Here is a 55,563-nt window from a genome sequence, read left to right on the forward strand (position 1 = left end):
AGCAGGACTCAACGTCCAGGAACGATCAGTGCTCACCTGCCGGCCGGCTACCACCAGGAGTGTGCCGGATGACTCACTCCCAGAACTGATTAGGACACGAGGATGACCGACTACCACGTCGTTCCCGCCGCGCTGCGCCAAGCCCAGCAGTCCTGGGACTACTCGGCGGACGTGTGGCAGGAGTTCGCGGGCGGACTGGAGGGCCGCGCCGTGCTGTCCGAGCACAGCATGGGCGTCATCGGCCGGATGGCCGGGTTCACCAAGGACTACAACAACGCCGTCGACGAGATCCGCGGCAAGGCCGACACCGGCTCCAACCAGCTGAAGATGACCGGCCACGCACTGGCCGAGGTGGCCGGGGACTACGAGCGCCGCGACGAGGCCTACTACCGCAAGTTCGGCTACATCGACGAGCACTGAGCACGGAGGGGACCCATGGGGACCGGAGCCTGGAACAACTTCGACAAGCAGAAGGCGCCGTGGCCGACGGACAACGCCGGCAAGGTGCACGACGCGGCCACCAAGCACCACCACCAGGGCGCCCTGGACATGCTCAAGCTGATCCGCAACGACCTGTTCGGTGACGCGGATCGCTGCGAGGAACTGGCCGTCTGGTGGGGCGAGAGCTACTACATGACCTCGTGCCGCGACTCGGTCAACGAGTCCCGCGAGAACCTGATCGCCTACTGGCAGGGCGGTGCGTTCGACTCCTACAGCACGTACGCGATCAACACGACCGCCACGTTCGACCGCAACGAGGGCGCGCTCAACGAGATCGCGGGCGTGATGACCAACTGCGTCGGCATCGTCTACGACACCTACAAGATGGCGATCAAGTTCATCGGCGACTGCGCGCACGACCTCGCGGATGCGGGCATCGGCCTGGGTGAGGCGATCATCTTCGGCCCGCTCGCGCCCGCGAAGGCCGGCATCGAGGTGATGAAGGCGCTGAACAACTTCGTGCACAACGTCAACAACCTGATCGCCGACGCCGTGCAGCAGATGGGCCAGTACCGGGAGAACGGCATCTTCCTGGCCCGCCAGGCCAACGACTTCGCGGGGATCCGCCCGGTCGCCGAACCGGTGCACGACCCGAGCATGTGGCAGGTGAAGCCGAAGGCGAAGGAACCGGCCGCCTGATCGTCCGGCTTGCGCGTGGCCCTAAGGTGATCGCAGGGCGGGAATTCAACAGAAGGTGAGCACGAGAATGCTGAAGTCGTTCTATGCGGCTGCGGTCTACACCCTGCTCGGCCTGGGGGCCGGTCTGTTCTACCGCGAGTACACGAAAGCCCACGATTTCACCGGTGAGAGCCAGCTTTCGGTGCTGCACACCCACCTGCTGGCGCTGGGCACGTTGTTCTTCTTGATCGTGCTGGTGCTCGACAAGGCGTTCGCGATCTCCGGCACGAAGATGTTCGCCTGGTTCTTCTGGGTCTACAACGGCGGCCTTCTGCTCACCATCGTGATGATGGTCGTGCACGGCGTGCGCACGGTGGGCGGCAGCGGGGAATCCCCGGCCCTCGACGGCATCTCCGGGCTGGGGCACATCATCCTGACCGTGGCATTCGTGCTGTTCTTCCTCGCCCTGCGCCGTCCGGTCGTCGCCGCGGTGCAGGCGCGGGCGGTCAAGACCGACTGACCACACAAGCCCGTCCGGCCGGGCCGGACCTGTGGCGTGACCTGCGGGCTTCTGACGTGGCGTGGCTATGCTTGGGCGCGGCAACGCACGACAGGCGGGTGCCGGTGCGCGAGGGTGGTGGGGTCTGATGGCTGAGGCTGGGCAGCGAGCGAAGCCCGTGGTGAGCCGGCGCCGCGAGGTGAGCCACACGAGCGCCCGCTCGCTGCTGATGACGGTGCTCGGCGAGTACGTCCTGCCCCGCGCCGAGCCGGTGTGGACGTCGACGCTGGTCGACGCGCTCGGCCTGTTCGACATCGAGGAGAAGTCGGCCCGCCAGGCCCTCGCCCGCATCGCGGCCGAGGGCTGGCTGGTCTCCGAGCGGATGGGCCGGCGCGTGCGGTGGACGCTGACCGCGCCGGGGCGGCGCCTGCTCACCGAGGGCGCGGAACGCATCTACGCCTTCGGCCGGGACCAGGGCGAGTGGGACGGCCGCTGGCTGGTGGTGATCCTGTCCGTGCCCGAGTCGCAGCGCGACCTGCGCCACCGGGTGCGGACCCGGCTCACCTGGGCCGGGTTCGGGTCCCCGGTGCCCGGCGTGTGGCTGAGCGCGGACACGTCGCGCCAGGCCGAGGTGGCGGCGATCGTGGCCGACCTGGACGTCGGCGCACCGGTGATGTCGTTCGTGGCGGAATACGGGCAGATCGGCGATCCCGAGACGATGATCGGCCGGGCCTGGGACCTGACCGAACTCGAGGCCCGGTACGAGGACTTCATCGACGAGTTCACCGGCCTGCGACCGGCCGTCGGCGCGGCGACCCTGCAGGCGCAGACACGCCTGGTCCACGAATGGCGGCGGTTCCCGTTCCTGGACCCGCAGGTGCCCGCGAAGTTGCTGCCGACCGGCTGGAGCGGCGCCAAGGCGGCCGACCTCTTCCACGCCCAGCACGAGGCTTGGCATGGCGGGGCTCAGGCGTACTGGACCGCTCTGGTCGAGTCCTGATCTCGTCCGGTCAGGCGTCGTAATTGACGGTGAGCTTGTCGGACACCGGAAGCGACTGGCAGGTCAGCACGAAACCCGCCGCCACCTCCGACTCCTCCAGCGCGAAGTTCCGGCGCATGTTCACCTCGCCGTCGGTGACCTGGGCCCGGCAGGTGCCGCACACGCCGCCCTTGCAAGCGAACGGCAGGTCCGGCCGCACCCGCTGCGCACCCTCCAGCAAGGACACGTCGCGCGGCAGCGCCACCGTGGTCGAGCGGCTGTCCAGGACGACCGTGACCTCGCTGGTCGCGCCCTCGGGCACCGCGTCCTCGTGGTGGACCTGCTCCGGCGGGGTGTCCTCGACGAAGAACAACTCCTGGTGGATCCGGTCGGCCGCGACCCCGCGGTCACGCAGGACCTGTTGCGCGCCAAGGACCATCTCGAACGGACCGCACAGCCACCAGTGATCCACCTGGTCGACCGCGATCAGCCGGTCGAGCACCGCTTCCAGCTTCGCGGTGTCGAGCCGGCCGGTGAAGATCTCCGCCTCACGCGGTTCCCGCGACAGCACGTGCATCAGCTCGAACCGCGCCGGGTAGCGGTCCTTCAGGTCGGCGAGCTCGTCGGCGAACATCACCGTGTCGGTGCGGCGGTTGCCGTACAACAGGGTCGCCGTGGCGTCGGCGTTGGTCAGCACCGACGACGCGATCGACAGCACCGGCGTGATGCCCGAGCCCGCGGCGATCAGCACGTGGTGCGCGGCCGTGGCCACGTCCGGGATGAACCGCCCGGTGGGCACGCCGACCTCGACCCGGTCGCCCGCCTTCAGCTCGCGGACCAGCCAGCTCGAGAACACGCCGTCCGGCACCTCGCGGACGCCGATCCGTGGCGGTGCGCCCGCCGGCGCGCAGATCGAGTACGACCGGCGCTCGTCGCGGCCGTCGACCATGCGCCGCACGGTCAGCGACTGACCCGGCCGGAACGCGAACTCCTCCGCCAGCTCGTCCGGCACGTCGAAGGTGACGGCCACGGCGTCGTCGCACAGGCGGTCGACCGCGGCCACGGTCAGCTCGTGGAAGCCGCCGCGCAGGGTGCTTGTCACGGTCTAGATCTCCTTGACGTGCTCGAACGGTTCCAGACAGGACCGGCAGCGGCGCAACGCCTTGCAGGCCGTCGCGCTGAAGCGGGACACCTCTTCGGTGTCGTCGCTGCCGCACCGCGGGCAGGCGACCTTGCGTGGCGGCGCGCCCAGGGTCAGCAACACCGGACCGCCGCGGGGTGCGGCCGCCGGCGGGGCGATCCCCGACTCGGCCAGCTTGCGCTTGCCTTCGTCGCTGATCCAGTCGCTCGACCAGGCCGGGTGCAGCACGGTGCGCACCTCGACCTCGGTGTACCCGGCGTCGCGCAGGGCGTGCTCCAGGTCGTCGCGCATCGTGTCCATGGCGGGGCAGCCGCTGTAGGTGGGCGTGATCGACACGACCACCCGGCCGTCCTCTTCGGACACCTCGCGCAGCACGCCGAGGTCGGCGAGCGTCAGCATCGGCAGCTCGGGATCGGTGACCGTCCCGGCGATCGCGAGCGCGTTCACCACGTCGCCTCCGGATGCGCGCGGGCCACGCTCTGCAGCTCGGCGAGGAGGTAACCCATGTCCTCGGTGTGCACGCCGTCGCGCCCGGCCATGCCGCTGACCAGGCCCACGACCTTGCCCGCGCTGTCCTCGGGCCGGGTCAGGGTCGCCGCGGTGAGCACCTGCGTCAGCACGTCGTCCACTTCGGACCGCAGCCCGTCGCTGTCCGCGGCGATGCCCGCCAGCCGCCGCTCGACCGGGTGCACGACGAACAACTCGTCGTACAACGGCCACACCGCGTCGAAGCCGGCTTGCATCCGCTGGTGCGACAGCTCGGTGCCGTCGCCGAGGCGGACCACCCAGTTCGCCGCGTACTCGCGGTGGTAGGTGACCTCCTTGACGCCCTTGGCCGCGATGGCGGCCAGCACCGGGTCGCGCGAGGACTCCAGGCGCTGCAACAACGCCAGGCGCCACACCGAGAAGGTGAGCAGGCGCGCCATGGTCGCCGCGAAGTCGCCGTTGACCAGCTCGACCATCCGGACGTTGCGGAAGTCGCGTTCCTCGCGGAAGAACGCGTAGCTGTCCTCCGAGCGCTCGCTGCCATCGGCCTTGCCCGCCCGGGCCAGCAGCAACCGCGCCTGGCCGAGCAGGTCAAGGGCGATGTTGGCGATGGCCAGCTCGTCCTCCAACTCGGGCGCGTGCGAACACCACTGCTGCAGCCGGTGCGACATGATCAACGCGTCGTCACCCAGCATCAGGCAGTACGCCGCCAGGTCGGCGCCGTCGACGCCGTCCGGCACGCTGGTGTCCACACCGGACAACGGGTCGACGAACCCGGTGCCGAACGCCCACCGGGTTTCGTCGTTGTTCTCGGAGATCGCCTCGTAGGCGTTGTCGAACGACATTGCCTCAACTCACATGTGGGGGACGTTGTCGGGGATCTCGTAGAAGGTGGGGTGGCGGTACACCTTGTCGCCGCTGGGCGCGAAGAACGGGTCCTTCTCGTCCGGGCTGGACGCGGTGATGTCCGTTGCCTTCACCACCCAGATGCTCACGCCCTCGTTGCGCCGCGTGTAGAGATCACGCGCGTTGTGCAGGGCCATCTCGTCGTCGGCGGCGTGCAGCGAGCCGACGTGCACGTGGTTCAGCCCGCGCTTCCCGCGTACGAACACTTCATACAGGGGCCAGTCGTGTTTGACCTGGCTCGACCCCGCCGGAACACCTTCCAGCGGGACGGCGCCATGCCCGCCCTCCGCGGTGAGCTCGGTCATGCCCGTCCCTCCTGCTTCGCGGCGTAGGCGGCCGCGGCTTCCCGCACCCACGCGCCGTCCTCGTGGGCCTTGCGCCGGTGCGCGATGCGCTGGGCGTTGCACGGGCCGTTGCCCTTGAGGATCTGCTTGAACTCGTCCCAGTCGATCGGGCCGAAGTTGTGGTGCTGACGCTCTTCGTTCCACTTGAGCTCGGGGTCGGGCAGCGTCACGCCGAGCGCCTTCGCCTGCGGCACCGACATGTCCACGAACCGCTGGCGCAGCTCGTCGTTGGTGTGCCGCTTGACCTTCCACGCCATGGACTGCGCGGTGTTGGGCGATTCGGCGTCGGGCGGGCCGAACATCATCAGCGACGGCCACCACCACCGGTTGACCGCGTCCTGCACCATCGCCCGCTGGGCCTCGGTGCCGCGCATCATGGTCATCAACAGCTCGTAGCCCTGCCTCTGGTGGAAGGACTCCTCCTTGCAGATGCGGATCATCGCCCGCGCGTAGGGACCGTAACTGCTGCGGCACAACGGAACCTGGTTGCAGATCGCCGCGCCGTCGACCAGCCAGCCGATCACGCCGACGTCGGCGAAGGTCAGCGTCGGGTAGTTGAAGATCGACGAGTACTTCTGCCTGCCGCTGATCAGCTTCTCGGTGAGGTCGGCCCGGTCGGCCCCCAGCGTCTCGGCCGCGGAGTACAGGTAGAGCCCGTGCCCGGCCTCGTCCTGCACCTTGGCCAGCAGGATCGCCTTGCGCCGCAAGGAAGGCGCGCGGGTGATCCAGTTGCCTTCGGGCTGCATGCCGATGATCTCGGAGTGCGCGTGCTGCGCGATCTGCCGGATCATCGTCTTGCGGTAGCCCTCAGGCAGCCAGTCGCGGGGCTCGATGCGCTGGTCGCGCTCGATGGTGTGCTCGAACAGCCGCTCCAGGTCCGGTTCCGCGGTAGCGGTCATGATCGGCCCGCCTCCCCGAATTTCACTCCGCCGGTTGCGTTGGCAGCGGAAGGTGCTGCTTGGTCCCGTGCTCGTGGCTGAGTTGCGTCACGTTCCCCTGAGGTGCGGTTGACAGCCCCTCGACCTGATCTCGATCCTGAGGCTGACACAGCGGGCGTCATGACTTCTCCTTTGCCACCAGGGTGAGGACGTCGTACTTGGCCACCGACTCGCCGTCGCCGTTGGTGACGTCGGCGTCCCAGCGGACCTCGCCGTAGTCGGCGTTCTCGCGTGGCGTGATCTGCTTGGCGGTCAGCGAGACGGTGAGCGAGTCGCCCGGCTTGACCGGGGTGAGGAAGCGCAGGTTCTCCAGCCCGTAGTTGGCGAGCACCGGCCCGGGTTCCGGCGAGACGAACAGGCCCGCCGCGAACGACACCACCAGGTAGCCGTGCGCCACGATGCCGCCGAAGAACTGGTTGGCGGCAGCCGCTTCCGGGTCGGTGTGCGCGTAGAAGGTGTCGCCGGTGAACTCGGCGAAGTGGTCGACGTCTTCCTGGGTGACGGTGCGCGGACCGGCCACCACGGAGTCGCCGATCCTCAGTTCGGCCAACGACTTGCGGAACGGGTGCTCGCCCTCGGTGCGCGGGGCGCCGCTCACCCACCGACCGGTGACCGCGGTGAGCGTCTTCGGGCTGCCCTGCACGGCCGTGCGCTGCATGTGGTGCAGGACGCCGCGGATGCCGCCCATCTCCTCGCCGCCACCCGCGCGACCGGGGCCGCCGTGCACCAGCGCCGGCATCGGCGAACCGTGGCCGGTGGACTCCTTGGCGTCGTCGGCGTCGAGGACGAGCAGGCGGCCGTGCCACGGCGCGGCGCCGAGCACGACCTCGCGGACGAACTCGGTGTCGGCGCTGACGACCGAGCCCGCGAGGCTGCCCGAACCACGGGCGGCCAGGTCGATGACCTGCTCGGTGGACGTGTAGGGCATGAGCGTCGAGACCGGGCCGAACGCCTCGACCTCGTGCGGCTCGGCGCGATCGGGGTCGTCGGCCCGCACCAGCACCGGCGAGATGAACGCGCCGCGCTCGGCATCGGCGTCGACGACGTCGACGTGCTCGGGGTCGCCGAACACGATGGTTCCGGCGGCGGTGAGCGACTTCAGCGACCGCCGCACCTCCTCGCGCTGCTCGAGGCTGGCCAGCGCACCCATCCGCACGCCCTCGGAGGTCGGGTTGCCCACCGTGGTCTTGGCCAGCCGCGCGCCGACCGCCTCGGCGACGTCGTCCATCCGTTCTGCCGGAACGAAAGCACGGCGGATGGCGGTGCACTTCTGCCCCGCCTTGACGGTCATCTCCGTGACCAACTGCTTGACGAACAGGTCGAACTCGGTGGTGCCCGGCACGGCGTCCGGGCCGAGGATCGAGCAGTTGAGCGAGTCGGCCTCGGCGTTGAACCGCACCGAGTTCCGCACCACGACCGGGTGCGCGCGCAGGTGTTGCGCGGTGGACGCGGAGCCGGTGAAGGACACGAGGTCCTGCGGCGTCACGTGGTCGAGCAGGTCGCCCGCGCTGCCGGCGACGAGTTGGATGCTGCCCTCGGGCAGGATCCCGGACTCGACGATCAACTCGACGAGGCGCGCCGTGAGGTAGGCGGTCTGGCTGGCCGGCTTGACCAGGCTCGGCACCCCGGCGACGAACGCGGGCGCGAACTTCTCCAGCGGTCCCCAGACCGGGAAGTTGAAGGCGTTGATCTGCACGGCGACGCCCCGCAGGGGCGTGGCGATGTGCTGGCCGAGGAACGTGCCCTCGCGGCTGAGCGGCTCGACGTCACCGTCGACGAGGATCTTGGCGTTGGGCAGTTCCCGGCGGCCCTTGCTGCTGTAGGCGAAGAGCACCCCGATGCCGCCGTCGACGTCGAACTTCGAGTCGCCGAGCGTGGCGCCGGTGCGGGCGGACAAGGCGTACAGCTCGTCCCGGTGCTCGCGCAGGTGCGAGGCGAGGACCTTGAGCAGCGCGGCCCGCTGGTGGAAGGTCAGCTCGCGCAGCGCGGGACCACCCGTGCGCCGCCCGTAGTCGAGCGCGGCGGCCATGTCGATGCCCGCCGAGGAGATGCGCGCCACCTCTTCACCGGTGACGGCGTCGAGCAGCGGAGCACCGTCGTCCGGGGTGTGCCACGCGCCGGAGACGTAGCTGCGCAGTACTGCCATGGGGGGCGCCCTTCTGGTTCGTCGCGCTCGAATAACTGACCGTACGTTCAGTAGGCGATGATAGCCGGTCGGCGGTGGGCGAGCAATGCCGCCAACCGAATCTTCCGTTCGTGAACCGAGTTGTCCACAGGTTGGCCGGACCCCCGTTGACAAGGCGTTTTCGCCGCTAACGTGGACCGCATGAACACGACACACGCCTGGGCCGCCCGAGCCGTCCACCCCACCGCCACGGTCATCGCCGTCGAGTACCCGAGCGGACCGAGAGGTCCCGAGTTGCTGACCCTCACGTCGCCCGGCGGGACGACGCGGGCCGTCCTGCGCACAGCGTCGGCTCCGGCGCTGCTGGCGACCGAAGCATCCGCGTTGCTGGCCGCCGCCGAAGCAGGGATCCCAGCACCCCGGTTGATCGCCTACGACGAAACCGGCGCCGACGCCGGGACGGTGGCCGTGCTGAGCACCTTCGTCCCCGGTTCGAGCCTGATCGCCGCCGCGCCCGATGCCGGCCGACTGCGTGCCGTGGGGCGGGTCGCGGCCATGCTGGCAACCAAACCGGCAAGAGCATCGCCGAACCTGCCGTGGCGCGATCGCTCCCTGAGCGACGTCGAGTTCGACCACTCGACCAGCCCCCTGCTGACCCAGGCACGCGCGGTCCTGGACGAGTTACCAGTGCCCGACGGACCCCGGGTACTGGTCCACGGCGACCTGTGGCAGGGCAACACGATGTGGGCGGGCAACACCCTGACCGCGGTCATCGATTGGGACTCGGCAGGCGTCGGCCACCCGGGCATCGATCTCGGCAACCTCCGCTGCGACGCGGCGGTCCTCTATGGACCGTCGGCGGCGAGCGCCGTGCTGGACGGCTGGCGCGAGACGGCGGACGACCCGGACTGGTTGCCGTACTACGACATCCTGGCCGCGATCTGCACTCCGGCGGACATGGGCTACTTCATGCCGCCGTTGCACAGGCAAGGCCGAACGGACCTGGATGCCCACACCGCGGTGACCCGCCGTGACGCATACCTACGAGAAGCCTTGGACGCCATCGGATGGTGAAGAACGACTAGAGCGACAGCTCCAGAGTCAGCTCGTCCAGGATCGGGATGCCATAGTCCCCGACGAAAGGAATCGACGGCTTGACCGAACGCGCCGCCGCGACGGCGTCGGGCGCAAGTCCTACCAACCGGAATCCGCGCCGCTGGTAGAACCGCAACGCGTCGAGGTTGTCGTTGGTCGTCACCAACCAGACCCGTTGCAATCCCAACGATGACGCCAACTCGCAAGCGGCTGAGACCAACGCAGTCCCCACCCCGCGCCGCCGTTCGAGCGCCTCGAGGGTGACGATTTCCAACCCATCACCCGACACGTGGTAAGCGAGCACCCCTGCCTGAGCGCCATCGCGCGAAGCGAGCAGGCAGGGCAGCCCAGCTAGCTCGTAGACGACCCCGTGCACGACAACGGTTTCGCCCCAAGCCCCGGAAGGAGTCGACGAGGCCCGCCGAATCCGAACCGTCACACGCGTTCGACCAGCAGCGACACGCCCTGACCGACACCGACGCACAACGTGGCCAGGCCGCGGCGACCCTGCTCGCGCTCCAACCGGCCGAGCAACGTCACCACGAGCCGGGCACCCGAACACCCGAGGGGGTGACCAAGCGCGATAGCCCCACCATCAGCGTTGACACGAGCCTCGTCGAGCTTGAGCCGGCGGATCACCGCGAGGCTCTGCGCGGCGAACGCCTCGTTCAGCTCGACCGCGTCCAGGTCATCGGCGGACAGCCCGGTGCGGGCGAACAGCTTCTCCGTGGCCGGCACGGGCCCGAGCCCCATGACGTTCGGCGCCACGGCCCCGCTGGCCGAGGCGACGACACGCGCCCGCGGGGTCAGCCCGTACTTGGTGACGGCCTCCTCGCTGGCCAGCACCAAGGCGGCCGCGCCATCGGACAACGGTGAGGAGGACCCGGCCGTCACGATCCCGTCCTTGCGGAACACGGGACGCAGCTTGCCCAGCGACTCCAGCGAGCTCTCCCGTCGCGGGCCCTCGTCGACCGAGACCACGGTCTCCGACTTGCGGCCGCGCACGGTCACCGGGACGATCTCGCGCTCGAAGCGGCCGGCGTCGATGGCGGCGACCGCCTTCTGGTGGCTGGCCAAGGCGAACTGGTCGCACTCGTCACGGCCGATGCCGTCCAGCGCGGCGACCTCTTCGGCCGTCTCGCCCATCGAGAGGGTGATCTTGCGGGTCTCCGGACCGGCGCCGGCCGGCACGGCCTTGTCGTAGTCGGCGAAGGTCGGGTTGACGAAGCGCCAGCCGAGCGAGGTGTCGAAGACCTCACCGGGGCGGGCCCATGCGGTGCCGGGCTTCTGCATGACCCACGGCGCCCGGGTCATCGACTCGACACCTCCGGCGACGATGACGTCCGCCTCACCGGAGCGGATGGTCGCGGCCGCCGAGGCGACCGCGGTCAGGCCGCTCGCACACAACCGGTTCACCGTGTAGCCGGGCACCTCGTCGGGCAGACCGGCCAGCAGCACGGCCATGCGTGCGACGTTGCGGTTGTCCTCCCCCGCCTGGTTCGCCGCGCCGAGCACGACCTCGTCCAGCGCGTCGGCCGGCACGCCGGCGCGGCGCACCGCCTCGGCCACGACGGTCGCCGCGAGGTCGTCCGGGCGCACCCCGGCGAGCGCACCGCCGTACTTGCCCTGAGCGGTGCGGACCCCGTCGACAAGGAACACCTCGGCCATGGCCACTCCTCTTGACAGCTCGTGGGCGGATGCCTTTACTGAGCGCACCGATTATCAACCGTCCATTCGGTCAGTAACAAAGGGTGGTGCCCAGTGTCACAGGACGGGGTGTCACCGGACGGGGTGCGGTCCGCGGCACACGCCATGTTCGACGCCGACGTGGCCTCCCGCTCGCTCGGCATCGAGCTCGTGCAAGCCGGCGAAGGTCGCGCCGTGGCCAGGATGCGCATCACCGAGCAAATGGTCAATGGGCACGACATCGCGCACGGCGGCTACGTCTTCCTGCTCGCGGACACCGCGTTCGCCTGTGCCTGCAACAGCCACGGCCCGGTGACCGTCGCCGCGGGCGCCGACATCGCGTTCATCGCCGCCGGCCGGCTCGGCGACGAACTGACCGCCGTCGCGCAGGAGCGCACGCGGTACGGCCGCAACGGCATCTACGACGTCACCGTGCACCGCGACACCACCGACGGACCCGAGGTGGTCGCCGAGTTCCGCGGCCGCAGCCGCACGATCGCGCCCACACGGCCGGCCCACGCACCAGGCGGCAGGAGCTGACGCCATGAGTTTCGACAGCGCACCTGGACTCGACGAACTGTCCGAGGTCGAGCGGCTCAGCCTCGACGAGTTGCAGGCGTTGCAGCTCGAGCGGCTGCGGTGGACGTTGCGCCACGCCTACGAGAACGTGCCGTTCTACAAGGCGAAGTTCGACGCGGCCGGCGTGCACCCCGACGACTGCAAGGAGCTCGCCGACCTGGCGAAGTTCCCGTTCACCACCAAGGCCGACCTGCGCGACAACTACCCGTTCGGCATGTTCGCGGTGCCGCAGGACCAGGTGCGCCGCATCCATGCCTCCAGCGGCACCACCGGCAAGCCCACCGTCGTCGGCTACACCGAGCAGGACATCGACACCTGGGCCACCGTGATGGCGCGCTCGATCTTCGCCGCGGGCGGGCGCCCGGGGCACAAGGTGCACGTGGCCTACGGCTACGGGCTGTTCACCGGCGGGCTCGGCGCGCACTACGGCGCGGAGAAGCTGGGCTGCACCGTGATCCCGGCGTCGGGCGGGATGACCGCGCGGCAGGTGCAGATCATCACCGACTTCCGGCCCGAGATCATCATGGTCACCCCGTCGTACCTGCTGACGATGCTCGACGAGTTCGAGCGCCAGGGCATCGACCCGAAGACCAGCTCGCTGCGCGTCGGCATCTTCGGCGCCGAGCCGTGGACCGAGCAGATGCGCACGGAGATCGAAGAGCGGACGTCGATGCACGCGGTCGACATCTACGGCCTGTCCGAGGTGATGGGCCCCGGCGTCGCGCAAGAGTGCGTGGAGACCAAGGACGGCCTGCACGTCTGGGAGGACCACTTCTACCCGGAGATCATCGACCCGGTCGACGAAACGGTGCTGGGTCCCGGCGAGAACGGTGAGCTGCTGTTCACCTCGCTCACCAAGCAGGCACTGCCGATCATCCGCTACCGCACCCGTGACCTGACCCGGCTGCTGCCGGGCACCGCCCGCCCGGCGTTCCGGCGGATGGAGAAGGTCACCGGCCGCAGCGACGACATGATCATCTTGCGTGGCGTGAACGTGTTCCCCACGCAGATCGAGGAGATCGTCCTCGCCACCGCCGACCTGTCGCCGCACTTCCAGCTCCGGCTGTCCACGCACGACCGGTTGGACCGGATGACCGTGCTGGTCGAGGCCCGCGAGGACACCTCGGACGAACGGCGCACCTCGGCCGCCGAGGAGATCGCGGCACGGGTCAAGGACGGTGTCGGCGTGAGCGTCGGCGTGGAGGTGGTCGACCCCGACACCCTCGAACGCTCGGTCGGCAAGATGCGCCGGGTGATCGACCAGCGCGAGCGACCATGACCGCCGGCCGCCAGACCCCCCAACCTAGAAGGGGCCGGCCGGGCTACGACCTGGAGTCGTTGCTGGCGGTCGCGGTGAAGCTGTTCAACGAGCGCGGCTACGACGGCACGAGCATGGAGGACCTGTCCCGCAAGCTCGGCATCACGAAGTCGGCCATCTACCACCACGTGCCGAGCAAGCAGGAGCTGTTGCGCCTGGCGATCAACCGCGCCCTCGACGGCCTGTTCGCGGTCGCCGACGAGACCAAGGCACGGCACGAGCCCGCGGTGCGCCGCCTGGAACACCTGGTGCGCGGCAGCGTGCGCGTGCTGGTGGACGAACTCCCCTTCGTCACCCTGCTGCTGCGGGTGCGCGGCAACACCAAGGTCGAGCGCGATGCCCTGGCCCGCCGCAAGGAATTCGACCGCCTGGTCACCGAGCTCGTGGCCCAGGCGGTCCGCGACGGCGATCTGCGCCAGGACATCGACCCGGCGGTGACCGGCCGGCTCTTGTTCGGCACCGTGAACTCGTTGATCGAGTGGTACAAGCCGCGTGGTGGCGTCGGCGCCGAGCAACTGGCGGACGCCGTGATCGCCACGTCGTTCAACGGTCTGCTCACCCACGACGGCGCGGGCGACCGCGCCGCGGGCTAGCGAGCCGCCACACCTGTCGCCGCGGCGAGCAAAGCCACCACAGCCAGGGCGGACAAGGCCAGCGGCGTCCCGGCCACGTGCAGCGACAACGTCACGGCCGCGACTCCCAGCGCGGTCCCCAACCCCCGCGTCATGTTCACCAAGCCGCCGCCGGTGGCCGCCATGTCCGCCGGGATCGCGGCCATCACGGCCGCGTTGTTGGCCGGGATGAACACGCCGAGCCCCAATCCCAGCAACGCCAGCCACACCGCCGACGGCCACGGGATCAGCAGTCCTGCCGCACACGCCGCGACCAGGCCGCCCGCCAACGCCCGTACCCGCGCCGATCCGCGGCCACCGCCGAAAACCGCGGCCACCGCGAACCCCAGCGGCAGCGCGGTCAACGCCAACGGCGCCACCGTGCCCGCTTGCGGGAACAACGCCAACGGCCCGAACAGCACCAGGTATCCGCACAACGCCCCCGCCAGCCCGGCCGCGACCGGCAGCTTCGCCAGCACCGACGGACGAACCAGCGGACTGCGAGCACGCCTCAGCCGCACGACGAAACCGGCCAAGGCCAGCAACGCGATCAGCGACAACGCCAGCGAAAGCCACGCCGGCATCGTCAGCCCTGACAACGCGGACAGCGCCAGCAACGCCGCCGTGCTGGTCAGCGCCAGCAACCCGAGCCCGAGCCAGTCAAAGACGCCGATCGGGTGCTTGTTCCTGGTGCGGGGCAACAGGTATCGCCCGGCCACCAACGCGACGACCCCGATCGGCACGTTCACCCAGAACACCGATCGCCAGCCGAACTCGGCCACCAGCACCCCGCCGAGGGCGGGACCCATCGCGAGGCCGAGGGCCTGCGCCGCGGCCTGCACGCCGAGCCCGGCCCGCACCTGGTCCGGCCGCACGCTCGTGACCACCAACGCCACGCTGTTCGCCTGCAGCATCGCCGCGCCCAGGGCCTGCACGACCCGGAAGCCGATCAGCACCGCGAGGCTGCCCGCGAGCCCGCACGCCGCCGACGCGCCCGTGAAGACCAGGAACCCGTACAGGTAGAAGAGCTTGCGGCCGAACGCGTCCGCCAGCCGCCCGGCTGCGGTGATCACGCCGACCAGCGTCAGCAGGTAGCACAAAGAGACCCACTGCACCGCGGCCAGCGGCGCCGAGAACGAGTCCTCCAGCGCGGGGAAGGTCAGCGTGACGATGCTCGCGTCGAGCTGGCCCATGAACGCGCCGAAGCAGACGGTGGCCACCGCGAGCCACCCGGCCTGCGGGTGGTCGCGGATGACCCGGGGTCGCGCGGCCTCGACCAGCACGTCCCCAATTATGTCGGGAGCAGAACTAACCCGGCAATGCGATCACGGCAGCACGGCCAGCGCGTCGATCTCCACGAGCTTGCCCGGCGGCAACCCGACGTACACGGTTGTGCGTGCCGGCTTGGGTTCGGACAAGAACTCGCTGTACACCTCGTTCATCTCCGTGAAGTGCGCCACGTCGGTCAGGTAGATGCGGAACATCAGCACGTCCCGCTCCGAAGCTCCACCCGCGGCGAGCACGGCCAGCACGTTGCGCATGGCCTGCGCGGTCTGCTCCCGGACGGTGTCACCGACCAGGTTGCCGTTGCCGTCCACGGGGACCTGGCCCGACACCTGGAGCAGGTTGCCGATCCGCACCCCCGGCGACAGCGGGGCGGCCGGGGTGGCCGCGCCTTCGGGGTGCACTGCAGTGCGGCTTCCTCTGCTGGGCGTCATCTACTTCTTCCTCTCGATCCACCCACAGGCCGCCGACGCCAGCGCCGCGGTCGCACGCAACCGCGGTACCAGGGCCAGGAGGCCGTCCTTGCCGGTCAGTACCACCGGCACCGACACCGAGACCGCGGCCACCACGTCGCCGCGCGCGTCCCTGATGGGCGCGGCGACGCAGTGGATGAAGTCCTCGTGCTCGCGGTCGTCCAGTGCCCAGCCCCGCTCGGCGACCGCGGCCAATTCGGCGCGGTAGGCCTCGGGGCTGGTGATCGTGTTGGCGGTCAGCGCCGGGAACTCCATGTGCGCCACCAGCCCGTCGCGTTCGGCCGGGGACAAGGCGGCGACGAGCACCTTGGCGACTGCGGTGCAGTGCAACGGCGCGCGTTTGCCGATGCGCGAATACATCCGCACCTGGTGCTTGCTGTCGAACTTGTCGATGTAGACGACCTCGCCGTCCTCGTAGCTCGCGAGGTGCACCGTGTGCCCGGTCTCCTCGTTCAGCTCACGCAACGCGGGTTCGACCGCGCGCCGGACGTCCCGGTCCTCCAGCGACCGGTGGGCCAGGTCGAACAACGCCGTGCCCAGCCGGTACTGCCTAGTGCCCTCGCGCTGCACGAACCGGTGCGCTTCCAGGGTGCGCAACAGCCGCAGCACCGTCGACTTGTGCACGTCGACGGCTTCGGCGAGCTGGTCCAGCGTGCGCGGGCCCTCGGCGAGCAACTCGACCAGGGTCAACGCGCGATCGACGCTCTGGCTCATGTGATCACCGCCGCGGCCCAGGTCGCCGCATCCGCGTCCAGCAACGCCTCGACGACCTCGTCAGGCAGCGGCGGCCCGACGTCGTCGTGGGTGCGCAACGCGGTCGCCGCCTGCAGGTGCCCGGCCCGCAGCCGCCGCGCCACGTCGTCCCCGGCCAGGGTGGCGGCGAGGAAACCGGCGGCGAAGGCGTCCCCGGCGCCGACCGGCTCGACCACCGCCACCTTCAGCGCGGGCTGGAACACCGCCGGTTCGCCGTGGGCGAGCACCGACGCGCCCCGGGCGCCGTGCTTGAGCACGAGCGTCGCCGGGTCGGGCAGCAAACCCCGCAGTGCCAAGGGATCGGCGGTGCCGAAGGCCGCGGCGGCCTCGTCCTCACCGGCGAACACGATGTCCGCCGCATTGGCCAGCTCACGCAGGACACCGGACTCGCGGTGGGCCCACAATGCGGGCCGCCAGTTGAGGTCGAACGACAGCAAGTGCGTCCGCGTCGCGGAAACCAGGGCGTGCATGAGCTCGAGGCACGAGTCGGACAAGGCGGCGGTGATGCCGCTGACGTGCACCAGCCGGATGCCCGTGAGGTCCATGGTGGACACCAACGCGGGCCCCAGCGCTGAGGCGGCGGACCCGCTGCGGTAGTAGCGCACGGGGCTGCCCGAGGCGTTGCTTTCCTTGACGTACAAGCCGGTCGGCCGAGCGGGGTCGATCACCACACCCGAGGTGTCCACGCCGAAGGATGCGACCTCGGCCAGCACGGCCCGGCCGAACGGGTCGTCGCCGAGCGCGCTCACCCACCGGGTCGGCACGCCGAGGCGCACGAGGTTGCAGGCCACATTGGACTCCGCGCCGCCGACCGAACGCACCCAGGTTCGCACCAGCTCCGGCGGTCCGGACTCGCCCGGCACCAGCAGGGCCATCGACTCCCCAACGCAAACCGCGTCCGGCGTGTTCACCGCGTGCCCCCCACCTCTGGCCGTTGACGGTGGTCCACCCGGATGCTACACACAACTACACCACATCGTGCAATGTTCGTTGCACCATACGCAACGAGGTGAGAGCGCTGAACGGGATCGACGCCGCCGCCGTGGCCCGGATCGCCGACGAACGCCTGGACTGGCGGTTCAAGGCGGTCCCGGACCGCCTGTTCGGCACGACGATCGGTGACGCCGTGCATGGCGGCCTCGGCCTGGTCCGCGACGGCTTCCTCGGCCCGGTGCTCACCATCGACGACGAGGCGCTGGAACACAACCTCTCGACGATGGCGCACTGGGCCGCCGGACTCGGCGTTTCCCTTGCCCCGCACGGGAAGACGACGATGGCGCCGCAGCTGTTCGCCCGCCAGCTCGCCCACGGCGCGTGGGGCCTCACGTGCGCGAACGCCGGCCAGCTGCGGGTCTACCGCGCGTTCGGGGTGCAGCGGATCCTGCTCGCCAACCAGCTGGTCGACCCGCCCGCGTTGCACTGGCTCGCCGGGCAACTCGCCGATCCGGGCTTCGAGTTCCTGTGCTGGGTGGACTCCGTGGCCGGCGTCGGGCAGATGGCCGACGTGCTGCGCGCGGCCGGAGCGCGGCGACCGGTGGACGTACTGGTCGAGCTGGGTGGCGACGGCGGGCGCACCGGCACGCGCAGCCTCGACGAGGCCGTCGCGGTGGCCGAGGCCGTGCACGCCACCCCGGAGCTGCGTCTCGTCGGGGTCGGCGGGTACGAGGGCGCGCTCGCCCACGACGCGTCCACCGCCGATCTGTCCATAGTGGACGCCTACTTGGTCGGCATCCGCGAACTGACCATCGACCTGGCCGACCGCGAACTGCTCGCCGACGCGCCCGAGGTGATCGTCACGGTCGGCGGCAGCGCCTACTTCGACCAGGTCGCGGCCGCGCTGACCGCGCTGTGGCCGGACGGGCTGACCGTGCGGCCGGTGTTGCGCAGCGGCGCCTACCTCACCCACGACGACGGCTTCTACCGCGACGTCTCCCCGCTCGGCGCGCACCCGCGCATCACGGGCACGCCGCCGTTGAAGCTGGCGTTCACCATCTGGGCCCAGGTCACGTCCCGGCCCGAGCCCGGCCTCGCCTTGCTCACCATGGGCAAACGGGACGCCTCGTTCGACGAGGGCATGCCCGTGCCCCGGCGCATCCGCACAGCGACCGGTACGGCCGAGCTGACCGGCTGCCGGGTCACGAAGCTCAACGACCAGCACGCGTTCCTCGAACTCGCTCCCGGCGCGGCGGTGGCCGTCGGCGACTGGATCGGGCTCGGGCTCTCGCACCCGTGCACGGTGTTCGACAAGTGGTCGCTCATCCCGCTGGTGGCGGCCGACGGTGAGACCGTGGTCGACCTGATCCGCACCTACTTCTGAGGGGAGTCCAGGGGTGGACATAGTGGTGCGGGGTGCACTCGTCGTCGACGGCACCGGCGGTCCCGGCCGGCACGCCGACGTCGGCATCGCCGGCGGCAAGATCGCCGAGATCGGCGAGCGGCTGACCGGCACCCGCCTCATCGACGCCGCCGGGTTGGTGCTCGCTCCCGGTTTCATCGACATGCACGCCCACTCCGACCTGCGGATCCTCGTCGAACCGGACCACACGGCCAAGGTGGCCCAGGGTGTGACGACCGAGGTGCTCGGGCAGGACGGTCTGTCCTACGCCCCGGTCGACGACGCCACGCTGGCCGCGCTGCGCGAGCAACTGGCCGGCTGGAACGGCGACCCGGCCGGGTTCGACTGGAACTGGCGCAGCGTCGGGGAATACCTCGACCGGCTCGACCGGGGCATCGCCTGCAACGCCGCATACCTGGTGCCACAAGGCACGATCCGGATGCTCGCGGTCGGCTGGGCCGACCGCCCGGCCACCGAGGCCGAGCTGGACCACATGCGCGACCTGGTCGCCACCGGCATGCGCGAGGGCGCCGTGGGCCTGTCGTCCGGGCTCACCTACACGCCGGGGATGTACGCCGAGACCAGCGAGCTGACCGCGTTGTGCCGGGTGGTCGCCGAGCACGGCGGCTACTACAGCCCGCACCACCGCAGCTACGGCGCGGGCGCGCTCGAGGCCTACGACGAGATGGTCGGGGTGTCGACCGAGTCGGGCTGCCCCTTGCACCTGGCGCACGCCACCATGAACTTCCCGTGCAACGAAGGCAAAGCAGGTGACCTGCTCGCGTTGCTGGACAAGGCGATCGCGCGGGGTGCCGACATCACGCTGGACACCTACCCGTACCTGCCGGGCGCGACGTCGCTCTCGGCTCTGCTGCCCAGCTGGGCGAGCGAGGGCGGGCTCGACGCGACGCTCACCCGGCTGTCCGATCCGGACACCCGCGAGCGCATCCGTGTGGACCTGGAGGAACGCGGCAGCGACGGGTGCCACGGCGTGCCGGTCGACTGGTCGACGATCGAGATCAACGGCGTGCGCCGCGCCGAACACGACCACCTCGTGGGCAAGAGCATCGCGGAATCCGCGGCGGCCCAAGGTGTTCCGCCCGCGCGGCTGTACTTCGACACGCTCGTGGCCGAGCGGCTCGGCGCGTCGTGCCTGATGCACATCGGCCACGAGGACAACGTGCGCGCGATCATGCGGCACCCGGCGCACACCGGGGGCAGCGACGGCCTGCTGGTCGGCGAACGCCCGCACCCCCGCGCCTGGGGGACGTTCCCGCGCTACCTCGGGCACTACGTGCGCGACGAGCACGTGCTCGGCCTGGAGGAATGCGTGGCCCACTTGACCGGTCGCCCGGCCGCGCGGCTCAAGCTCGCCGACCGCGGCCTGGTCCGCACCGGCTACGCGGCCGACCTAGTGCTGTTCGACCCGGCGACCGTGGCCGACAAGGCGACGTACGACAACCCGCGCCAGGTACCGGCCGGGATCCCGTACGTCCTGGTCAACGGCGTCCCCGTGATCGACGACGGCAGACACACCGGCGCCTTGGCCGGCCATTCGATCAGAAGTCGGGAGAACTGATGCACTGGTTGCAACACGAGACCGGCGGGCTGCTCCTGCTGGCCGTCATCGGCATCGCCTTACTGCTCACCATGATCATCAAGTTCAAGGTCGAACCGTTCATCGCCCTGCTGATCGTCGGGCTCGCCACCGCCCTGGTCGCCGGCATCCCGGTCGAGAAGCTCGTCGGCTCGGCGCAGAAGTCGTCCGGGTCGATCCTGGAATCCGGCTTCGGCAACATCCTCGGGCACATCACCGCGATCATCGGACTGGGCACGCTGCTCGGCGCGATGCTGGAACGCTCCGGCGGCGCGCAAGTGCTCACCAGTGCCCTGTTGCGGGCGTTCGGCGAGGGCCGCGCGCCGCTGGCGATGGGGCTGTCCGGGCTGATCTTCGGCATCCCGGTGTTCTTCGACATCGGCATCTTCGTGCTGGCGCCGCTGGTCTACGTGGCGGCGAAGCAGGGTGGCCGGTCGATCCTGTTGTACTGCCTGCCGCTGATCGCCGGGCTGTCGGTGACCCATGCGTTCCTGCCGCCCCACCCGGGTCCGGTCGCCGCGGCCGGCCTGCTGCACCTGGAACTGGGCTGGCTGATCCTGATCGGTGCCGCGTGCGCGATCCCGGCCTGGTTCGTCGGTGGCGTGCTGTACTCGTCGTTCATCGGCAAGCGGATCTTCCGCCCGGTGCCGGAGGAGATGCTGGTCGCGGCACACAGCGGCGGTTCCGGCGGCAGTGGCGGTTCCGGCGGCAGCGGCGGTGCCGGTGGCGGGGTCACCGAGGAAGGCGACGAAAGCGAAGCGGACGAGGGGCCGGAGCCGCCGAGCCTCGCCGAGGTGGCGCTGATCATCGCGGTGCCGCTGGTGCTGATCCTGCTCGGCACGTTCGGCAGCATCTGGCTGCCCGACGGTTCGGTCGCGGCCGGGATCGCCATCTTCGTCGGCACGCCCGCGGTCGCGCTGACCCTCGCCGTGCTGCTGGCGTTCTGGCGCCTGGGCTACCGGCGTGGGATGACCCGAACGGACGTGTCGGCGCTGGCCAACGCGTCGTTGCGGCCGGTCGCGATGATCCTGCTGGTGGTCGGGGCGGGCGGGTTCTATGGCGCCGTGCTGTCGGCGACCGGGATCGGCACCGCGGTCGCGGACACGTTGCGGGGCGCCGGTTTGCCGGTGATCCTGCTGTCCTATGTGATCAGTTGCGGGATGCGGATCGCGCAGGGCTCGGCGACGGTCGCCATCGTCACCACGGCTGGCATCGTCGCGCCGACGGTGGCGACGCTGGGCTACAGCCAGCCGCAGCTCGCGCTCGTGGTCGCCGCGATCTGCGCCGGGTCGATCATCGCCTCGCACGTCAACGACGGCGGGTTCTGGATCGTCTCGCGCTACTTCGGCCTGTCGGTGGCGGACACGCTGCGCACGTGGACGGTGCTGGAGACGATCTTGTCCGTGGTCGGCTTCGGCATGGCCGCCCTGCTGTCCGTGTTCATCTGAGGAGGGCACATGCGCATCAACCGCAGGCGCTTCTTCGGCGTGGTGGGTGGAACTGCCGCTACGGTGGGCCTGATGTCCGCAGGTACCGCACACGCCCGGCCCAGGTCCGGCTCGTTGGCCTACGTCGGCAGCTACGCGCCAGGCGACGGCCTGGACGTCGCCAAGGTGCACAACGGGTTGAGCTTGCGGTCCGCCGTGGCGGGCGACGCGAACGCGTCCTGGCTCGCGTACTCCCCCGACGGCCGCTTCCTCTACAGCACCAACGAAACCGACGACGGCTCGGTCACCGCACTCGACCTCGCCGACCCGGCGAACCCGGTGGTGCTGAACAGCCAGAGCTCCGGCGGCGACGTGCCGACGCACCTGAGCGTGCACCCGAGCGGGCGGTTCCTGTTCGTCGCGAACTACGGCAGCGGGTCGGTCGCGGTGCTGCCCATCGGCGGCGACGGCACGCTCGGCGCCTGCACCGACCTCGTGCAGCACCAGCCGGGTTCGCGACCGCCGAACGCGCACCAGGTCGTCACCGACCCCAGCGGGAACTGGGTGATCTCGGTCGACCTCGGCGCCGACTCGGTCTACGTCTACGAGTTCGACACGAGCTCGGGCAAGCTCACCGAGCACCAGCACCTCGTGCTGCCCGACGGCGCCGGGCCCAGGCACCTCGCGTTCCACCCGGGCGGCCGGATCGCCTACATCGTGCAGGAACTGCGCTCAGAGGTGACAGTTGCCGGGTGGGACCGCGAAACAGGCACGTTGACCCCGGGGCAAGTGGTGGCGACCGTCGGCGCGGACGCGCCCGCGGTGAACTACCCGGGCGAAGTCCAGGTCGCGGCGGACGGACGGTTCGTGTACGTGTCCAACCGCGGCGAGAACAGCATCGCGACGTTCGCGGCGAGCGCGGGCGGCGCCACGTTGACGTTGCTCGGCCACACGCCGACCGGCGGCGACTGGCCCCGGCACTTCACGCTGGACGCCACCGAGCGGTGGATCTACGTGTCGAACCAGCGTTCCGGCACGGTCACGTGGCTGCCGCTGGACAAGACAACCGGCACGGTCGGTCCGCCGGCGAACTCACTCGCCGTCCCGGCGGCCGCGATGGTGCTGCTGCGCTGAGGTTTGGAGGCTGCCGATGACGATCACCACCCGCACGGCGACCCTGCACGGGCGACGGGTGACGTTCCGGCAGTACGACCCGGCGGCGCCGACCACGGCGGAACCGCTGGTGCTGCTGCACGGCATCGCGGGCAGCGGGGACACGTGGCTCCCGCTGCTGGCGGCGCTGGACCAGCGCGGGTTCGACCGGACCGTGTACGTGCCCGACCTCGCGGGCCACGGCGGTTCCGAGCCACCCGCGGGCGACTTCTCGATCGGCGGGTACGCGTGCGCGGTGCGCGACCTGCTCGCGTTGCTGCGGCCCGAGCACGGCCACGACCGCATCACCATCGGCGGTCACTCGCTCGGCGGCGGCATCGCCATGCAGTTCGCGTACCAGTTCCCCGACCTGACCGGGCGGCTGGTGCTGGTGGACAGCGGCGGGCTGGGCACCGAGGTGGCGCCGATGATCCGCGCGGCCGCGCTGCCGGGTGCGGTGCCGTTCCTCGCGGTGGCGCTGAACAAGGTGACCATGCCCCTGGCCCGCGCCGTGCTTGGCCTGTTCCCCAAGTGGTCGACCGAGACCCGTGAGCTGGGCCGGCACGCGGCGTCCCTGGCCGACCCGGACCGGCGGTTCGCGTTCGTGCACACCGTGCGGGCGAGCATCGGGTTGCGCGGGCAGCGGGCGAGCGCGCTCGACCGGCTCTACCTGGCCGAAGCCGTGCCGACTTTGATCGTGTGGGGCGCGGACGACCCGATCATCCCGGTGTCACACGGCAAGCGGTCGGCCGAACTGATGCCCGGCAGCCGGCTGGAGATCGTCGAGGGTGCCGGTCACTTCCCGCACGCGGTGCGTCCGGACCTGGTGGCCGACCTGCTCGTCGAGTTCCTCGCCGCGACGGCACCGGCCACGATCGACCAGGACGACGTGATCGAACTGCTGCGTGCTCAGGACCAGTAGACGACGCCCACGGCGATGATGCGGACCAGGAAGATCGCGCACCACACGATCCCGAGCACGAGGCCGGCGATGGCCATGCCGTCGCCCTTCTCGCCGCGCTGCGCGATCTGGCTGCGGCCCAGGAACCCGAAGATGATCGCCAGGATGGCGGTGACCAGGAAGAACCCGAGGATGCCGAGCACCAGCGCCGCGACGGCCATGCCGTTGGTCTTCTGCTGGGAGTAACCCTGCGGGTAGGCATACGCGGGTGGCATCTGGTAGCCCGGCGGTGGGGTCTGCTGGAAACCCGGCGGCGGGGTCTGCGGCGGCTGGGCGCCCTGCTGGTTCTGCCAGTCCTGCGGGTTGGTCACCGTGCCGTCACTCCCTGTCCACTGCCGCGATCCGGGCACAGCGTACGTGGTGAACAGCCGCTGTCGGGGGGTGCTCCTAGAATCGCCGCCATGTCCGCACCCGAGGTCGATGCCCTGACTGCCGAGTCCCCCACGCTGCGCGTGTTGCGTGGGACGTTCGGCTACGAGGCGTTCCGCGGTGCGCAGCAGGAGATCGTCGAGCACGTCGTGGGCGGCGGCGACGCACTGGTGCTGATGCCCACCGGCGGCGGCAAGTCGTTGTGCTACCAGGTGCCTTCGCTGGTCCGCGACGGCACCGGCGTGGTGATCTCGCCGCTGATCGCGTTGATGCAGGACCAGGTCGACGCCCTCACCGAGCTCGGCGTCAAGGCCGGTTTCCTGAACTCGACGCAGGACCCGACGCAGCGCCGTGACGTGGAGCGGGCCTTCCTCGCCGGCGAGCTCGATCTGTTGTACCTCGCGCCCGAGCGGCTGCGGGTCGAGTCGACGGTGCGGCTGCTCGAACGCGGCAAGATCGCGTTGTTCGCCATCGACGAGGCGCACTGCGTGTCGCAATGGGGCCACGACTTCCGCCCCGACTACCTCATGCTGTCCGAACTGCACCAACGCTGGCCCGACGTGCCGAGGATCGCGCTGACCGCGACCGCCACCGCGGCGACGCGCGCCGAGATCGCCACCCGGCTCGACCTGGGCAACGCCCGGCAGTTCGTCGCGAGCTTCGACCGGCCGAACATCCAGTACCGCATCGTGCCGAAGAACAACGCGCAGAAGCAGCTGCTCGAACTGCTGCAAACCGAGCACAAGGGCGACGCGGGCATCGTCTACTGCCTGTCCCGCAACTCGGTGGAGAAGACCGCGGAGTTCTTGTCCGCCAACGGGATCGAGGCGCTGCCGTACCACGCCGGGCTGGAGAACCGGGTGCGCGCGGCCAACCAGGCCCGCTTCCTGCGTGAGGACGGGCTGGTCGTGGTGGCGACCATCGCGTTCGGCATGGGCATCGACAAGCCGGACGTGCGGTTCGTCGCGCACCTCGACCTGCCCAAGTCGGTCGAGGGCTACTACCAGGAGACCGGTCGCGCGGGCCGCGACGGCTTGGATTCGACGGCGTGGCTGGCCTACGGGCTGCAGGACGTGGTGCAGCAGCGCCGGATGATCGACATGTCCGAGGGCGACCTCGCGCACCGGCGCCGGTTGTCGGCGCACCTGGACGCGATGCTCGCCCTGTGCGAGACGATCGAGTGCCGTCGGGTCCAGTTGTTGAACTACTTCGGCGAGAACGCGGGACCGTGCGGCAACTGCGACACGTGCCTGAACCCGCCGGAGTCGTGGGACGGCACCGTTCCGGCGCAGAAGCTGCTGTCCACTGTGTACCGGCTGCAGCGCGAGCGTGGGCAGAAGTTCGGCACCGGGCACATCGTGGACATCCTGCTGGGCAAGGAAACCGATCGAGTCCGCCAGTTCCGCCACGACGAGCTGACCGTCTACGGCATCGGCACGGAGCTGAAGGACACCGAATGGCGTGGCGTGGTCCGGCAGTTGCTGGCCCAGGGCCTGCTCGCGGTCGAGGGCGACTACGGGACGCTGGCGCTGACCGAGACCAGCGGCGAGGTGCTCGGCAAGCGCCGTGAGGTGCGGCTGCGCAAGGAACCGGAACGCACCCGCCCGGCCCGCTCCAGCCGCAAGACCGAGCCCACCGCGGACCTGCCGGCGGAGGCAGCGGCGACGTTCGAACTGCTCCGCTCCTGGCGCGCCGCCACCGCCAAGGAACAAGGCGTCCCCGCCTACGTCATCTTCCACGATGCCACCTTGCGGGAGATCGCCACCCGCATGCCGTCCACTGTGGACGAGCTGGCGCGGGTCAACGGCGTAGGCAAGGCAAAACTCGACCGCTACGGCGAACAAATCCTGACCACCTTGGGCGGCCCAGAAGAGTAGCCCGGCGCAGTGCCCTGAATGTCGCATTCGAGACGTTGACCGCCCCGAATGCGACATTCAGGGCCCCGGCCCACAGACCAACCCATCAACCGACGAGGAATTCGGCACTGGCCAGCAACTCGTCAACCGGATCGGGACCGGGCTTCACCCGCTCCCCGGCAACAAACACATCCCGCACCCGAGAAGCTTCCCCGAACGCCACAAGCGAACCAATCGGATCGTGCCAAGCAGCAACCGGATCCGGCGCATAGACCACGAGATCAGCCTGCTTCCCCACCGCCAACGACCCGATCGAATCCCCGAGCCCCACTGTCCGCGCCCCACCCAAAGTCGCCGCGAACAGGGCATCAGCAGCGGTCCACCGGCTCCCGGGCCCGCACTGCGAAGTCAGCAACCCGGCCCGCATCAACGAGAACATGTCCGACGGCACCGTCGTCACCACGTCGACCCCGAGCCCGGTGGTCACCCCGAGCGCGTTCAACCGCCCGGCCATCGGCGCCCCGTGCCCCATCTGCGCCTCGACCGCGGGCGCGATGCTGACCGTCGCCCCAGCCTCGCCGATCATCGCCAGCTCATCGTCGGCCAGCGAGTTGGCGTGCACGAACGTGATCCCAGCCCGCAGCAATCCGTTGTCCCGCAACAACTCGACCGGCCGGGTGTTGAGCGGGCCGGCGCTGACGTGCACGAAGATCCGCACCCCCAGCTCGTCGGCGAGCCGCCAGTCCTCGGCCACCGCCTCGACCGGGGTGTGGGACGGACCCAACGGCGCGAGGGCCATCGTGATCAACCCACCGGCAGCGGTCGCGGCCGCGCGCGCCGCGGCGGGATCACGTGTCGCCCCGCCGGCCGCCGAGTCGCCGTAGCCGAAGACGGCCCGGATCCCCGACGAACGCAACGCGTCCAGTGACGCGGCCGTGTGCTCCGGGGTGTGCGGGAAGTGGGCGAAGTCCTGCACCGTCGTCACACCGGAAGCCAACGACCGCCGAGCTCCGGCCAGGGTCGCGACGTGCACATCCGATGGCCGCATCCGCGGCCCGACCCCGACCCGCACCACCTGGAGGTACTCGGCGAGCGAGCCGCCGACCACCGCCGCCCGCAGCGCCTCCTGCCAGGTGTGCCGGTGGGTGTCGACGAACCCCGGCAGCACCTGCATCCCGGTCACGTCCACCACCTCGGCATCCGCGGCCAAGCCGACCCCGACGGCGGCAATGCGCCCGTCCTCGATCAGCAGGTCCGTGCCCGGGCGCACGACCGGCGCGGGCTCGGTGTCGATCAGGTCCCCGCCTCGCAGCAGCAGTCGCATGAGAATCCTCCCTAGAAAGCTTTTCAGAAAGCTATCACGACAGCTGCCTACCATGCACCCGTGACCGACCCAGTGGATGCGCTGCTGACCGCTTGGCGCGCCGAGCTACCCGACGTGATCGGCCCGGAATCCGAGCTGGTGAAGCGGATCATGCTGCTCTCGGCGATGCTCGCCGAGGGAACCGCCGCCCTGCTGCCGGAACTCGGGCTCACCGAGGCCGAGTACGACATCCTGGTCGCGTTGCGCCGCGCGGGCGCGCCCTACCGCGGCAAGCCGGCCGAGCTCACGAGGTTGCTCGCCCTGTCCTCGGGCGGCACCAGCAACGTGGTGAACCACCTGGTCAGCCGCGACCTCGTGGTGCGCGAGTCCGATCCGGACGACGGCCGCGGCACATGGGTGCGGCTCACCGAGGCCGGGATTTCCCTTGCCGAGCAGGCACTGCGGGCGAACACGTCGGCGCACCGCGAACTGTTCGCGGGCGTGGACCCGGAGACCATGGACGCCGCCGCGGCGGCACTGCGCGCGGTGTTCCCGGCCGTGCAACGGGCTCGCCGGACGCCGCCAGCGGCTCGCGGTCGACGAGCCCGACCGGCGGTGTGACCGGTTAGCATGCCCGGATGACCCGGCGCAAGGACGCGACCGCCACGCGGCAGGCGCTGCTCGACGCGGCCAGGGAACTGTTCACCGGCAAGGGATTCGACCGCACGACGGTGCGCGACATCGCCGCGCTCGCCGGGGTGAACCAGGCCCTGGTGTTCCGCTACTTCGGGTCCAAAGAGGAACTGCTGGGCCGCGTGCTCGCCGAGCCCGGCGCCGCGCTGCTGGCCGACGTGCCCCGCGAACGCCTGCTCGGCGAACTGCTGCGCCGGGTGCTGAGCGGTGAGCCCGGCAAGGACCGGGAGTCCGGCAAGGACTCGATGCTGATGCTCGCGATGACCGGTCCCGGCCCCGCCGCCGAGACGCTGCGCCGCGAGGTGGCCGAGCCCTACACCGAGGCGCTCGCCGCGCTCACCGACGAACCCGACGCGCGGGTGCGCGCCGAACTGACCCTCGCGTGGGTGCTGGGCCTGTCGCTGACCGTGAACATGCCCGGCGGCAGCGCCCTCGCCGACGCCGACCCGGCCGCCGTGCGCGCGCTCGTGTTGCGGGCCATGAGCACCCTCTTGGAGCACACCGACGCTCATTGACCGTGAATGGTCATGTGCGTAGCGTTGTCAGCACGTGCTTACATCGCTGATGGGGAGTGCTGGTGACGACGACAGCCGAGACGCACGACTATCCGTTCAACCGCTCCGACGGCCTGGAGCTCGACGAGGCCTACGCCCGCGCCCGTGACACCGACGGCATGATCCGGGTGCGCCTGCCCTACGGCGAACCCGCGTGGCTCGCCACCCGCTACGACGACGTCCGGTTCGTCATGGGCGATCGCCGGTTCAGCCGGGCGGCGGCGCTCGAGCACGACGAGCCGCGCAGCAACCCGGGTCGCCGGTCGCAGGGCATCCTCTCGATGGACCCGCCGGACCACACGCGGTTGCGCGTGCTGGTCGCGAAGGCATTCACGGTGCGCCGCGTCGAACAGCTGCGCCCCCGGGTCAAGGAGATCACCGCCGAGCTGATCGCCGCGATGCGTGAAGCCGGTCCGCCGGCCGACCTGGTCGACGCGTTCGCGTTGCCGCTGCCGGTGCAGGTGATCTGCGAGCTGCTCGGCGTGCCGGCCGAGGACCGGCACCGGTTCCGGGCGTGGAGCGACGCGGCGTTGTCGACCAGCGCGCTGACCGCGGAGGAGTTCCAGCGCAACCAGGAAGAGCTGCGCGGGTACATGGCCGGGCTCATCGCCGAGCGGCGCGAGCACCCGGGCGACGACCTGATGTCCGCGTTGATCGAGGCACGCGACGTGCACGACAAGCTGTCCGAGCACGAACTGGTCGACCTGTGCGTCGGCGTGCTGGTGGCGGGGCACGAGACCACGGCGACGCAGATCCCGAACTTCGTGCACGTGTTGCTGGACAACCCGGAGCGGATGGCCGAGCTGCGCGAGCACCCGGACCGGATCCCGGCCGCGGTGGAGGAGCTGATGCGGTACGTGCCGCTCGGCGCGGGCGGCGGGTTCGCCCGCTACGCGACCGAGGACGTCGAGGTCGGCGGCGTGCTCGTGCGCGCGGGCGAGCCGGTCCTGGTCGCCATCGGCTCGGCGAACCGGGACGGGCGCAAGTTCGCCGAACCCGACAGGCTGCGCTTCGACCGCGAGGGCAACTCGCACATGGGCTTCGGGCACGGTGCGCACCACTGCCTCGGCGCGCCGCTGGCTAGGCTCGAGCTGCAAGAGGCGCTGCTGGCGTTGCTGACCGGGCTGCCGGGGCTGCGCGCGGCGGGGCCGGTGGAGTGGAAGGCGCAGATGCTGGTGCGCGGACCCCGGCGGATGCCGGTGCGGTGGGAGTGACGCGATGACGTGGCAGGTGTCGGTGAGCGGCGAGCGGTGCATCGGCTCCGGCCTGTGCGCCGGAACCCGGCCGGATGCGTTCGTGCTGGACGGCGTGACCGCCGAACCGGTGAACGCCCAGGTCGAGCCGGACGAAGAGCTGCTCGACGTGGCGGATTCGTGTCCGGCGCTGGCCATCGAGGTCGTCGACGAGGCCGGTCAGGAGATCGGTCCACGGCCCTGAATATGTGACCCCGGTCACACTGTGTGTGATTTGCCGACTGAGGTGGAACGTAAGAGTTGGCTGCCGCACTTGGTCGGGGGGTGCGGGAACCTCTCTCTATGTGTGTGAGTGTGTGCGAGTGGTGGACAACGCCGGCGGGGACGCGCCCCCGTCGGCGTTGTTCTTTTCCCGCGCTCAATCCGTGCTGTGCATGATCACGCCGCGGATGTTCTTGCCGTCGCGCAGGTCCTGGTAGCCCTCGTTGACCTGGTCCAGGGTGTAGCGCTTGGTGACCAGTTCGTCGAGCTTCAACTGGCCCGCGTCGTACATGCGCAGCAGGCGCAGGATGTCGTACTGCGGGTTGGCCGAACCGAACAGCGTGCCCTTGATCGTCTTGCCGAACAGCGTCAGCAGCGCACCGGACACGTGCACGGTCAGCTTCTCCGGGTTGGCCAAGCCGGTCACCACGACCGTGCCGCCCTTGCCGACGGCGTTGAACGCGGCGCTCACCACGTCCTCGTCGACGATGCCGACGGTCACCAGCGCCTGGTCGGCCATCTGGCCCCAGGTCAGCTCCTCGATCTTCGCGTGCGCCTCCTCGGCGGTGGCGAACGCGTGCGTCGCACCGAACTCCAACGCCGTCTCGCGCTTGAACTCGACCGGGTCGACGGCCACCACGTGCCGGGCGCCGGCGTGCGCCGCGCCCTGGATGGAGTTGATGCCGATGCCACCGATCCCGTACACGACAACGGAATCACCCGCGCGCACCCCACCGGCGTACACGGCGCTGCCCCAGCCGGTCGGCACGCCGCAGCCCACGAGCACCGCGGTCTCCAGCGGTAGCCAGTCGTCCACCTTGACCACCGAGTGCTGCGAAATCGTTGCCCGCTCGGCGAAGGTGCCGATCATGCACATCGCGCCGAAGTCCTGGCCGCCGGCGTGGAAGCGGGTCGAGCCGTCGGGGAACGTGCCCTCGAGGATCGTGGCGCCCATGTCGCACAGGCTCTGCCTGCCCGTCGAGCAGTAGCGGCACACACCGCAGTTCGGGATGAAGCTGCACACCACGTGGTCGCCCGGCTTGACCTTCGTGACGCCGGGTCCGACGTCCTCGATGACGCCCGCGCCCTCGTGGCCGCCGACGATCGGGAAGCGCGGCACCAGGTCACCATCGGTCAGGTGCAGGTCGGAGTGGCACAGGCCCGCCGCGGTGTACTTGATCAACACCTCGCCCGGCCCCGGCCCGTCCAGGTCCAGTTCGAGCAACTCGAAGGGTTTTCCCGCCTCGTAGAGCACCGCTGCCTTGGTCTTCACAATCACTCCTCGGTGAGTCCTTGCGTGGTGTGACCTGGCTCCCATCCCCACTGTGCAATACGCGACCGGGCGGCGGACCTGCCCGAATGGGCGGTTGCCTGCGGCGCCGGCACCGGAAAACTGGTCACCATGACCGGCGCCCGGCTGCCTGTCGCCGACATCGACCCGCTCGCTGCGACCCCACGCGGCCGCTACGAGGACGAGCGGGTGACCGTGTGCCGTGGCAGGCCGGTCGGCCCGACCACGCTGCGCACGGCGCACTTCGGGCTGCGCCGCGTGGGTCGCCGGGTCGAGCTGACCCACGACCTGCACGTGAGCGAACTCGACAACGACCTCGCCGAACTGCTCGAGACCGAGTTGTTCGCGCCGGGCTGGCTCGCCGGGGTCGACCTGTTCGAACGGCTCTTCACCGGCGTCGTCATGTCCACTATGGACGACCCGGCGCAGGCGTGGGCCCACTTCTACCGCAACACCATGACCCGGATCGCCGCGACGCGGCCGGTCTACCAGCGCGCGATGGAGCTGATCGGGCCCGGCCACGTGCTGGATGTCAACGCCTGCTTCGGTTTCCTCGCGCTACGCCTGGCCGCCCGGCCCCGCACGACGGTCATCGCCACCGACGGGTCACCGGGCAGCATGCGCCTGCTCGACCGGATGGCCGGGCTGTTCGGCACGCCGGTCCGCACGCTGATCTGCGACCCCGCCCGGGTGCCGCTGCCCGACGACGCCGTCGACACCGTCAGCCTCGTGCACGTGCTCGAACACCTCGAACCCGAGCACGGTGCGGCCGTCGTGTCGGAAGCGGTTCGCCTGGCACGCAAGCGGATCGTCGTCGCGGTGCCGATCGAGGAGCAGCCCAACGCCGCCTACGGGCACCTGCGCACGTTCACCCTCGACGACCTCGACCGGCTCGGTGCGGCCACCGGCCTGCGCCACCGAACCGAGGAATACCACAGCGGCTGGCTGACCCTCGACCGCTAGATCATGCCCAGCTTGGACGCTTCGTAGACGGCCTCCGCCCGGCTGGACGCGCCGAGCTTGCGCATGATGTTGCGCACGTGGAACTTCACGGTGGTCTCGGAGATGTACATCCGGCCGCCGATGTCCTTGTTGGACATCCCGTGGGCCAGCAGCACCAGCACGCCCTGCTCGCGTTCGGTGAGCGCGACCTCGGCCTGGGTGTTGATCGAGTGCACCATGGCGGCGGCCGACCGGGAGTCGAACGCGCTTTCCTTGCGTGCCACCGCCCTTATCGAGCGGATCAGCTCCGTGGTGTCCACGTCCTTGACCACGTAACCGCGCGCTCCGTTGTGGATCGCGTCCACCACGAGCTTGCCGTCGAGGAACGTCGTCAGCACCAGCACGCCCAGATCCGGGTGCTGCTTGGTGAGTTCGGCGCACAACGCGAGGCCCTCGTGGTCGTTCCCGGTGGAGAGCTTGAGATCCAGCAGCACCACGGTGGGCATCGTGCGCTGCACGACGGCGAGTGCTTCGGACGCGGTGGACGCCTCACCCACCACCGCGAGGTCGCGTTCGCGTTCCAGGATCGAGCGCAAGCCCTGCCGGACGATCGCGTGGTCGTCGACCAGCACGATCCGCACCTCGCTCGAGAGCCGGTCGCCCCGCGGGGCGACCGAGCCATCCGCACGGTTCACGAAACCTCCTCGGCCGGCTCTTCCGCTTGCGGCATGGGCACTTCCACCCGGATCTCGACGCCACCGAGCCGGGCCCGCCGGATGGTGAGGGTGCCACCGAGGCTCGTCGCGCGCTCGGCCATGTTGGCCAGGCCCCGGTGCTTGCCGTCGAGGTCGGCGGCGCTGGTGACCCGCAACTTCTGGCGCATCTGCACCGGATCGCCGTGCCCGTCATCAGCGATGCTCATCGACACCGTGCTCGCCGTGTAACGCAGCCGGACCACGGCGCGCGTGGCGCCCGCGTGGGCGACGACGTTGAACAACGCCTCCCCCGCGATCCGCAGCATCGCGTGCTCCGCGCGCAGGGGCAGCGGCCTCGGCGTGCCCGCCACCCGGACCTGGACGTCGACGTCACCGGGCGCGTGCACGCTGGAGAGCTGGCGCAGCAGGTCGTGCAGCGAGCCCGAGGAATCGTCGGCCGCGCGGTGCAGGGAGTAGATGGACGCGCGCAGCTGTTCGACCGCATGGCGCGTCATGTCCTTGGCGCCGGCCAGGCGCCGCACGACGTCCTCGGTCCGCTCACCCAGTTCGGCCAGCTCGGCGCGGCACACCTCGATGGTCATGCCCGCGGACAGGACGTACTGCGTCACGCTGTCGTGCAGTTCGCGCGCGATCCGGTGCCGCTCGTCGGTCAACGCCTGGCGCTGCATGGCCTCCATCAACCGGCGCTGGGTCTGCTGCAGCTCGGCGCTGCGCACCGCGAGGTCCTTGGCCTGGCGCGCGGTCTCCTGCGAGAGCTGCACGGTCCGACCGCGGAGCTGGGTCGTGGCGTGCAGGAGGTGCGAGTTGTAGAGCGCCACCGCGGCCTGGTTGGCCAGCACCCGCAGCACCGCGAGGTCGGTCGGGTCGAGCAGGACGTCCGCACCCGGCCAGCCGACGATCCCGCCGACCGGCTCGCCGTCGAGGATCATCGGCGCGCGCACCCACCCCGGTCCCCGCGACAGCAACTCGGTCTCCCACGGCCGCGACCGCACGACCTCGAGCTGCTCGACCACCTCGGGCGGCAGCTCCCGCTCCTGGTCGACGAACCGGCCGTGGTCGATCAGCAAGAACCCCGGTCGCACCCCCCGCAACGCACCGTCGGCGACCGCAAGCAGCAGCCGGTCGGACTGCAGGTGATCGGCCGCGGCCGCGACGACCTCCTCGACCAGCGCACGCGGGCCTTCCACGTTGCGCACCAACGCACGCGAGATCCCGTCGAGCGCCTGCACGGCGCTGGTCAGCCGCTCGGTGGAGCGCACGTACTCGCGGTAGAACGTCCGCTTGCCGGACCGGACCCCGGTCAGCCACCCAAGATCAGCAGCTTGGCGGTCCGCCTCGCCGGGGTCATGTTCGCCGGCCAGGTTGGGCGGGGCCGGTGCGGGCTGGGTGGCTTCGCGTTCCCCTGAGGTGGGGCCGACCGCCCCACCGGTCGACCCGAGCCCCCGGCTCATAGCGCCGCGCGCAGGAGGGCTTCGATGTCCGCCGCGCTCGCGTCTCGGGGATTCGTTTCCAGGCAGGCGTCGTGCAGGGTGGTGCGGGCCAGGTGCGCGATGTTCAGCTCGCTGACCCCGAGGTGGGCCAGGCCCTTCGGCACGCCGACCGCGTCGGCCAGCTCACGCACCCGCGTCGCCAGCCGTTCGGCCACCTCCTGCGCGGGCATCCGGTCGACCGCGATCCCCGCGGCGGCGGCGATCGGCACGTAGCGCTCGGGGTCCTCGGCGGCGTTGAACCGGATCACGTGCGGCAGCAGCACGCCGTTGATCACCCCGTGCGGCGCGTCGAGCAGGCCGCCGACCTGGTGGCTGATCGCGTGCGTGGCGCCGAGGATCGCGTTGGTGAACGCCATCCCGGCCTCGAGCGAACCCTGCGCCATCGCGATCCGCGGCTCGGTGGCCTCGGGCCGGCGCTGGGTGTCGAGCAGGTTGCCGGTGACGAGCCGGACCGCGTGCAACGCGTGCTGGTCGGTGAGGATGTTGTGCGCGCGGGAGACGAACGCCTCGATGGCGTGGGTGAGCGCGTCCAGGCCGGTCGCCGCGTTCAGCCAGTCCGGCATCGTGGTGAGCAGCCGCGGGTCGACCAGCGAGATGTCCGGGACCAGCGTGCGGCTGATGATGGTCACCTTGGTGGCGTTCGCGGTGTCGGTGACCACGCAGAACTGCGACACGTCGGCGCCGGTGCCGGACGTCGCGGGCACCATCACCAGTGGCGGGATCGGCCGCACCACCTTGTCGACGCCCTCGAAGCCGAGGATCCGCCCGCCGTTGCCCGACAGGATCGCCACGCCCTTGGCCGCGTCGATGCACGAGCCGCCGCCGACCGCGACGATCACGTCGGCTTCGCTGGCCCGGTAGTCGGCGAAGGCCTGCTCGATCTCGTGGTCCTTGGGGTTGGGCGTGAGGTCGTGCCAGAGCACCGGGTGCAGGCCGGCGTCGCGCAAGTGTTTGCGTGCCTGGTCGGCCCAGCCCGCCTCGATGATGCCGGGGTCGGTGACCAGGAATGGCTTGCGCGCACCGACGCGCGCCGCCGCGTGCCCGAGTTCGGCCAGCGAATGCGGACCGAAGACGATCTCCGGGACGTGGAACTTGGCCAGCGTGGGTGGCGTCGCCCGCGACTGGCGCTCGGCCGGGCGTTCGCGAACGGGGAGCGGCTCGACCATCACAACCGCCCTTCCGGCAGGAACCGACACCGACCGGCACCGACTCGCGGGTCTTGCGGAGGCCAGTCCCAGGCTACCTCCCGTACGCGGCACGGTAACCCTGCGCGAATCCGCTGGAAAACTGTCCATTTGGACAGGGCATTGCAGGTGCATACTTGTCGCGGGCGCGGTTGCGACACCCGCCCGTCGGTGAACCCTGGGGGACAGTCGGTGTGCTGACGATGTTTCGGCTGCTTGGACCGGTGGAGTTCGACGCCGGCGGTCAGACGGTGGTGATCGGCTCGGTGAAGCAGCGCACGCTGCTCGCCGTCCTGCTGTTGCGCGCGGGCGAACCCGTGCGCCTGGAGGAGCTGATCGCCGAGTTGTGGGGCCCCGCGGCACCCCGCTCGGCCATCGCGAACCTGCGCACCTACGTCTCGGTGCTGCGCGCGTCGGCCGGTGAGCAACGGATCGTCACCACCACGCACGGCTACCAGTTCGTGGTGCGGGCCGGCGAGCTGGACGCGATCGTGTTCGCCGACTCGGTGCGTGACGCGCGCGCCGCGGTCACGGCGGGCGACTTCGAACAGGCCGACAGCCTGCTGACCACCGCCCTCGGGCTCTGGCGGGGCGCGGCCGCGCAGGACACCGAGCCGAGGTCGTGGCTGGCCGGCATGATCGCCGAGCTGGAGGAACAGCGGCTCTCGGCGGTCAGCGACTACGTCGACGTCAAGCTCGCGCTGCGCCAGCACGTCGCCGTGGTGCCCTGGCTGCGCGACCTGGTCAGCCAGCACCCCGAGCACGACCGGCTGTGCGAGCAGCTGCGCCTCGCGGTCAGCCGCTGCTGCGCCTAGCCACAGGCGCCTGGTGTCTGAATCCGTTTAGTTCGCCTGTGCTTCGGGTACGTGCACATCAGATGTCGGCCGAGGGCTCGGGGTGATGGGGTGCGTGAAGAGATCGAAATCAGGCTTCCGGCCGAACCGGATCAGCTGTCGCTGTTGCGCACGGTGGCGGGAGCCATCGCTATGCGCGCGGACTTCGACCTCGACGCCATCGCCGACCTGAAGATCGCGGTCGACGAGGCCTGCTCGATGCTGATCATGCAGGCGGCGAAGGGCGCGGTCCTGCGCTGCACGTTCGGCACCGACGAGGACGGCATCGTCGTCCAGTCCGAGGTGGCCACCGACGGCAACGAGCCCCTGGACGACACGGCGTTCGGCTGGCACGTGCTGAGCACCCTGACCGACGAGTCGTCGTGGACTCGTTCCGAAGCCGGGGTGTGCCTACGTCTGTCCTTGCAGCGGAAGGTCAACAACTCGTGACCCGGTCCTCGGCGATGGGGCAGACCGGACAGGGCGAGTACGACCACCTGGCCCCGCTCTTCGAGAAACTGGCGGCCTTGCCGGAAGGCAGCCGGGAGCACGCGCTGCTGCGCGAACGCCTGGTCACCGAACACCTGCCGGTGGCCGAGCACATCGCCCGGCGCTTCAGCAGGCACGGCGCGCCCGAGGACGACGTCGTCCAGGTGGCGAGGATCGGCCTGATCAAGGCCGTGGACCGCTTCGACCCGTCGCTGGGCCACGACTTCATGTCGTTCGCGGTGCCCACGGTGATGGGCGAGGTGCGCCGCCACTTCCGCGACACCGGCTGGTCCGTGCGCGTGCCGCGACGGCTGAAGGAACTCGCGCTGACGGTGAACGCGGCCTCGACCGAGCTGGCCCAGGTCCTCGGCCGCGCGCCGACGCCGAGCGAGCTGGCGAGCCACCTCGGCGTGCCGAAGGAAGAGGTCTTCGAGGCCCTGGAAGCGACCGGCGCGCACCACGCGTCCTCTTTGGACCGCGAGCTGACCGATCGCCCGGACGCGCCGTCGCTGGCCGACACCCTCGGCGAGGAGGACCCGGAGTTGGCCGACGCCGAGGCGCGGGAGACGGTGTACCCGCTGCTGCGCTCGTTGCCGGAGCGGGAACGGCGGATCGTGGTGTTGCGGTTCTTCGGCAACTTGACCCAAAGCCAGATCGCGCAACGGGTCGGGTTGTCGCAGATGCACGTGTCCCGGTTGCTGTCGCAGAGCTTGGACCGGTTGCGCAAGAAGGCCGATTCCTGAGGGCCACCCGCCACGGCGGTGGGTTCGGTTTGACACGGAGCCCCACGGGTGGCCTCGGCGCACCGAACAATCGAGCCCGAGGTTGAGGGCCGCAATACCACCCAGGGCATACTTCCCCAGATCAATCCAGGGGAAGGACCCGCAGATGCTCGCAGTGGCCCAGGTGTTCGCGGCGCTGGCCGCCGCCGTGCACGTGCTGATCTTCACCATGGAAAGCGTGTTGTTCACCCGCCCGCAGGTCTACCGCCGGTTCATGGTCAAGGACGCGCGGGAAGCGGAGATCCTCCGCCCGATGGCCTTGAACCAGGGCTTCTACAACCTGTTCCTGGCCATCGGCGCGGTCGTCGGCGTGGTCCTCGCCGGCACGCCGCAGGGCAAGGCGTTGATCTACCTGGCCTGCGGCTCCATGCTCGCCGCCGCCCTGGTCCTGCTGGCCACCGACCGCCGGATGGCCCGCGCGGCCGCCATCCAGGGCGTGCTGCCGCTCGTCGCCCTCGTCTTCCTGCTGCTCAGCTAACCGAAGGTGCGGGCCGCGAGCAGGTGGGCGGTCAAGTAGGCCTCGGTGACCGGCGTCGCCCGGCTCACCGTGTACGGGACCTGGCGGAACAACGACCGCGGCAGCGGCGTCTCGGCCAGGTAGTCGGTCACCGCCCAGTCCGGCTCCAGGCGCACGAACCACGTGCCGGAACCATCTTGGTGCGGATCGTCGACCGCCTTGGCCAGGGCCGTGACGATCTGCTCGGCCCCGCCGCTGTAGATCCACACCAGGTCGCCGCGGCCGACCTGGTGGAAGTTCGACGCGAGCGCCCAGTCCGCGGTGCCCGTGCGGCGGAACGTCTCCCGAACCCCCGCCGCGTCGCGGCAACCACCGCCGGCGGCGACCGGGTAGAGCCAGTGCGTGGTCATCTCAGGCCAGCGGCAGCAGGCGCTTCTGCCACACGCCGTCGTTGGCCAGCGCGGTCTGCCGCCGCTCCGGCGACACCACGCCGTAGGTCGTCGTGCGCTGGCGGGACGGACGACCGGCGGCGGACGCCAGCCCCTCCAGGTCGGCGATGGTCTTGTAGGAACCGTTGGACGAGCCGGCCATCCGGCTGATGGTCTCCTCCATCAGCGTCCCGCCGAGGTCGTTCACCCCGCCACGCAACACATCCACGACGCCGGGATCCCCCAGCTTCACCCAGCTGGTCTGGATGTTGTCGATCGCGCCGTGCAACAGCAGCCGTGCCAGCGCGTGCACGGCCCGGTTCTCCCGCGCGGTCGGGCCCGGGCGGGCCAGCCCGGCCAGGTAGATCGGCGAGTTGGTGTGCACGAACGGCAGCAGCACGAACTCGGTGAACCCGCCGGTCCGGGATTGCAGGTCCCGCAACAACTTCAGATGTGCGACCCAGTGCGCGGGCGTGTCGACGTGGCCGTACATCATCGTGGACGTTGACGGGATACCCAGCTCGTGCGCCGTGGTCACGACCTCGATCCACGCGGCCGTCGGCAGCTTGCCCTTGGTGAGCACCCAGCGCACGTCGTCGTCGAGGATTTCCGCCGCGGTACCGGGGATCGAGTCGAGCCCGGCCTCGCGGGCGGCGATCAGCCACTCCCGGATGGACAGGTTCGCCCGCGACGCGCCGTTCACTACCTCCATCGGCGAGAACGCGTGCACGTGCATGTCCGGCGCGGCCTTCTTGACCGCCGCGGCGATGTCGAAGTACGCGCTGCCCGGCAGATCGGGGTGGATCCCGCCCTGCATGCAGACCTCGGTCGCGCCGGCCTGCCACGCCTGCTCGGCGCGCTGCGCGACCTGCTCCAGCGACAACGTGTACGCGTCGGCGTCCGTGCGCCGCTGGGCGAACGCGCAGAACCGGCAGCCGGTGTAGCAGACGTTGGTGAAGTTGATGTTGCGTGTGACCACGTAGGTCACCTCGTCGCCCACGGTGTCGCGGCGCACGGAGTCGGCGAGGGCGGCCAGGGCGGTCAGCTCCGCGCCCTCCTCGGCGTCGAGCAACGTCAACGCGTCCACATCGGACAGTCCACCCGGGTCGGCTTCGGCGTGGCGCAACGCCGTGGTGAACTCCGGGCGCAGCTTGTCGATCACCCCGGCGTTGCGGGTCGGCTGGTGGATCTGCGCGCGCAGCTCCGACCAGTCGCCGTAGACGGAGTCGAAGTCCGCGCGGCGATCGCTGGTGCGCCCGGCGGTGTCGATGCTCGTGTGCAGGTCGGTGCGCCCGGTCGCGGTGAGCGGGACCTCCGGCTCCTGCCAGGGCAGGCCCTTCGGGAGCACGTCACGGGCCAGCCCGCTCTCGTCGGCCAGCGCGGCGACGTGACCGGCCACGCGCGGGTCGAGCCACGGCTCACCGCGGCGCACGTACTCGGGGTAGATGGTGAGCCGCTCGGCCAGCCGGAACCCGGCGTCGGCCGTGCGCTGGGCCAGCTCGTCGATCACCGGCCACGGCCGCTCGGGGTTCACGTGGTCGGGCGTGAGCGGGGAGACGCCACCCCAGTCGTCGATGCCGGCGTCGATCATCATCCGGAACTCGCCGTCGACGAGGTTCGGTGGTGCCTGCACGCGCATCTTCGGGCCGAGCAGCAGCCGCGCGACGGCGATGGTGGCGGCCAGCTCCTCGGCCTCGGCGTCGGGCATGGCGCGCATGGCCGTGTCCGGCTTGGCCCGGAAGTTCTGGACGATGACCTCCTGGACGCCGCCGTACTGGCGGGCCACCTTGCGGATGGCGAGCAGCGAGTCGGCACGCTCGGCCAGGTTCTCCCCGATGCCGATCAGGATGCCGGTGGTGAACGGCACCGAGCTGCGCCCGGCGTCCTCGAGCACCCGCAGCCGGACCGCCGGTTCCTTGTCCGGTGACGCGTAGTGGGGCTGGCCGGGCTCGGACCACAGGCGCTCGGCGGTGGTCTCCAGCATCATGCCCATGGACGGGGCGACCGGCTTGAGCCGCTGGAAGTCCTGCCAGGTGAGCACGCCCGGGTTGAGGTGCGGGAGCAGGCCGGTCTCCTCGAGCACGCGGATGGCCATCGCGCGCACGTAGGACAGCGTGTCCGGGTAGCCGTGCGCCTCCAGCCACTCGCGCGCGGCCGGCCAGCGGTCCTCCGGGCGGTCGCCGAGGGTGAACAGCGCTTCCTTGCAGCCCAGCGCGGCACCCTGGCGGGCGATCTCGAGCACCTCGTCGGGGCTCAGGAACGCCGAGGGCACGCGGTGCGGCACGGTCGCGAACGTGCAGTAGTGGCAGCGGTCGCGGCACAGGCGGGTCAGCGGGATGAAGACCTTGCGCGAGTACGTGATCACCCCGGGCCGGCCGGCCTCGACCAGCCCGGCGTCGCGCACCCGCGCCGCGGCGGCGCTGAGCCGACCCAACTGGTCGCCGCGGGCGTGCAACAGGACCTCGGCCTCGACGGCGTCGAGGGTGACCCCGTCCTCGGCCCTGCGCAACGCGCGCCGAAGCGCGGACTCCGACGGACGCTCGATCGGCACTGCCTACCTCCTGATGTCGACCACCCCGACGCTACCCAAGGGTGCCGACACCAGAGCGGGCCGGAGATATTCCCCTCAGCCCACCCCGACGGGGCGTTCCCGCGAAACGGGCACCCGCGGCGCAGGCAGCGGCCGCAGCGAGTCCACCGCGGTCAGCCGCGGGAGCACCTCGGGGTGCTCGACGACGCCGACGGACGGCAGGAGCACCCGCAACCGGCCGCCGCCGGTCTGGTGGGCCCAGATCAGCTCGGCGCAGGCCGCGCCGCCGAGCCACGTCACGTCGGTGAGGTCGACGACCGCCGCTCCGGCGATGGCGGCGGCGAACTCGTCGGTTGCTTCGAAGTCGACCGCGCCCGAGACCCGAACGACGACCGGCTCGGCGCTGCGAGTGATGTCCACGGTGTCCGTCTTACCCGGACGGTCACCAGGGCAAACGTCAACATTCGATAACGTTGAGGGCGAGCCCGCCGCGCGCGGTCTCCTTGTACTTGGTGTGCATGTCGGCCCCGGTCTCCCGCATGGTCTTGATCGCCTTGTCCAGGCTGACCACGTGGGTTCCGTCGCCCCGCAAGGCCATCCGCGACGCGGTGAGGGCCTTTGTGGACCCGACCGCGTTGCGTTCGATGCACGGGATCTGCACCAGGCCACCGACCGGGTCGCACGTCAGGCCGAGGTGGTGTTCGAGGCCGATCTCGGCCGCGTTCTCCACCTGATCGGGTGACCCGCCACGCACCGCCGTCAACGCCGCCGCGGCCATCGCGCACGCCGAGCCCACCTCGCCCTGGCAGCCGACCTCGGCCCCGGAGATCGAGCCGGTCTCCTTGAGCACGACGCCGATGGCCGCCGCGGTGAGCAGGAAATGCACCACCCCGTCGTCGTCGGCACCCGGCACGAACCGCACGTAGTAGTGCAGGACGGCCGGGATGATCCCGGCGGCACCGTTGGTCGGCGCGGTGACCACGCGCCCGCCCGACGCGTTCTCCTCGTTCACGGCCAGCGCGAACACGTGCACCCAGTCCATGATCGACAGCGGGTCGGTCGCGTCCTCTCCGGCCATCAGCTTGTCGTAGAGCGCGCTGGCCCGGCGGGGCACCTTCAACCCGCCGGGCAGCACACCGGGGGTGTGGCAGCCGCGGGTCACGCAGTCCTGCATGACCTGCCAGATCTCCAGCAGCCCGGCCCGGATCTCGGCCTCGGTGCGCCACGACAGCTCGTTGGCGAGCATGACGCCCGCGATGTCCAGCCCGGTCTCCGCACAGTGGCCGAGCAGTTCGGCGCCGGTGCGGAACGGGTAGCGCACCGGCGTCGTGTCGGCCACGATCGCCGGACCCTCGGCGGCGGTCTGGTCGAGCACGAACCCGCCGCCGATCGAGTAGTACGTGCGCTCGGCCAGCACCGAACCGTCACCGGCATAGGCGACGAACGTCATCCCGTTGGGGTGCAACGGAAGCGCCTTGCGCCGGTGCATGACGAGATCGGTGTCCTCGATGAACTCGATCTCGTGCTCGCCGAGCAACCGCAACCGTTTGGCATCCCGGATCGCGGCCACCCGCTCGGGCACCGACGCGGTGTCCACCGATTCCGGCCGCTCCCCCTCCAGGCCGAGCAGCACGGCCTTGTCGCTGCCGTGCCCGTGCCCGGTGGCGCCGAGCGAGCCGAAGAGCTGGGCGTGCAGCCGGGTCACGTCCTCGAGCCGGCCCCGTTCGCGCAGCCCTTCGGTGAACATCCGGGCCGCACGCATCGGGCCGACGGTGTGGGAGCTCGAGGGCCCGATGCCGATGCTGAACAGATCGAAGACGCTGATGGCCATTGGTGGTGCCCCTATCCCAGGTCCGGATAGAGCGGGTGCTTCTTGGCCAGCAGGCCGGCCCGCTCGCGAAGGGTTGCCGCGACGGCTTGGTCGAAGCCGGGCAGCAGCGCGGTGGCGATGATGTCGGCCACCTCGGTGAAATCGGCCGCGGTGAACCCGCGGGTGGCCAGCGCGGGCGTGCCGATGCGCAACCCGGAGGTCACCATCGGCGGGCGCGGGTCGTTGGGCACGGCGTTGCGGTTGACCGTGATCCCGATGTCGTGCAGGCGGTCCTCGGCCTGCTTGCCGTCCAGTTCGGACCCGACGAGGTCGACGAGCACCAGGTGCACGTCGGTGCCACCGGTGAGCACCTTGACCCCGGCGTCCGCGCAGTCCGGTTCGGACAGCCGGGCGGCCAGGATCCGGGCGCCGTCGAGGGTTCGCTGCTGGCGTTCCTTGAACTCCTCGCCCGCAGCGATGCCGAACGCGACGGCCTTGGCCGCGATCACGTGCTCGAGCGGCCCGCCCTGCTGGCCGGGGAACACCGCCGAGTTGATCTTCTTGGCCAGGTCCTGGGTACACAGGATGACTCCGCCGCGCGGGCCGCCGAGCGTCTTGTGCGTCGTCGTGGTGACGATCTGCGCGTGCGGCACCGGGTTGGGGTGCAGGCCGGCCGCGACCAGGCCCGCGAAGTGCGCCATGTCCACCATGAGCAGCGCGCCGACCTCGTCGGCGATCGCGCGGAACTCGGCGAAGTCCAGCTGCCGCGGGTACGCCGACCAGCCGGCCACGATCAGCTTCGGCTGGTGCTCGTGCGCGAGCCGGCGCACCTCGGCCATGTCGACCAGACCGGTGTCGTCGGCGACGTGGTAGGGCACGACGTTGTAGAGCTTGCCGGAGAAGTTGATCCGCATGCCGTGCGTGAGGTGGCCGCCGTGCGCGAGGTCCAGGCCCAGGATCGTGTCGCCGGGCTGGAGCACCGCGACCATGGCGGCGGCGTTGGCCTGTGCGCCCGAGTGCGGCTGCACGTTGGCGTGCTCGGCGCCGAAGAGCGCCTTGACCCGGTCGATCGCGAGCTGCTCGATCACGTCGACGTGCTCGCACCCGCCGTAGTAGCGCCGGCCCGGGTAACCCTCGGCGTACTTGTTGGTCAGCACCGAGCCCTGCGCCTGCAGCACGGCGGTCGGCACGAAGTTCTCCGACGCGATCATCTCCAGCGTGCTCTGCTGGCGGCGCAGCTCCGCGTCGACCGCGGCGGCGACCTCGGGGTCCACAGTGGACAGGGAGTCGTCGAACATCAGGCCTCCTCGGTCAGTGCGGCGTACGCCTGCGGGTCGAGCAGCTCGGGCAGCCCGGCGTGGCGCACCTTGACCAGCCAGCCGTCGCCGAACGGGTCGGTGTTCACCAGCTCGGGCTTGTCGACGACCGCGTCGTTCACGGCCAGGACCTCGCCGGTGACCGGCGCGAAGAGGTCGCTCACGGACTTGGTGGACTCGATCTCACCGCACGCCTCGCCCTCGGTGATCCGTGCGCCCACCTCGGGCAGCTGCACGTACACCACATCGCCGAGCGCGTCGGCGGCGTAAGCGGTCACGCCGAAGGTCGCGACGCCAGGGATTTCACCGGTGTCGGCGACCCATTCGTGCTGGTCGGTGTAACGCAGGTGCTGGGGGGTCATCACGCCTCCCGCTTGTAGAAGGGGAGGGCGACGACCTCGACCGGCTGGGCCGAGCCACGCACGTCCACGGCGAGCGCGGTGCCCGGCTCGGCGAGTTCGGTCGCGACGTAGGCCATCGCGATCGGGTACCCCAGCGTCGGTGACAGCACACCGCTGGTGACCTCGCCGACCGCCGTGCCGTTCGCGTCCACCACGGGGTAGCCGTGCCGCGCGGCCCGGCGGCCCGATCCCTTGAGCCCGACGAGCTTGCGTCCCGCGCCGTCGTCCTTGCGCCGGTCCAGCGCCGCACGGCCGACGAACTCGTCCTTCTCGAACTTCACCACCCGGCCGAGACCCGCGTCGAACGGCGTCATCTCGGCGGTCAACTCGTTGCCGTACAACGGCATCCCGGCTTCCAGGCGCAAGGTGTCGCGGCACGCCAGCCCGGCGGGCAGCAGGCCGTGCTCCTTGCCGGCCTCGGTCACCACGCGCCACACCTGCTCGGCGCGGTCGGCGGCGACGTAGAGCTCGAAGCCGTCCTCGCCGGTGTAGCCGGTGCGGGCCAGCAGCGTGTCGACGCCGTCCACCGAGGTGCGCACGCTGGCGTAGTACTTGAGCGCGTCGAGGTCGGCGTCGCAGACCGCGCCGACGACGTGCACGGCGTTGGGGCCCTGGACGGCGATCAGCGCGGTGTCGGCCGAGCGGTCGGTGACGGTCGCGTCGAAGTCCCCCGCGCGGGCGGTCAACTCGGCCAGGACGGTCGCGGCGTTGGACGCGTTCGCGACCACCAGGTACTCCTCGTCCGCGAGGCGGTAGACGACCAGGTCGTCGAGCACGCCGCCGTCCTCGGCGCAGATCATCGTGTACCGGGCGCGGCCGACCTTGACCCCCGAGAGGTTGCCGACCAGGGCGTGGTCCAAGGCCGCGGCGGCACCCGCACCGGTCACCGCGATCTCACCCATGTGCGAGAGGTCGAACAGGCCCACCGCTTCGCGTACCGCCTTGTGCTCGGCCAGTTCACTGCCGTACCGCAGGGGCATCGACCAGCCCGCGAAGTCGGTGAACGTGGCGCCGAGTTCGGCGTGGACGGCCTGCAGCGGCGAAGGCCTGCTCATACGTGGGCTCCTCAGAGTCGGTTGCGAGCAGCATGGAGTGGGCGGCGGCGGTGCGCCAGGGGAGGGAATGGGGGCGGTATCGGTTCCGGGGGTCTGGGGGCCGCCCCCAGGTGTTTCGGCAGCCGACATGGCGAGCGCATTCCGCGAGCGGAGTTGGGCTGAGGGTGTCATTGGAGTCCTCCGACTTCGATGTCGTTCGAACTCCCCCTCTGTCATCGGCACCTGAGAGGTTCACCGGCGAGAGGCCGGCTTGCACCGTGGGTGAGACGCATGAGCGTCTGCTTTCCAGAGTCGGCCTGGCGCGAAGCGGTAGCTGTACCTGAGAGATTGGCGGGGAGCTTGCTCCTTCGGTGCCTCACGCGCTGGTGAGGACTCTCCCGCTTCGGCTCGTCGTGGCCTTGTTCAGTTGTCGCGGGTAACCTACGCGCCCGCGTCCATCCGCACCAGGGTACGTGCTCCGTGTCCTGCGGACATCCGGTCGAAGGCGTCGTTGATCCCGTCCAGAGTGGTCTCGCCGGTGACCAGTGCGCTCAGGTCGAGCTCCCCTGCCGCAACGTGGTCGAGCAGCTTCGGAACGTCGACCTCGGGGTTGCTCGAGCCGAACAGGCAGCCCTGCAGGGTCCGGCCGAACCAGTACAGCTCCAGCGCACTGAACTCGACCGGCGCCTTGGCCGAGCCGACCCCGACGACCACCACGTCGCCCCCGCGCCGGCTCGCCGACCAGGCCAGCCGGATGGTCTCGGGGCGACCGACGCACTCGAAGGCGTGGTCGGCGCCGCGACCGCCGGTGGCGTTGCGCACCGCCTTGGCCGCGTCCTTGCCGGAGACCACGAAGTCGGTCGCACCGTGGGCGCGGGCCAGCTCCCGCTTCTCCTCGGAGACGTCCACCGCGACGATCGGTGCCGCGCCGACGATCCGGGCCGCCTGCAGCACCGAGAGCCCGATGCCGCCGACGCCGACCACGACGACGGACTGGCCGCGTCGGACCCCGGCCGTGTTGAACACCGCGCCGGCTCCGGTCAGCACCGCGCAGCCGAGCACCGCGGCCCGGTCCAGCGGCACGTCCTCGGGGATCTTCACCGCGCCCCGCTCGGGCACGATCGTCTCCTCGGCGAACGCGCCCGCGCCCAGGGCCGGGTAGAGGTCGGCGCCGTCAAGTTTCGCGTAGGGCACGGCCGCCGCGTCCGATGCGTGCTCGCACAGCCACGGCTCGCCCTGCCCGCAGAACCAGCAGTCGCCGCAGGCGGGCGCCCAGTTCAGGATCACGTGGTCGCCGGGCGCCACCCGGGTCACGCCCTCGCCGACGGACGCGACGATCCCGGCACCCTCGTGCCCGAGCACCGCGGGCACCGGCTGCTTGAGCGTGCCGTTGGCGAGCGACAGGTCGGAGTGGCACACGCCCGCGGCGACCATCCGCACCCGCACCTGGCCCGGACCGGGCTCCGGCAGGTCGATGTCGCGAACCTCCAGCGGCTTGCCCTGCTCCGTGAGAACCGCGGCCCTGACCAAGTTCGACTCCTAACCGAGCGTTCCGGAGATGCTGACGTGGCGCTTCAAGAGGTTCCGGGCGATGGTACGGCGTTGGATCTCGTCGGTGCCCTCGTAGATCCGCAGCAGCCGCAGCTCGCGGTACCAGCGCTCGATCGGCAGCTCACGCGTGTAGCCCATGCCGCCGTGGATCTGCAGGACGCGGTCGACGATCTCGTTGGCCTTGACGCCGCCGTAGAGCTTGGCCATCGACTGCGCGTGCCGCGAGTCCATGCCCTGGTCGATCTGCCAGGCGGCGTTCAGCACGAGCCAGCGCAGCGCCTCGATCTCCACCGCGGAGTCCGCGAGCATCCACTGGATGGCCTGCCGGTTGGCGATCGGTTCGCCGAACGTGACCCGGTTGTTGGCCTGGTCGATGGCCATCTCGACCAGCCGCTCGCACGCGCCGAGCGCGCGGGCGGGCAGCATGTAGCGGCCGCGGCCGATCCAGCGCATGGCCAGCTCGAAACCCTTGCCCTCCTCGCCGAGGATCGCGCTGTGCGGGACGCGGACGTCCTCGAAGATCAACGACGCCGGGCCCCATTCGCCCATCGTGTCGATGTACTCGCTGCGCCAGCCCTGGTCGCGGTCGACGAGGAAGCACGTGACCCCGCCGTCGGCACCCTTCTCTTTGTCCGTCACGGCGAAGACCATCGTGAAGTCGGCTTCGTTGCCACCGGTGATGAACGTCTTCTCGCCGTTGATCACCCACTCGTCGCCCTCACGCCGGGCGGCGGTGCGGATGTTCTTGGCGTCGGAACCGGCGCCCGGCTCGGTGATCGCGAAGCAGGAGATCCGGTCGCCGGCGATGGTCGGTTCGAGGTAGCGCTTCTTCTGCTCTTCGTTGGCGTCATAGAGGATGTTGTCGGCGTAGCCGCCGAAGCGGAACTGCACGAACGAGCGGCCGAGCTCGACCTCCAGCAACGCGGACATCACCGCGGAGAGGTTCATCCCGCCGTACTCCTCGGGCGTCTGCACGCCCCAGAAGCCGGACTCCTTGGCCTTGAGCTGCAACGACTTCAGCTCGTCGTGGGTCAGCCCGGGCTCGTTCCTGCGCTCGCGCCGCAGCACTTCCGGCTCGAGCGGCATGATCTCCTTCTTCACGAAGGTGCGGACCCAGTCACGCACCTCGCGTTCGGTGTCGGTCAGCGAGAAGTCGACCATGTCCTTACCTCCCTACACAAAGGCGTTGATGCCGGTCAGCGACCGGCCGATGAGCAGCTTCTGGACCTGCGACGTGCCCTCGTAAAGCGTCATCACGCGCGCGTCGCGCAGGATCTTCGCGACGGGGTACTCGTCGAGGTAGCCGTAGCCGCCGAAGACCTGGATGGCCAGGTTGGCCGCCTTGACCGCGTTCTCGCTGGCGAAGAGCTTCGCCATGGACGCCTCGGTGGAGAACGGCTGCCCGCGCTCGATCAGGTCGGCGACCCGCCAGACCAGCAGACGCGCGGCGTCGGTGCCGACGGCCATGTCGGCGAGCATGTCCTGCACCAGCTGGAAGCTCGCGATCGGCTTGCCGAACTGCGTGCGTTCCTTGGCGTACTGGACGCTGGCCTGCAACGCGCCCTTGGCGAGGCCGACGCAGCCGGACGCGACCGACATGCGGCCCTTGTCCAGCGCCGCCATCGCGATCTTGAAGCCCTGGCCCTCCTCGCCGAGCCGCGCCTCGGCGGGCACGCGCACGTCTTCGAGCAGCAGCTCCCCGGTGGATTGGCCGCGCAGACCGAGCTTGCCCTTGATCTCCCGGTGGCTGAAACCCTTGGCGTCGGTGGGAACGAGGAACGCCGTGATGCCCTTGGGTCCGGGGCCGCCGGTGCGGGCGAAAACCAGCGCGACGGTGGCCCAGGTTCCGTTGGTGATGAACATCTTCGAGCCGTTGATGACCCAGTCGTCACCGTCGCGCACAGCCCTGGTCTTGAGGCTCGCGGCGTCCGAACCGGTGTCGGGTTCGGTGAGGCCGAAGCAAGCAAGGCCCTCACCCGAGGTGAGCGACGGCAGCCACTGCTTCTTCTGGTCCTCGGTGCCGTAGCTCGCGATCGTCTTGCCGACCAGGCCCAGCGAGACGGACACGATGCCGCGGATCGCCGAGTCGCCGCGGCCGAGCTCCTCCATCATCAGCGCGTACGCGACGTGGTCGCCGCCGGAGCCGCCGTACTCCTCGGGGATGGTCACGCCGAGGAAGCCGACCTTGCCGAGCTTGCCGACGATCGACCGGTCGACCTGCTCGGCCCGGTCCCAGTCCCTGGTGTGCGGCACGACCTCGGCGTCGATGAAGTTGCGCGCGAGGTCCCACATCCCGGCCTGCTCGTCGGTGAGCGCCAGATCCATGAAGCTCTCCTTGGCTTGCTGTGCCAATCCATGCCTTACACTGTTAGGCATCGTCCAGCGTAGGCGCGACGGTCGTGCGCGGCAACCAGGAGGTGGTGTGATGCCCGGCCCATCGATCCTGAGCAAGACCCAGATCCGCGCGAGCGCGCTGACGATCATCGACGCCGACGGGCTCGCCGGGTTCTCCATGCGCAAGCTCGCCGCCGCGCTCGGCGTGCAGGCGCCGTCGCTCTACAGCCACTACCGCACCAAGGACGAGCTGCTGCAGGACGTCGCCGACGACGTGATGACCGCCGTGGACGTCAGCGCGTTCGCCTCGGGCTGGCGGGAAGGCGTGCTGACCTGGGCCCGCAGCTACCGCCGCGCGCTGGCCGCGCACCCGAACATCATCCCGGTGCTGGCCGCCGGCCCGGCCCGGCGGGCGACGTCACTGCAGCGCGCGGACGCCGTGCACGGTGGTCTGGTCGCCGCGGGCTGGCCACCCCGCTACGCCACCATGATCGGCGCGGCGACCAAGTACCTGGTCGTCGGCGCGGCCACCAGCTCCTTCTCCCGCGGTTTCGACGACGACGTGCAGGTCTACGTCGACCGCTACCCGCACCTCGACCAGGCCCACCGGCTGCGCGAGCACGCCGACGAGATCGACCACGACAGCTTCGAACTGGCGCTCACCGCCTTCCTGCACGGGCTCGACGCCCAGTACGAGCTCGTCGCGAAGCCGGCCGAGAGCACGGCCTACCGAGGCTGAACCGCGCTCGGCGACCCACGAGTCAACAAGCCGGCGACTCGCGGCAACCTTTCGGGCGTCGCGCTCGTACTACGGCCAGGCGGGAGGGGAACGTGTGGGTGACCGGGACGCTGAGTTCGGCGAGTACGTGGACAGCCGGCTCACGCTCATGCGCCGCACCGCGTTCCTGCTCGGCGGCGGGGACTGGCACGCCGCCGAGGACCTGGTCCAGACCGCGCTGACCAAGCTCTACACGGCCTGGCCCCGCCTGCGCCAGGACGGCGCCGTCGACGCGTACGTGCGCAAGGTGCTGGTCCGGACCGTGATCGACGAGTCACGCCGGCCGTGGCGCAAGCGGGAACGCAGCGTCGACGAGCCACCGGACGTCAGCGTGCCGGCCGTTCGGGTGGACGACGTGCTCGACGTGCGGCGTGCCCTGCGGCGGCTGCCCGCGGGCCAGCGGGCCGTGGTCGTGCTGCGGTACTGGGACGACCTGTCGATCACCGAGACGGCCAGGGTGCTCGGCCGCAGCGAGGGCACCGTGAAGAGCCAGGCGGCGAAAGGGCTCGCGGCGTTGCGCGACCTGCTCGCCGCCGGGCGGACGCTCGTGGAGGAGGAACGATGACCGGCAACGACACGGTCCGGCGCGTCCTCGAGCGCGGCTTCGGCACCGAGCCGCCGGTGGGGCTCGACCGCGACGACCTCATCGCACGGGGCAAGCGCCGGCTACGCAGGCAGCGGGCCGCGGCGATCTCGGGCGTGGCGCTGGCAGCCGTCGCCGTGCTCACGGTGACGTCGATGACGACGTCGTGGTTCACCGGCTCGCCGACCGGCTCCGCCCCGGCCGCGAGCCGGCCCACGACCACGACCACGCTCGCGACCAAGCCGAGCTCGCCGAAGCAGCGGCTCGGCGAGGCGTTGCGGACGGCGCCCATCACCTGGCCCGACGAGATCACCGCGCGCACCGGCAACCCCGGCCCGCACTGGTACGACTTCCGCTACGGCTACCTGCCGTCGGCGGACTCGACCGGGTACGAGGCCAACATGAAGCTCGACACGCCCAAGGGCTACCGCTGGCTGACCATCGACGTGCTGGGCGTCCCGGCGGGCACGCACGCACCGGAGTGCGTCGGGGCGCAAAGCAAGAAGCCGCTGCCGGACTGCTTCCGAACGAGGTTCCCCGACGGCACCGAGCTACGAGTGGATGCCGAAACTCCCGCCGACGCCTCCTACCCGACCATCGTGTTGGTCACGGTCGTGCGACCGGACCACACCCAGGTCGACGTCATGGAGACCTCGTCGGTCGGCAACGGCGCCCGGTCCAGCCAGGTGATGCCGACCCAGGTGCTGATCCAGCTCGCGAAGCTGCCCGGGTTCGCCATGGGCTGAGCCCGCTCAGACCGGCGCGCCGTGCACGGCGACCCAGCGGTGCATCGCGTACTCGACCAGCGTGATCAGCGTCTGCTTCACCGAGCCGCGCTCGCGTGCGTCGCACACGATGATCGGGACCTCGGGTGAGATGGCGAGGGCGCCACGCACTTCCTCGATCTCGTGCACCAGCTCGCCGTCGAAGGTGTTGAGGCCGACCACGTAGGGCAGGCCGCGCTCCTCGAAGAAGTCGATCGGCGAGAACGAGTCCGCGAGCCGCCGGGTGTCCGCGAGCACCACCGCACCGATCGCGCCTCGCACCAGGTCGTCCCACATGAACCAGAACCGGCGCTGCCCGGGCGTGCCGAACAGGTACAGGATCAGGTCCTCGTCCAGCGAGACGCGACCGAAGTCCATGGCCACCGTGGTGGTGGCCTTGCTCGGCGTCGCCGCGAGGTCGTCGATGCCCTCGCTCGCCGTGGTCATGGCCGCTTCCGTGGTCAGCGGCATGATCTCGGAGACGGAGCCGACGAAGGTCGTCTTGCCTGCGCCGAACCCGCCGGCGACGACGATCTTCACCGACGTCAGTGACGACGCGCCCGCGTCCCGACGCGTGCTATAGCCGACGGAGTCCACTCAACACCCTTTCCATCAACTTCAGATGCGATGCGTTGCCACCGCCATTGGCGGTCTTGTGCACGGTCACCAAGCCAAGCTCGGCCATGTCGCCGAGCAGTACCTTCGCCACGCCGAGCGGCACCGACATCAGCGATGCCACCTCGGCGACCGAGCGCGGTCTGCCGCACAGCTCGGCGACCGACTGGTGTTCTGCCTGCAACCGGAACCGGCCGTCCCGTGCCCGGTCGGTGGCGGTCAGCAGGGTCTCGACCCGAAGCTCCACAGTGGACTTGGTGCGGCCACCCGTCCAGGCGTAGGGCCGCACGAACGACGTGTCCTCGACGTCGTCCTCCTCCGGTGGCCGCAGCGGCCACCGGCGGTCGGTCACCGGGCTCACCAGCGGCGGTTCCGGCGGCCACGACTGGTCGAAACCCGGCCATGCCGGATCCGGCCGCCCCTGCGGTGGCGGCTGGGCCTGCGGCGGCTGCGGGTACTGCTGGAACTGGAACGGCGCTTCCGGAGCCGGTTCCGGACGCTTCGGCTTGCGCCGCTTGCCGCCGCCGAGCGTCAGTCCATTGAGGACTTCAGCAAACCCGCTGCCCTCGTCCTGGTCACCGGGATCCGGCCCCTGGCCGGAGAAGTTGGCATCGCTCACAGCGCCCTCACACGGGCTGGCTGACCATGCGCCCAGCCGATCCCTGTAGCTGCGCGCGGAGTTCCGGGGTGAGGATCTGGCCAACCCGGTCCACCAGCATGGTCATCTCGTAGGCCACCTGACCGATGTCGCAGGTGGGTGCGGCCAGCACCGCGAGGCACGAGCCGTCGCCGACGGACATCAGCAGCATGATGCCGCGTTCCATCTCGACCACGGTCTCCTTGACCACTCCCGCCTCGAAGCACCGCGCCGCACCCTGGGTCAGGCTGGAGAGACCCGAGGCGACCGCGGCGAGCTGGTCGGCGCGGTCCATCGGGAGCCGAGCCGACGCGGTGAGCAGCAACCCGTCGGCGGAGACGACCACGGCGTGCGCCACGCCGGTGACGCGCTCGGCGAACTCGGTCACCAACCACCCGAACTGGCTTGGCTGAGACTGCGGCGAAGTCATTCACTCTCCCGTTTCATCGTGGTTGTCGAACGCGCCGGAACCGGTGGGTTGGTCGGCAAGCGAACGCCTGCCCTTGGTCACCCCGCGTTGGAAGCTGCCGAGGCGGCCACGCAACTCCTCCGCGTCCTGGCGCGACCACTGGGTGGCCGCGAGGTCCGCGCCCGCCCTGCCCCCGACGCTGCCGGGCACCAGCCGTTCCCGCGGGTTGCGTTGCGGCAGGCCGACATCGGTGTTCTCGTTCGTGTACTCGGACACGCGCTCGGCGGCCGCGAAGCCGTCGTCCGCGACGAATCGCCAGTGGCCGCTGCGGGCGCCGACCGCGCGCCCGGCTGGTGCGGCCCCGTGCTCGGGCTCCCGGCCGCGGGCCAGGCCCTCCTGCAGCCGGCTCAGGCGGGTGCGCAGCTCGTGCGCGCTCAACCCGCCGGGCTCGGGCTTGTGCCCGTTCGCGCCGCCGTCGACGCTGCCGGGCACCAGCTTCTCGCGCGGCGTGCGGCGGGGCAGCCCGTTGTCGGTGTACGCCGACGGTTCCGCGGTGGACACGGCCTCGGCGGTGTGCCAGCCGTCGTCCGCGGCGAAGCTCCACGCCTGCTCAGCCTGCTCGGCCTGGTCGGTCTCGTCTGTCTTCTCGGCCGGCTCGGTCTGGTCGGCCTGGGTGTGCCGCGCGACGTCGGCGTCGGTCTCGGCGCGGAACCACGCGGAGACCATGGCGTCGAAGATCGGCGTCGTCTCGGACGGGTCCGGGGTCGTCGGACGGGAAGCGCCGGTCTCCCACCAGGAGGCGTCGGTCGCCGCGGCGAAGAGGTCGGTGTCCTCAGTGGACCGCCCGTTCGGTGCCGTGGTGGGCTGCTCGGCCCCGTCGGAACCGCTGGCACGGCGCGGCAGCGGCAGCTCGGCCTCACCACGCAGCCGCTTGGCGATCTCGGACCCGTTGGCGCCGTTGGTGTGGGCGCGCTGCGGCAGCGAACTGCCGTTGGTGCCGCTCTTCGTGCCGTTGTTGCCGGATCCGTTGTTGGTCCCGTTGTTGGTCCCGTGGTTGGTCCCGTTGACCGTGGACCCGTTGGTGGACCCGTTGACGAGGCCGTCGGTGGTGCGCGGCCGTGGGCTCGGCCGGGTCGGCACCGGCTCCGTGCGGTGCTGCTGGTCGTCGCCGCGCTGCTTGCGCGTCACCAGCTCGTGCGGCACCACGACGGCGGCCCGCAGGCCGGCGATGTTCGTGCCACCGTTGAGCCGCACGAGCACGCCGTGGCGGCTGGCCAGCCGGCCGATCACGAACAGACCCATGCGGCGCGAGGCGGAGACGTCCACGCTGCCGGGCTGGGAGAGCCGCCGGTTCGCGTCGACGACTTCTTCGTCGGTCATGCCGATGCCGTGGTCGAGCACGTCCACGCCGACCGAGCCGTCGTCGGTGAGCCGGCTCGCGATGGTCACCTGGGTCTCGGGCGCGGAGAACGCCGTCGCGTTGTCCAGCAGCTCCGCGATCAGGCGGACCAGGTCGGAGGCGGCGTAGCCGACCACGACCGCGTCGACCGGCGCCTGGATGAGCACTCGCTGGTACTGCTCGATCTCGCTCACCGCGGCCCGCAGCAGGTCGGCCAGCGGCACCGGCTGGCTCGACCGGCGGGTCAGGTCGCTGCCGGAGAGCACCATCAGGTTCTCGTTGTTGCGGCGCATCCGGGTGGCGAGGTGGTCGAGCTGGAACAGCGTCGCGAGCTGGTCGGCGTCCTCCTCGTCGCGCTCCAGCCGCTCGAGCAGCTGCAGCTGGCGCTGCACCAGACCCTGGCTGCGGCGGGAGAGGTTGACGAACACGCTGCCGTAGTTGGCCCGCAAGGTCGCCTGCTCCGCCGCGAGGCGCAGCGCCTGGCTGTGCACCGCGTCGAACGCGCGGGCCACCTGCCCGACCTCGTCCTTGGTGTGCACGGCCACCGGGGTGATCTCCGGCGGGGCGGCCGCGCCATCCCTGATGGACGCGACCGCGGCGGGCAGGTCCTTCTCGGCGACCTGGAAAGCACTGCGGCGCAACACACCCAGCGAACTCAGCAGGTGCTTGGCCACCATGACCATGGCGCCGACCGCGAGCAGCAGAGCGAGCAGGAGCAGCACGGACGCCGTGCCCGCGCCGTCGCTCGCCTCG

At 70.5% G+C, this 55,563-nt stretch carries 58 protein-coding genes and 1 riboswitch (1 of these 59 only partly in view); of the genes, 26 read left to right on the forward strand and 32 right to left on the reverse strand.

Annotated features, from left to right (window positions below; genetic code table 11):
• The first annotated feature begins 102 nt into the window (after window positions 1-102).
• The 4 genes from EV186_RS16915 (at window position 103) to EV186_RS16930 (ending at window position 2,618) form a co-directional block, all read left to right on the forward strand.
• Complete coding sequence (locus EV186_RS16915) at window positions 103-420, forward strand: hypothetical protein (RefSeq protein ID WP_133850313.1); 318 nt, start codon at window positions 103-105, stop codon at window positions 418-420.
• Window positions 421-435: 15 nt separating this feature from the next.
• The gene (locus EV186_RS16920; protein ID WP_133850314.1) at window positions 436-1,140 is read left to right on the forward strand and encodes a hypothetical protein; all 705 of its coding nucleotides are present in this window, start codon (window positions 436-438) and stop codon (window positions 1,138-1,140) included.
• A gap of 67 nt (window positions 1,141-1,207) precedes the next feature.
• Window positions 1,208-1,639 (forward strand): DUF2871 domain-containing protein, encoded by a 432-nt coding sequence (locus tag EV186_RS16925; protein WP_133850315.1) that lies wholly within the window; start codon window positions 1,208-1,210, stop codon window positions 1,637-1,639.
• Between the two features lie 208 nt (window positions 1,640-1,847).
• Window positions 1,848-2,618: a PaaX family transcriptional regulator C-terminal domain-containing protein gene (locus tag EV186_RS16930; RefSeq protein ID WP_243754195.1), complete on the forward strand. Its 771-nt coding sequence runs from the start codon at window positions 1,848-1,850 to the stop codon at window positions 2,616-2,618.
• A 10-nt stretch (window positions 2,619-2,628) separates the two neighbouring features.
• Here the strand turns inward: EV186_RS16930 and paaE are convergent, their stop codons facing one another.
• The 6 genes from paaE to paaZ form a co-directional block, all read right to left on the reverse strand.
• The gene (paaE, locus tag EV186_RS16935; RefSeq protein WP_133850317.1) at window positions 2,629-3,699 is read right to left on the reverse strand and encodes a 1,2-phenylacetyl-CoA epoxidase subunit PaaE; all 1,071 of its coding nucleotides are present in this window, start codon (window positions 3,697-3,699) and stop codon (window positions 2,629-2,631) included.
• A gap of 3 nt (window positions 3,700-3,702) precedes the next feature.
• Window positions 3,703-4,188, reverse strand: a complete 486-nt coding sequence (gene paaD, locus EV186_RS16940) for a 1,2-phenylacetyl-CoA epoxidase subunit PaaD (RefSeq protein WP_133850318.1) — start codon at window positions 4,186-4,188, stop codon at window positions 3,703-3,705.
• Window positions 4,182-5,069: a 1,2-phenylacetyl-CoA epoxidase subunit PaaC gene (gene paaC / locus EV186_RS16945; RefSeq protein ID WP_133850319.1), complete on the reverse strand. Its 888-nt coding sequence runs from the start codon at window positions 5,067-5,069 to the stop codon at window positions 4,182-4,184. The genes paaD and paaC overlap by 7 nt, the downstream gene beginning before the upstream one ends.
• A 9-nt stretch (window positions 5,070-5,078) precedes the next feature.
• Window positions 5,079-5,393, reverse strand: coding sequence for a 1,2-phenylacetyl-CoA epoxidase subunit PaaB (gene paaB / locus EV186_RS16950; protein WP_208115726.1), 315 nt, complete (start codon window positions 5,391-5,393; stop codon window positions 5,079-5,081).
• A gap of 38 nt (window positions 5,394-5,431) precedes the next feature.
• Complete coding sequence (gene paaA, locus EV186_RS16955; protein ID WP_133850321.1) at window positions 5,432-6,373, reverse strand: 1,2-phenylacetyl-CoA epoxidase subunit PaaA; 942 nt, start codon at window positions 6,371-6,373, stop codon at window positions 5,432-5,434.
• Between the two features lie 157 nt (window positions 6,374-6,530).
• Window positions 6,531-8,558, reverse strand: a complete 2,028-nt coding sequence (paaZ, locus tag EV186_RS16960) for a phenylacetic acid degradation bifunctional protein PaaZ (RefSeq protein WP_133850322.1) — start codon at window positions 8,556-8,558, stop codon at window positions 6,531-6,533.
• Window positions 8,559-8,738: 180 nt separating this feature from the next.
• Here paaZ and EV186_RS16965 point away from each other — a divergent pair, with 180 nt between their 5' ends.
• Window positions 8,739-9,611: an aminoglycoside phosphotransferase family protein gene (locus tag EV186_RS16965; protein WP_133850323.1), complete on the forward strand. Its 873-nt coding sequence runs from the start codon at window positions 8,739-8,741 to the stop codon at window positions 9,609-9,611.
• 7 nt (window positions 9,612-9,618) lie between these two features.
• On the opposite strand, the gene EV186_RS16970 is transcribed toward EV186_RS16965, so the two are convergent.
• Together EV186_RS16970 and EV186_RS16975 are read right to left on the reverse strand one after the other, a co-directional pair.
• Window positions 9,619-10,008, reverse strand: coding sequence for a GNAT family N-acetyltransferase (locus EV186_RS16970; RefSeq protein ID WP_243754103.1), 390 nt, complete (start codon window positions 10,006-10,008; stop codon window positions 9,619-9,621).
• 59 nt (window positions 10,009-10,067) lie between these two features.
• Window positions 10,068-11,300, reverse strand: coding sequence for a thiolase family protein (locus EV186_RS16975; RefSeq protein ID WP_133850325.1), 1,233 nt, complete (start codon window positions 11,298-11,300; stop codon window positions 10,068-10,070).
• 144 nt (window positions 11,301-11,444) lie between these two features.
• Between EV186_RS16975 and paaI the strand changes: the two genes are divergently transcribed.
• The 3 genes from paaI to EV186_RS16990 are packed head-to-tail and all read left to right on the forward strand — an operon-like array spanning window position 11,445 to window position 13,808.
• Window positions 11,445-11,858, forward strand: coding sequence for a hydroxyphenylacetyl-CoA thioesterase PaaI (gene paaI, locus EV186_RS16980; RefSeq protein ID WP_166659279.1), 414 nt, complete (start codon window positions 11,445-11,447; stop codon window positions 11,856-11,858).
• A gap of 4 nt (window positions 11,859-11,862) precedes the next feature.
• Window positions 11,863-13,176, forward strand: a complete 1,314-nt coding sequence (paaK, locus tag EV186_RS16985; RefSeq protein ID WP_133850326.1) for a phenylacetate--CoA ligase PaaK — start codon at window positions 11,863-11,865, stop codon at window positions 13,174-13,176.
• On the forward strand, window positions 13,173-13,808 hold the full coding sequence (locus tag EV186_RS16990; RefSeq protein WP_133850327.1) for a TetR/AcrR family transcriptional regulator: 636 nt from the start codon (window positions 13,173-13,175) through the stop codon (window positions 13,806-13,808). The genes paaK and EV186_RS16990 overlap by 4 nt, the downstream gene beginning before the upstream one ends.
• Here EV186_RS16990 and EV186_RS16995 read toward each other — a convergent pair.
• Genes EV186_RS16995 through EV186_RS17010 form a run of 4 tightly spaced genes read right to left on the reverse strand, consistent with a single transcriptional unit; the run spans window position 13,805 to window position 17,211 of the window.
• The gene (locus EV186_RS16995) at window positions 13,805-15,109 is read right to left on the reverse strand and encodes an MFS transporter (protein WP_243754104.1); all 1,305 of its coding nucleotides are present in this window, start codon (window positions 15,107-15,109) and stop codon (window positions 13,805-13,807) included. The two genes, EV186_RS16990 and EV186_RS16995, sit on opposite strands and share 4 nt — an antisense overlap.
• A 42-nt stretch (window positions 15,110-15,151) precedes the next feature.
• Window positions 15,152-15,544, reverse strand: coding sequence for a RidA family protein (locus EV186_RS17000; RefSeq protein WP_133850328.1), 393 nt, complete (start codon window positions 15,542-15,544; stop codon window positions 15,152-15,154).
• The gene (locus tag EV186_RS17005) at window positions 15,545-16,297 is read right to left on the reverse strand and encodes an IclR family transcriptional regulator (protein WP_133850329.1); all 753 of its coding nucleotides are present in this window, start codon (window positions 16,295-16,297) and stop codon (window positions 15,545-15,547) included.
• Entirely contained in the window at window positions 16,294-17,211 is a 918-nt protein-coding gene (locus EV186_RS17010; RefSeq protein ID WP_133851288.1) for a sugar kinase, read from the reverse strand. Before EV186_RS17010 ends, EV186_RS17005 begins: the two co-directional genes overlap by 4 nt.
• A gap of 134 nt (window positions 17,212-17,345) precedes the next feature.
• On the opposite strand from EV186_RS17010, the gene EV186_RS17015 reads away from it, so the two are divergent.
• The 5 genes from EV186_RS17015 to EV186_RS17035 all read left to right on the forward strand — a co-directional run bounded on the left by EV186_RS17015 (window position 17,346) and on the right by EV186_RS17035 (window position 23,769).
• Window positions 17,346-18,653: an alanine racemase gene (locus EV186_RS17015; RefSeq protein ID WP_243754105.1), complete on the forward strand. Its 1,308-nt coding sequence runs from the start codon at window positions 17,346-17,348 to the stop codon at window positions 18,651-18,653.
• 13 nt (window positions 18,654-18,666) lie between these two features.
• Window positions 18,667-20,250, forward strand: coding sequence for an N-acyl-D-amino-acid deacylase family protein (locus EV186_RS17020; RefSeq protein WP_133850330.1), 1,584 nt, complete (start codon window positions 18,667-18,669; stop codon window positions 20,248-20,250).
• Window positions 20,247-21,716, forward strand: a complete 1,470-nt coding sequence (locus tag EV186_RS17025; protein WP_133851290.1) for a GntP family permease — start codon at window positions 20,247-20,249, stop codon at window positions 21,714-21,716. Before EV186_RS17020 ends, EV186_RS17025 begins: the two co-directional genes overlap by 4 nt.
• 72 nt (window positions 21,717-21,788) lie before the next feature.
• Window positions 21,789-22,829, forward strand: coding sequence for a lactonase family protein (locus EV186_RS17030; protein ID WP_243754106.1), 1,041 nt, complete (start codon window positions 21,789-21,791; stop codon window positions 22,827-22,829).
• Between the two features lie 16 nt (window positions 22,830-22,845).
• Entirely contained in the window at window positions 22,846-23,769 is a 924-nt protein-coding gene (locus tag EV186_RS17035; protein WP_133850332.1) for an alpha/beta fold hydrolase, read from the forward strand.
• On the opposite strand, the gene EV186_RS17040 is transcribed toward EV186_RS17035, so the two are convergent.
• The gene (locus EV186_RS17040) at window positions 23,757-24,119 is read right to left on the reverse strand and encodes a DUF4190 domain-containing protein (RefSeq protein ID WP_208115660.1); all 363 of its coding nucleotides are present in this window, start codon (window positions 24,117-24,119) and stop codon (window positions 23,757-23,759) included. The genes EV186_RS17035 and EV186_RS17040 overlap by 13 nt on opposite strands.
• Before the next feature lie 90 nt (window positions 24,120-24,209).
• Between EV186_RS17040 and recQ the strand changes: the two genes are divergently transcribed.
• Window positions 24,210-26,054: a DNA helicase RecQ gene (recQ, locus tag EV186_RS17045; protein WP_133850333.1), complete on the forward strand. Its 1,845-nt coding sequence runs from the start codon at window positions 24,210-24,212 to the stop codon at window positions 26,052-26,054.
• A gap of 85 nt (window positions 26,055-26,139) precedes the next feature.
• On the opposite strand, the gene EV186_RS17050 is transcribed toward recQ, so the two are convergent.
• Window positions 26,140-27,357, reverse strand: a complete 1,218-nt coding sequence (locus EV186_RS17050) for an amidohydrolase family protein (RefSeq protein ID WP_166659213.1) — start codon at window positions 27,355-27,357, stop codon at window positions 26,140-26,142.
• Between the two features lie 60 nt (window positions 27,358-27,417).
• On the opposite strand from EV186_RS17050, the gene EV186_RS17055 reads away from it, so the two are divergent.
• The 4 genes from EV186_RS17055 to EV186_RS17070 are packed head-to-tail and all read left to right on the forward strand — an operon-like array spanning window position 27,418 to window position 30,020.
• Window positions 27,418-27,957, forward strand: a complete 540-nt coding sequence (locus EV186_RS17055) for a MarR family winged helix-turn-helix transcriptional regulator (protein ID WP_208115661.1) — start codon at window positions 27,418-27,420, stop codon at window positions 27,955-27,957.
• Between the two features lie 17 nt (window positions 27,958-27,974).
• A complete protein-coding gene (locus tag EV186_RS17060) occupies window positions 27,975-28,544 on the forward strand; it encodes a TetR/AcrR family transcriptional regulator (protein ID WP_133850335.1) in 570 nt (189 codons plus the stop codon).
• A gap of 59 nt (window positions 28,545-28,603) precedes the next feature.
• Complete coding sequence (locus EV186_RS17065; RefSeq protein ID WP_424983157.1) at window positions 28,604-29,797, forward strand: cytochrome P450; 1,194 nt, start codon at window positions 28,604-28,606, stop codon at window positions 29,795-29,797.
• Between the two features lie 4 nt (window positions 29,798-29,801).
• Entirely contained in the window at window positions 29,802-30,020 is a 219-nt protein-coding gene (locus EV186_RS17070) for a ferredoxin (RefSeq protein ID WP_133850336.1), read from the forward strand.
• A 174-nt stretch (window positions 30,021-30,194) separates the two neighbouring features.
• On the opposite strand, the gene EV186_RS17075 is transcribed toward EV186_RS17070, so the two are convergent.
• Window positions 30,195-31,310: an NDMA-dependent alcohol dehydrogenase gene (locus EV186_RS17075; protein WP_133850337.1), complete on the reverse strand. Its 1,116-nt coding sequence runs from the start codon at window positions 31,308-31,310 to the stop codon at window positions 30,195-30,197.
• A gap of 129 nt (window positions 31,311-31,439) precedes the next feature.
• Here EV186_RS17075 and mftM point away from each other — a divergent pair, with 129 nt between their 5' ends.
• Complete coding sequence (gene mftM, locus EV186_RS17080; protein ID WP_133850338.1) at window positions 31,440-32,291, forward strand: mycofactocin oligosaccharide methyltransferase MftM; 852 nt, start codon at window positions 31,440-31,442, stop codon at window positions 32,289-32,291.
• Here the strand turns inward: mftM and EV186_RS17085 are convergent.
• Genes EV186_RS17085 through EV186_RS17095 form a run of 3 tightly spaced genes read right to left on the reverse strand, consistent with a single transcriptional unit; the run spans window position 32,288 to window position 35,642 of the window.
• Window positions 32,288-32,965: a MadR family response regulator transcription factor gene (locus EV186_RS17085; RefSeq protein ID WP_208115662.1), complete on the reverse strand. Its 678-nt coding sequence runs from the start codon at window positions 32,963-32,965 to the stop codon at window positions 32,288-32,290. The two genes, mftM and EV186_RS17085, sit on opposite strands and share 4 nt — an antisense overlap.
• Window positions 32,962-34,437, reverse strand: a complete 1,476-nt coding sequence (locus tag EV186_RS17090; protein ID WP_133850339.1) for a MadS family sensor histidine kinase — start codon at window positions 34,435-34,437, stop codon at window positions 32,962-32,964. The genes EV186_RS17085 and EV186_RS17090 overlap by 4 nt, the downstream gene beginning before the upstream one ends.
• Window positions 34,434-35,642 (reverse strand): iron-containing alcohol dehydrogenase, encoded by a 1,209-nt coding sequence (locus tag EV186_RS17095; RefSeq protein WP_133850340.1) that lies wholly within the window; start codon window positions 35,640-35,642, stop codon window positions 34,434-34,436. Before EV186_RS17095 ends, EV186_RS17090 begins: the two co-directional genes overlap by 4 nt.
• Window positions 35,643-35,863: 221 nt before the next feature.
• Between EV186_RS17095 and EV186_RS17100 the strand changes: the two genes are divergently transcribed.
• The 4 genes from EV186_RS17100 to EV186_RS17115 all read left to right on the forward strand — a co-directional run bounded on the left by EV186_RS17100 (window position 35,864) and on the right by EV186_RS17115 (window position 38,242).
• Window positions 35,864-36,475 carry an AfsR/SARP family transcriptional regulator gene (locus tag EV186_RS17100; RefSeq protein ID WP_133850341.1) on the forward strand — a complete coding sequence of 204 codons (612 nt, stop codon included), beginning with the start codon at window positions 35,864-35,866 and terminating at the stop codon, window positions 36,473-36,475.
• 90 nt (window positions 36,476-36,565) lie between these two features.
• Window positions 36,566-36,943, forward strand: a complete 378-nt coding sequence (locus tag EV186_RS17105; protein ID WP_133850342.1) for an ATP-binding protein — start codon at window positions 36,566-36,568, stop codon at window positions 36,941-36,943.
• A complete protein-coding gene (locus tag EV186_RS17110) occupies window positions 36,940-37,725 on the forward strand; it encodes a SigB/SigF/SigG family RNA polymerase sigma factor (protein WP_166659214.1) in 786 nt (261 codons plus the stop codon). The genes EV186_RS17105 and EV186_RS17110 overlap by 4 nt, the downstream gene beginning before the upstream one ends.
• Window positions 37,726-37,870: 145 nt before the next feature.
• Complete coding sequence (locus EV186_RS17115) at window positions 37,871-38,242, forward strand: DUF1304 domain-containing protein (protein WP_133850343.1); 372 nt, start codon at window positions 37,871-37,873, stop codon at window positions 38,240-38,242.
• On the opposite strand, the gene EV186_RS17120 is transcribed toward EV186_RS17115, so the two are convergent.
• The 10 genes from EV186_RS17120 to EV186_RS17165 all read right to left on the reverse strand — a co-directional run bounded on the left by EV186_RS17120 (window position 38,239) and on the right by EV186_RS17165 (window position 49,616).
• Complete coding sequence (locus tag EV186_RS17120) at window positions 38,239-38,631, reverse strand: hypothetical protein (RefSeq protein ID WP_133850344.1); 393 nt, start codon at window positions 38,629-38,631, stop codon at window positions 38,239-38,241. The genes EV186_RS17115 and EV186_RS17120 overlap by 4 nt on opposite strands.
• A gap of 1 nt (window position 38,632) precedes the next feature.
• Complete coding sequence (locus EV186_RS17125; RefSeq protein ID WP_481808311.1) at window positions 38,633-41,200, reverse strand: bifunctional FO biosynthesis protein CofGH; 2,568 nt, start codon at window positions 41,198-41,200, stop codon at window positions 38,633-38,635.
• Window positions 41,201-41,275: 75 nt separating this feature from the next.
• Entirely contained in the window at window positions 41,276-41,599 is a 324-nt protein-coding gene (locus EV186_RS17130; protein ID WP_133850345.1) for a hypothetical protein, read from the reverse strand.
• Between the two features lie 37 nt (window positions 41,600-41,636).
• A complete protein-coding gene (locus tag EV186_RS17135; RefSeq protein ID WP_133850346.1) occupies window positions 41,637-43,010 on the reverse strand; it encodes an L-serine ammonia-lyase in 1,374 nt (457 codons plus the stop codon).
• Window positions 43,011-43,021: 11 nt separating this feature from the next.
• Window positions 43,022-44,287: a serine hydroxymethyltransferase gene (gene glyA, locus EV186_RS17140; RefSeq protein WP_133850347.1), complete on the reverse strand. Its 1,266-nt coding sequence runs from the start codon at window positions 44,285-44,287 to the stop codon at window positions 43,022-43,024.
• Window positions 44,287-44,667 (reverse strand): glycine cleavage system protein GcvH, encoded by a 381-nt coding sequence (gene gcvH, locus EV186_RS17145; protein ID WP_133850348.1) that lies wholly within the window; start codon window positions 44,665-44,667, stop codon window positions 44,287-44,289. The genes glyA and gcvH overlap by 1 nt, the downstream gene beginning before the upstream one ends.
• A complete protein-coding gene (gene gcvT, locus EV186_RS17150; RefSeq protein ID WP_133850349.1) occupies window positions 44,667-45,761 on the reverse strand; it encodes a glycine cleavage system aminomethyltransferase GcvT in 1,095 nt (364 codons plus the stop codon). Before gcvT ends, gcvH begins: the two co-directional genes overlap by 1 nt.
• Before the next feature lie 297 nt (window positions 45,762-46,058).
• Window positions 46,059-46,151, reverse strand: a riboswitch (glycine riboswitch).
• 30 nt (window positions 46,152-46,181) lie between these two features.
• The gene (locus tag EV186_RS17155) at window positions 46,182-47,270 is read right to left on the reverse strand and encodes a Zn-dependent alcohol dehydrogenase (RefSeq protein WP_133850350.1); all 1,089 of its coding nucleotides are present in this window, start codon (window positions 47,268-47,270) and stop codon (window positions 46,182-46,184) included.
• Window positions 47,271-47,279: 9 nt separating this feature from the next.
• Complete coding sequence (locus tag EV186_RS17160; protein ID WP_133850351.1) at window positions 47,280-48,452, reverse strand: acyl-CoA dehydrogenase family protein; 1,173 nt, start codon at window positions 48,450-48,452, stop codon at window positions 47,280-47,282.
• A 12-nt stretch (window positions 48,453-48,464) separates the two neighbouring features.
• Entirely contained in the window at window positions 48,465-49,616 is a 1,152-nt protein-coding gene (locus tag EV186_RS17165) for an acyl-CoA dehydrogenase family protein (protein ID WP_133850352.1), read from the reverse strand.
• Window positions 49,617-49,716: 100 nt separating this feature from the next.
• On the opposite strand from EV186_RS17165, the gene EV186_RS17170 reads away from it, so the two are divergent.
• From EV186_RS17170 to EV186_RS17180, 3 genes are all read left to right on the forward strand, one after another.
• Window positions 49,717-50,364, forward strand: coding sequence for a TetR/AcrR family transcriptional regulator (locus EV186_RS17170; RefSeq protein ID WP_133850353.1), 648 nt, complete (start codon window positions 49,717-49,719; stop codon window positions 50,362-50,364).
• A gap of 94 nt (window positions 50,365-50,458) precedes the next feature.
• On the forward strand, window positions 50,459-50,968 hold the full coding sequence (locus EV186_RS17175; RefSeq protein ID WP_133850354.1) for a SigE family RNA polymerase sigma factor: 510 nt from the start codon (window positions 50,459-50,461) through the stop codon (window positions 50,966-50,968).
• A complete protein-coding gene (locus EV186_RS17180) occupies window positions 50,965-51,732 on the forward strand; it encodes a hypothetical protein (protein WP_133850355.1) in 768 nt (255 codons plus the stop codon). Before EV186_RS17175 ends, EV186_RS17180 begins: the two co-directional genes overlap by 4 nt.
• 6 nt (window positions 51,733-51,738) lie before the next feature.
• On the opposite strand, the gene EV186_RS17185 is transcribed toward EV186_RS17180, so the two are convergent.
• The 4 genes in view from EV186_RS17185 to EV186_RS17200 are tightly spaced (at most 7 nt apart) and all read right to left on the reverse strand, a layout consistent with a single transcriptional unit that may run on beyond the window.
• A complete protein-coding gene (locus tag EV186_RS17185) occupies window positions 51,739-52,347 on the reverse strand; it encodes a GTP-binding protein (RefSeq protein ID WP_133850356.1) in 609 nt (202 codons plus the stop codon).
• Window positions 52,328-52,984, reverse strand: coding sequence for a DUF742 domain-containing protein (locus tag EV186_RS17190; RefSeq protein ID WP_243754108.1), 657 nt, complete (start codon window positions 52,982-52,984; stop codon window positions 52,328-52,330). Before EV186_RS17190 ends, EV186_RS17185 begins: the two co-directional genes overlap by 20 nt.
• A 7-nt stretch (window positions 52,985-52,991) precedes the next feature.
• Entirely contained in the window at window positions 52,992-53,432 is a 441-nt protein-coding gene (locus EV186_RS17195; RefSeq protein WP_133850357.1) for a roadblock/LC7 domain-containing protein, read from the reverse strand.
• Window positions 53,433-55,563, reverse strand: partial view of a sensor histidine kinase gene (locus tag EV186_RS17200; RefSeq protein WP_133850358.1) — the 3' portion only. 974 nt of this gene lie beyond the right edge of the window; the window shows 2,131 of its 3,105 coding nt (coding positions 975-3,105); its start codon lies beyond the right edge, outside the window; the stop codon is at window positions 53,433-53,435.

It is taken from the genome of Labedaea rhizosphaerae, from assembly GCF_004362825.1.
GTDB classification, from domain to species: domain Bacteria; phylum Actinomycetota; class Actinomycetes; order Mycobacteriales; family Pseudonocardiaceae; genus Labedaea; species Labedaea rhizosphaerae.

What these genes read in the sequence shown, in the direction of transcription:
- EV186_RS16915 (WP_133850313.1), top strand. Translation starts at nt 103, where the DNA reads ATGACCGACTACCACGTCGTTCCCGCCGCGCTGCGCCAAGCCCAGCAG.
- EV186_RS16920 (WP_133850314.1), top strand. Translation starts at nt 436, where the DNA reads ATGGGGACCGGAGCCTGGAACAACTTCGACAAGCAGAAGGCGCCGTGG.
- EV186_RS16925 (WP_133850315.1), top strand. Translation starts at nt 1,208, where the DNA reads ATGCTGAAGTCGTTCTATGCGGCTGCGGTCTACACCCTGCTCGGCCTG.
- EV186_RS16930 (WP_243754195.1), top strand. Translation starts at nt 1,848, where the DNA reads ATGACGGTGCTCGGCGAGTACGTCCTGCCCCGCGCCGAGCCGGTGTGG.
- paaC (WP_133850319.1), bottom strand. Translation starts at nt 5,069, where the DNA reads ATGTCGTTCGACAACGCCTACGAGGCGATCTCCGAGAACAACGACGAA.
- paaA (WP_133850321.1), bottom strand. Translation starts at nt 6,373, where the DNA reads ATGACCGCTACCGCGGAACCGGACCTGGAGCGGCTGTTCGAGCACACC.
- paaZ (WP_133850322.1), bottom strand. Translation starts at nt 8,558, where the DNA reads ATGGCAGTACTGCGCAGCTACGTCTCCGGCGCGTGGCACACCCCGGAC.
- EV186_RS16965 (WP_133850323.1), top strand. Translation starts at nt 8,739, where the DNA reads ATGAACACGACACACGCCTGGGCCGCCCGAGCCGTCCACCCCACCGCC.
- EV186_RS16975 (WP_133850325.1), bottom strand. Translation starts at nt 11,300, where the DNA reads ATGGCCGAGGTGTTCCTTGTCGACGGGGTCCGCACCGCTCAGGGCAAG.
- paaI (WP_166659279.1), top strand. Translation starts at nt 11,445, where the DNA reads ATGTTCGACGCCGACGTGGCCTCCCGCTCGCTCGGCATCGAGCTCGTG.
- paaK (WP_133850326.1), top strand. Translation starts at nt 11,863, where the DNA reads ATGAGTTTCGACAGCGCACCTGGACTCGACGAACTGTCCGAGGTCGAG.
- EV186_RS16990 (WP_133850327.1), top strand. Translation starts at nt 13,173, where the DNA reads ATGACCGCCGGCCGCCAGACCCCCCAACCTAGAAGGGGCCGGCCGGGC.
- EV186_RS17000 (WP_133850328.1), bottom strand. Translation starts at nt 15,544, where the DNA reads ATGACGCCCAGCAGAGGAAGCCGCACTGCAGTGCACCCCGAAGGCGCG.
- EV186_RS17005 (WP_133850329.1), bottom strand. Translation starts at nt 16,297, where the DNA reads ATGAGCCAGAGCGTCGATCGCGCGTTGACCCTGGTCGAGTTGCTCGCC.
- EV186_RS17010 (WP_133851288.1), bottom strand. Translation starts at nt 17,211, where the DNA reads ATGGCCCTGCTGGTGCCGGGCGAGTCCGGACCGCCGGAGCTGGTGCGA.
- EV186_RS17030 (WP_243754106.1), top strand. Translation starts at nt 21,789, where the DNA reads ATGTCCGCAGGTACCGCACACGCCCGGCCCAGGTCCGGCTCGTTGGCC.
- EV186_RS17035 (WP_133850332.1), top strand. Translation starts at nt 22,846, where the DNA reads ATGACGATCACCACCCGCACGGCGACCCTGCACGGGCGACGGGTGACG.
- recQ (WP_133850333.1), top strand. Translation starts at nt 24,210, where the DNA reads ATGTCCGCACCCGAGGTCGATGCCCTGACTGCCGAGTCCCCCACGCTG.
- EV186_RS17050 (WP_166659213.1), bottom strand. Translation starts at nt 27,357, where the DNA reads ATGCGACTGCTGCTGCGAGGCGGGGACCTGATCGACACCGAGCCCGCG.
- EV186_RS17060 (WP_133850335.1), top strand. Translation starts at nt 27,975, where the DNA reads ATGACCCGGCGCAAGGACGCGACCGCCACGCGGCAGGCGCTGCTCGAC.
- EV186_RS17070 (WP_133850336.1), top strand. Translation starts at nt 29,802, where the DNA reads ATGACGTGGCAGGTGTCGGTGAGCGGCGAGCGGTGCATCGGCTCCGGC.
- mftM (WP_133850338.1), top strand. Translation starts at nt 31,440, where the DNA reads ATGACCGGCGCCCGGCTGCCTGTCGCCGACATCGACCCGCTCGCTGCG.
- EV186_RS17090 (WP_133850339.1), bottom strand. Translation starts at nt 34,437, where the DNA reads ATGAGCCGGGGGCTCGGGTCGACCGGTGGGGCGGTCGGCCCCACCTCA.
- EV186_RS17095 (WP_133850340.1), bottom strand. Translation starts at nt 35,642, where the DNA reads ATGGTCGAGCCGCTCCCCGTTCGCGAACGCCCGGCCGAGCGCCAGTCG.
- EV186_RS17100 (WP_133850341.1), top strand. Translation starts at nt 35,864, where the DNA reads ATGTTTCGGCTGCTTGGACCGGTGGAGTTCGACGCCGGCGGTCAGACG.
- EV186_RS17115 (WP_133850343.1), top strand. Translation starts at nt 37,871, where the DNA reads ATGCTCGCAGTGGCCCAGGTGTTCGCGGCGCTGGCCGCCGCCGTGCAC.
- EV186_RS17120 (WP_133850344.1), bottom strand. Translation starts at nt 38,631, where the DNA reads ATGACCACGCACTGGCTCTACCCGGTCGCCGCCGGCGGTGGTTGCCGC.
- EV186_RS17135 (WP_133850346.1), bottom strand. Translation starts at nt 43,010, where the DNA reads ATGGCCATCAGCGTCTTCGATCTGTTCAGCATCGGCATCGGGCCCTCG.
- glyA (WP_133850347.1), bottom strand. Translation starts at nt 44,287, where the DNA reads ATGTTCGACGACTCCCTGTCCACTGTGGACCCCGAGGTCGCCGCCGCG.
- gcvH (WP_133850348.1), bottom strand. Translation starts at nt 44,667, where the DNA reads ATGACCCCCCAGCACCTGCGTTACACCGACCAGCACGAATGGGTCGCC.
- gcvT (WP_133850349.1), bottom strand. Translation starts at nt 45,761, where the DNA reads ATGAGCAGGCCTTCGCCGCTGCAGGCCGTCCACGCCGAACTCGGCGCC.
- EV186_RS17160 (WP_133850351.1), bottom strand. Translation starts at nt 48,452, where the DNA reads ATGGTCGACTTCTCGCTGACCGACACCGAACGCGAGGTGCGTGACTGG.
- EV186_RS17165 (WP_133850352.1), bottom strand. Translation starts at nt 49,616, where the DNA reads ATGGATCTGGCGCTCACCGACGAGCAGGCCGGGATGTGGGACCTCGCG.
- EV186_RS17170 (WP_133850353.1), top strand. Translation starts at nt 49,717, where the DNA reads ATGCCCGGCCCATCGATCCTGAGCAAGACCCAGATCCGCGCGAGCGCG.
- EV186_RS17180 (WP_133850355.1), top strand. Translation starts at nt 50,965, where the DNA reads ATGACCGGCAACGACACGGTCCGGCGCGTCCTCGAGCGCGGCTTCGGC.
- EV186_RS17195 (WP_133850357.1), bottom strand. Translation starts at nt 53,432, where the DNA reads ATGACTTCGCCGCAGTCTCAGCCAAGCCAGTTCGGGTGGTTGGTGACC.